A 53,746-nucleotide genomic window follows, 5' to 3' on the forward strand; every position below is an offset into this window, starting at 1 on the left:
CTCATCGGATACTACATAGCCATCACCACCGGCATTGTCAGCATATAGAAGGACGCCATTTCCATCAGTGAGTACGATTCCATCGGCGTTCCCCATGTCGTTCACGGACACCTCAACAGTGTCACCAGCGTCGCTAATACTGGCACCTGCGTTGACACCAGAGTCGCCTGGACCGATGTCAAGGACGAAAGCCGCGATAACTGCGGCGAGAATAACAGTTATCGCAACCATTAATATCACTCCTATCACAGGTGAAACAGCGCGCTCGTCTTCCGATCCAATCAACGTTTTCTGCATTTCTGTTATCATTATTTCAGGAATAGGCGTATTGTTTAGGTTAGTTGGATATGTCACCGTCGTTGATAACCGTAACCGTTGAGACTTGGTCTTCTAACGGATCATCAGTCGCAGCGGAATCATAGTCACTGATTGTAGTAAGATCCTCAGCATCTCCCTCGAATGCGTATACAATGTATTCCCCGTCCACATCGCTGTAGTCTGCCGACGTTCCAGTCACCGTTAATGCATCTTCACCGCTATCCTTCTCGACTGGCACGCCATTGCCGTTAGCGAGTACAATTCCATCGGCGTTCCCCACGTCGTTCACGGTCACCGTAACAGTGTCACCAGCTTCGCTCACACTGGCACCTGCGTTAACGCTACTGTCACCAGGTCCGATGTCGAGCACGAAGGCGGCGATGACAGCCGCTAAAATCACTGTTATCGCAACCATTAAAATCACTCCTATCACAGGGGAGACAGCACGTTCATCTTCCGGTCCCACCAGCTTGGCACGTAATTGCTTTCCGTCCATCATGGTTGGTTGTGGTTCGTCACCGGCTAAACCAGCGGAAAACGTAACCTCCGAACTACTGACGTAGTCGATGGCGCGGGGGGATGGGAAGCCCAACCGAGCGCCCGGCCGTTTTCCGTCGTGTCGCCGGGTACGGAGAGGGACACGGAACCCGATCATTATAAAACTTCTTGCCAATCGCTTCTTCATGACAATGTTGTTCTCTGGAATAACTTGCCTTGAAGCAATCAAGCAGCCGAAGAACACTTCCAAGGGCCGCTTGAATCGACTGAAACGTCCGATATCGGTAGAAGGTCGATTCAGACGAGGTGGGATAATGGTTTTGGCGATCCGGTGGGTTCCGACCGACAGACGGACATGGATCCCCAGATCGATGCCGAAACTCTCGCGCGCCCCTACGACGACGGATATCACGATGACAACTGGGAGATCGTTGAGCAGTATCTCGAGGTGACGTGTTCTAAATGGAAGTATCCGGACAAGGGATCGTCCGCGATCGCACGGAGTAGCGACGACGTCCGCTCCTCGACGACCTCGACCTCGAGGAAGTTACCGATGAATAGAGATGATTCCACGATTCGATCCGTTCGCCGCATCGAGCGTCCCGACTACCGTCGTAGCCCCGCGCTGGGCCGACCCACTTTTCCCGCACCCCAAAACCGCGAGCAGCGCAGCGACGAGTCTGCGACACGGGGGTTCACCAGCGGTTCGAAGGGAACGACGCCCGAGATGCAGTTCGACGATGGAGGAACCGAGCGCGTCCGGACCGACGTACCGTCGATGCTGCCGTCCGATCACTTCGGGCGGACGGGGCCGATCGCGAGCGAAGCGCTCGATTATCTTGAGATGGACAATTTAACTCGGGGCGGAAAGTCGGCTCGACTACGGCCCGTCGCTACTCGACGACGATGAACTCCTCGGAATCGCTCTCTCGCTCTTCGAGCGCTTCGACGGCTTCCTCGACCTCTTGCTGCGTTGCTTCCGACGCAGCGTAATGCTGGAAGTCTCCGTCGTCTCTCATGAAATCATCGTTCGAACTGAACTACTAAAAAGGTATCTGTATTGAAAATACTGGTGTGCATAGCAATCAGCAATTCCTGTTTGTGGTCGACCCAGCGCTGGTATCGTCGACCGAGCGCAAAATCGGCCGGTGAGGCCGAGACGTCGGAACCCCATGTCTTCCTACGCGATGCGGCGGAGGCGATCGGCGGGTGGTGGGTGGCTATCGACGAGTCGAGTTCGATTCGTCGTCCCTCGATGCCCCCGCTACCGGTGTCGACTCGCGTATCATGTTTAGATCTGACGGCCGAAACCGCCGACATCGGTAATATCTTCGCGATTCATCGTCGATCTCTGCAAATCCATTTCCACTGGTCGTTCCGTAATGCGAACGCTTATAGTAAATCACCGAAGACAATAGCCTGGCCGAGACTGCCCCGGTACCCACAACAGCATCCTACGCGTTGCCCCCCAACGCTTTCCCCAGGGCATCGGCCCACATTCTCCCACGAGGCAGCGAGAACAACGCTGAGATAGTGGGTTTGCGGGTCGTTTCCGCAGCAACGATCAACGCTCATCGTGCGTTGATTTCTAAATCCGTACGGAGAGCACGTTTCGTGAGAGTCTCCACAGTGGGGGAATCGGCAACGACGGAAACCGGGTTCCACCACGTGGTCATCCACGCTGCACCCTAATCTGCACGAGACGGATCGATCCGGTCTCCCGCGATCCGGTTCGAGCGTTCGATGACGACTTCCGGCCGCTTTCGATGGGGCGTCGTCATCGGCACCGCCGCATCATCGACGCGCTCGAATCGGCCGTGACCGACCACCGGGTCGTCGACGGCCGCCACGGCCGCGCCGACGACGGTCGGGAGGAGACGAAAACTCGCGTCGGGGAGCTGGTTCCGCATTGCCCTCCGAACCGGGAACTGACCGGTGCGAGAGCGGTGGTTCGAGATACGTCGCGAAAGATGTCGGCCGCGGTCGGGTCGGGTGATCCGCCTCTGACACGGAGGACCAGTTGTATAGAGTTTATAGAACAGCATGAATCTTTGTTCGGCCCCTGCGACTGCCGGTTTCTCCGACGCTCTTTCGTCGGTCACGTTTGGCGACGGAAACCGACGGACCCGGTCGGTCTCGCGCGATATTCCGTGCACGCACGTGGCCACTGACGGTTGTCGGGGCTGACGGTTGTCGGGGGCGGTCGTCTTTCGAGGGCGCCCGCAACTGAGAACAGGCAGGTCATTCCGATCGGGTCCGTGGTCCGGCGCGATATCACCGAATCCAGCGGGTGGTGATATCACCGATTCTAACGGGTGGTGATATCACCGATTCCAACGGGTGGTGATATCACCGGATCCAGCGGGGGTGGGACGATCCGGGTCGCGAAACTCGTAGCCGTACGGGCGCCAACCAACGTTCGGACGTTCGCGGAAGGGTTGAATCGTGAGGGGCGCGTCCCCACGTTCGGTAGGTGGAGCGGGGCCGGGGCCGGTAGTGGGCAGGTAGCTGACGGTCGGGACCCCTTTCCCGCTGTCCGTTACGTGATAGCGGTGCCTAATGGAACGACGGCCTAGTATGAAAGGACGAGCGCCGTTTCCGGGAGCTGCGGTGATACCGCCTCCGTCACCCCCTGTCGAACCGCCTCGAGACCGTCGGGCCGCGTCGTGCGGCGAGCTGCCCGACGTACAGTCGGTCCCATCCGTTTTCGATCGGCCCCCTGTGTATATCGAACTCTTCGTCGCTGGGTCCACCACGACCCTCACGGTCCCGAAATCGGATCGGCGCGTATCGTGGAGTTCGCTCGAGGCTGCAACTGAATAGCGTACCGGACGCTCTCGGCCGGATGTGAATGATCATCACGAACGTTCCTTAAATACTCGGCCGGAGTAGGTGTCGTGATACTCGGGACGACGAACGGCCCATCGAGTATCGACGATCGCGCTTCGGCGCGGTAACCGAAGCGATCGCCGCGGTCTGTACGCATCGCTGGCCGCGGGCGGCGACGAGGAGGCTGATTCCACATGGCAGACGCACACAAACTCGACTGTGAGTCGGTATCGGATACGTGCCGGTTCATCATCCAGTCGGAAAACGAGGAAGAAGCGGTCGAATTGGCACGGAAACACATGAAGGAGGTTCACGGGAAAGAGTTCACGGACGAGGAACTGCAGGCCGACCACCTGCAGGTCGTCTGACGAGGGACGCGATGGCAAAATCACTCGACGTCGACAAACTCGAACACGAGGTGAAAGCGGTCTATCGAAACGTCGCCCGGGCCCCGGACGGGGAGTTTCACTTCGAGATGGGACGTCCGCTGGCGGAACGCCTGGGCTACCGGTCGGAAGAACTCGAATGGGCGCCCGAGGAAGCCATCGATTCCTTCGCCGGCGTCGGCTACCATTTCGATCTCGCCGACCTTCGGAAGGGCGAGGACGTACTCGACCTGGGGAGCGGTTCCGGGATGGACGTCTTCGTCGCGGCACTTCACGTGGGCGAGTCCGGGACCGTGACCGGCCTCGATATGACCGACGAGCAACTGGCGAACGCGCGCCGACTGCGCGACGAAATGGGGTTCCGAAACGTCACCTTCGAACGGGGCTACATCGAGGACCTGCCGTTCGAGGACGAGACGTTCGACGTCGTGGTGTCGAACGGCGTGATCAACCTCTCGGCGGCGAAAGATCGCGTCTTCGAGGAGGTCCGTCGCGTCCTGAAACCCGACGGGCGGCTGGCGCTCTCCGACATCATCAGCGAGCGACGGCTGTCCGAGGGCATCAAGACCGACGCGGACCTCTGGGCGGCGTGCATCGGCGGTGCCGAACAGGTCGACGACTACGCGTCGTTGATCGAGACGCCGGGCTTCGAACTGGCCGAGGTGCGGGACAACCCTCAGTACGAGTTCACCTCGGAGCAGGCCCAGGGCGCCTGCCAGAAGTACGGCGTGAAGAGCATCTCGCTGCGAGCTCGAAAGCGGTAACGGGCCACCCGAAATGCGGCGGACGTCTTTCGCACGCCGATCTCGGCGGCGCTCGGACTGAACACCGCACCGCGTGCTTCTCAGCGGAGCTGAACCCACCGTGATCGTCGAAACACGCCGTCCCCATCGCTCCGAGACGGTTCGTCGGCGTCTATCCGGTCTCCCCTACCGCTCCGAGGCGGTTCGTCGGCGTCTATCCAGTCTCCCCTATCGCTCCGAGACGGTTCGTCGGCGTCTATCCGGTCTCCCCTATCGCTCCGAGGCGGTTCGTCGGCGTCTATCCGCCCGGTGGCGCGCTCCACGTTTCGCAAAATGTCGTGCCGAGCCGGATTCCAACGATGCGATCGAATTCCGGCGACGTTCGTCGCCGACGGTCCGGTCTCAGATCGCGTCGTCGACCGCCGCGTTGACGCCGATCCAGTAGGCCGTGAAGACCGCGAGCAGGAACACCACGCCGGTGGTCACGAGAACCGTCGCCGTCAGTCCGGTCACCTGCGATCCGACGAGACCGCCCGCCCAGGCGACGAACGCGATCGCGAACCCGGTCGCTACCACCGCGAGCAGCAACGGACGCCAGTCGAGTTCGCTCATCCGGGGGGCTAGTTCCCGGATCGGAATAAGCGACGCGCCTGACCTCGCCGGTCGCTATTTGCGACGTTGCCGGCTGCCGGTGGCGGCCTCCCGGCTCGCTGGGTGGATCGTCGCCGGTCGCGGAATCGCTGTTTTCGGGGTCGCCGTTCTCGGGATCGCCGTTCTCGGGGTCGCCGTTCTCGGGTCACTGTTCCCGAAGCCGCTGTTCGCGGGGTCCGTGAGAAACGTGGGTCGGCGCGCGATCGGTGGGTGCGACACCGACCGGGGCCCCGATGATCGTGGGTCTGACCGGTAGGTGACCGCCGGGGCTACCCCACCATGTATTTCGAAACGTAATACGTTCTCGTGATCCGACAACGGTTTCCGGAACGCGTCGATCGAAGGGGCCCAAACTGTTTCTACCCGCTCCTCTGCTGATCCCCCGCGTTCTCACGCTCGCCGGGGAGTGCGTCCGTCGTTGCCAGCCGGCGCTTCCCCGATCGCATCCTTCCGGCCGATGGTCGACGCGGTCGTGCCGGTAATCCTCCACGACGGAGGGGTGCCGTTCCCGGATCCGTCGGTTCGTTCCGCTCTTCACACTCGCCGGGACGCGTAGACCGGCCGTACCGGGGGTGCCAACCGTCGAAACAACGCCCGTATTCGCGTTCGAGCGGACGTGTCGCCGACGAAACGGCGCCTTATCGACGCGCCGTTCGACCGTTACCGCCGGCGGGGCGATCCGTCCGCGACGCGACCGGTCCGCGCTCGGTGCGGGGCTGAGCCGGGGGATATCCGATCGATATATCATCGAAAGGGTATCCCTTCGGGGGCCCCGTCGAGGTGGTTTCTGCGTACCGGCTGGCAAGCACCATCATAACAATTTGCTCGTCCGGACTGGCCTTCGGATGGATCATCGATGAACCGACGCACCTATCTGACGACGGCGACTGCTTCTGCAGCGCTCGCGGTCGCGGGCTGTACGGGCGCCGACGACGCCGACAACGAGACCGACGACGGCTTCGGCGACTTCGACGACGACGCGGTCGAGGAATCGCCCGACCTCCTCGGGACGTGGGACGACTTCGCGGACCTCGACGCGTGGGAGGCGACGCGGGGCTCGCTCTCGGCCGACGAGGATCGTTCCGTCGAGGGCTCCCAGTCCGCACACATCGAGGTGAGCGAATCGGAGACCAGCGGCCGGATCGAACGGTCGCTCACCTCGCCGCTCGACTGCTCGGAGGTCGTCCCCGGCCTGGCGATGGCCTCGAGCGGGTCGGGGGCGCCGGCCATCCAGCTGTGGGACGCGGACGGCAACAAGGCGGAGTATCGCCAGCGCACCGACGCGGCGAATCCCTTCGTCCGTCGCAACTTCGGCCTCTCGAAGATGGAGGGCGATCTGGACCCGAGCCGGATCGCCGAGATCCACGTCGTTCACTGGGTCGGCGACGAACAGGAGAGCGAGCTCTGGGTCGACGACCTCTATTTCACGCCCCGGGCCGGGGAGGGGCTGGTCTCGCTCCAGTTCAACGGGGGCTACGAGGAGGATTACACGACGGCGTTGCCGATCCTCGACGCACGCGATCTGCCGGCGTCGACGTTCGTCGCCACCGACCGGATCCGCGAGGGCGACGAGGCCGAGGGCGACCGCCTCACCGAGGACCAGCTCGCCGAACTCGCCGACGCCGGCTGGACGATCGGGAGCTTCGGTGCGCGCGGGCTGCGCGTGACCGACGTGGACGACGACGAGGAGAAGGAAGCGGACGTCGTCGACGCCGTCTCCTGGCTCGAGGACAACGGCTACGAGGACGGGACGCGGTTCTTCTCGTTCCCGGGCGACCGGTTCGACGAGCGGAGCTACGAGATCGTTCAGGATCACCACGACCTCGCGTTCGCCGGCACGTTCCCCGCCCAGGGTCACGCGGCCAACCCGCACCTCTGCACCCGCGTCTCCCACCCGGATCCCCAGGAGGCGCTCAACCTGCTCGAGTGGACGGCAGCGGTTGGCGGGATCACGACGATGGCGTTCAACCGCGTCGACGCCGAGGACGCGGAGACGCTCGAGGCCCTGGCCGACGGGATACGGGCACACGTAGAGGAGGGCGAGTTGGACGTGATCACGCCGGCGGAACTGGCCGACGAGTACGTCGACTGACGGGGTCAGTAACGGACTGGTCGACGGAGGCGGTCAGTAACGGACTGGTCGAGACTGGGTCGATTACGGCCCGGTCGACGGGGGTGGTCGGACGAGCAGGTCGGCCGATGCGGTCGACGGAGGCGGTCAGACGGCCTGGTCGATCGTCGGCGTTCCGGGCGCGGCCGTGCCGTCGAGCTCCGTCAGCACCAGCGCCCGGTAGGCGCGGCGCAGCCGCTCCGAGAGCGCCTGGTGGGAGACGTCGAGCACGTCGGCGAGTTCCTCCATCGAGGTCTCGCGCGGGATCGTGAAGTAGCCGTGCTCGAGCGCGGCGAGCAGCGCCTCGTACTGTTTCTCGGTGAGCCCGTACTCCGCGTGGGCACCCTCCGCGACGGTAGAGAGGCGGACGAGCGTCGCGTCGGCGTCCAGCTCCGCGAACCGGTCGTAGAGGCCGCTGGCGTCCTCGCGGTCGGCGAACCGGATCTCGAGCGACCAGGCGCCGTCCTCCGCGGTCGCGGACAGGACGGCGCCGCCGGCCGCCGCGACGAGGTCGAAGACGTCCAGCGCGTCCTCGGCGAAGGTGACGTCGTACAGCCAGCGATCGTCGAGGGAGCTGAGCCGTCCGTAGCTCGCCACCGAGGTGTCCTCGTCGAGCGCGCGCTCGATCCGGTCGCGCTCGGCTCCCGCGAACCAGATCCCGTGTCCCCGGGAGGCTATCACCTGCTCGACCTCGCAGACCGCGGACGGCGCGGACGCGAGGAGGTCGCCGAGGGCGGTGTCTGCCGCGGACACCTCGAATGTGACTACTGTCGTCATTTTCTCTCATCATCACGAACGGCGACGGCGCGGATAACGCCATTTCCAAAACCTTTAGTCGAGATTACATTGAATATCTAAAGAGACTGTCGCACTTTCGTGACCGATCGTCCGCCATCGGCGTCTCCGCCGCGAGCGACGACGTTAGGACCCTCCGCCGATTCTCCCCGAACGTGACCGACGACGCGCTCGACCGCTCCGACGACGACCCCGACGCGCCTGCCGATGCGACCGGCGCGCCCGACGACGCGCCTACCGCCGATTCCGATGATGCGGTCGACCCGCCGGGCGACGCGACCGCCGGCTCCGACCTGACCGCCGTCGATTCCGCTGCGACCGCCGGCGATCCCATCGCGACCGACGGCGGGTTCGATCCGTCCGACGACGCCCCGTCACTCGCGGACGCGAGAGCGATCGCCGAACACCGCGAGGCCGTGCTCGCCGCCGTACGGGACCACGCCGGGGAGATCGCCCGCTCGCTCGCGGTCCTCCGGGGCGGCGACTACGGCAAGGAGACGTTCGAGACGGACGCCGGCCGCTGGACGCTCTCCTACGAGGCCGGGGACGTCGAGTACCTCCGGTACGCTCCCCGGTCAGGACCGGATTGCTACGTCGTCTCGAGTCGTGAACCGCCGGCGACCGAGGACCTCGCGGACGCGCTCGCCGATTACGCGGCCTTCGTCGAGTCGTTCGGCCGGACCGTCGCAGCCGCCGAGGGCCTCCTCGACGACGTCTCCACCGACTTCCCGCCGGTCGCGTCCACCGCCGAGCTCGCGGCCGAACGCGACCGAATCTGCGCGCGGATTCGGGATCTGGGAGACGCGATGGCCGGCCAGCTCGCCCGGATCGACGGCGAGTACGGGACGTTCGCGACGACGGTCTCGGGGAGCCGCTGGGAGCTGAAGTGGGAGGCCGAGCGCGCGTCGTACCTTCGCGTCGGGGGCTCGGACGGCAGCTACCTCATCTCGCAGTATGCGCCGCCGACCCCGCGCGAACTCCGTCGTCACGTCGAGGACGTCCCCGCGTTCGTCGACGCGTTCAACGCACACGTCGCCGACCTGGAGGTCGAACTCTCGGGCGTCTCGTTGGGCGTGGACTGATCGCGGGCCCCTCGAGGGAATCGGTCGTCCGAGTGGCGCCGCGTCGGCGCCCGGCGTGCGGACGGTCGAGGGCGGACGGCCGAGCGTGAACGGACGATGGCGGCCGGTCGAGAGCGGACGGCCGAGCGCGGAAGATCAAGCCTGGACGACCGAGTCCGGTCGGTCGAGAGCGGACGGCCGAGCGCGGACGCCGGGGGGATTCCCCCGCGACGACGCCGGGCGGGCTCAGTCCGTGATCGTCACGTCGAGCGCGTCGCGTTCGACCGCGAGCCGGAACGTGGGGACCGTCCGGTACTCGACTTCGACGACGCCCGTCCGCCGGAGACGCTGGAGCGCCGAGCGGACGTCCTCGGCGTCCGGCTCGAGGTCCGACGCCTCGCGCACCTTGTTGAGCACCGAGACGACGCTCTCCGAGCGCTCGTCGGGGCCGGCGACGACGTCGAGGACGACCGCCTGCAGTCTCGGGACGTTGAGTTTGGTCGGGATCCCTCCCTCGTCGTCGGGACCGCCTTCGACGCCCGGCTCGACGTCCACCAGGTCGGCGGCCTCCGGGGTCGCCCTGATCAGGCTGTTGTCGTCCCTGAAGTAGTACTCCGAGAGCGTCGACTCGAGGTAGCCGTGGACCTCGCTGCCGCTGTCCATCCCCCAGCGCTCTTGCAGTTCGGAGTTCTTCGTCGGCTGGAGCTCCACCACGTCCGCGAGCCGGTCTCTGGCCTCCTCGGAGAGGGTCATTGCGCGAGGGTACGGCGAATCCCTACTTTTGCGTTGCGCACCGGCCGCCGGGGTCGGCGACGGCGTCGGACGAGCCGGCCGCGGTCCCGGCCGATCGTCTCTTCGACGAGCGCGCTCGACGCTCAGTCCGTCGTCGCCGCCCGTTCGCGGACGCCGCGCTCGATCGTCTCTTCGACCTGCGTGTAGACGAGCACGGCGCCGAGGGCCGCGAGCGCGGCGCCGAACGCGAAGGGGACGACGAAGCCCAGTCCGATCAGAAAGCCCGAGGTGAGGGGTCCGAGCGCGATCCCGAAGCCGAACGACATCGTCAGCACGGAGAGCTTCGTGCCGGACTCGCCCTCGCCCGCCAGGTCGCCCGCCAGCGCGAGGCCGGGTGCGAACACCATCGCGCCCGCGACCCCCTGGGCGAGTCGGGCGAGGAACATCGTCTCCGGCGTCGCCACGAACCCCTGGGCCAGCGTCGTCGGCACCAGGAGGATCATCCCCCAGCAGATGAACGGGCGCCGTCCGAGGCGGTCGCTCGCGCCGCCGATGGGCGCCTGCAACAGCACCTGGGCGATCACGAACGCCGCGAACTGGAGGCCGAACCAGGTCGACCCCTGGTCGAGGTGGGCGTTGACCTCGTTCTGGATCGTCGCGAACAGCGCGATCCCGATCGTCATGAACAGCGTGGCGATCCCGAGCGTGAAGACGGGATCGAACAGCTGGCCGTCCCGGGGGTCGAACACGTCGATCGAGGGCGTCCCGCCGGCGCTCGCCTTCGTGCGCTCGGGATCGCTGATCAGGACGGCGACCATCGTCAGGCTGATCGCCGCCGTGATCGCGGCCACCCAGAACGCCGCCTCGAAGCCCGAGAGCGTTATCCACGCACTCCCCGCCCCCAGCTCGTACGGGCCGGCGGCGACGACGGCGCCGGCGGCGATCGGCCCCGCCCCGAAGCCGATCAGCCGGAATGTGTTGTAGACGCCCATGTTCCCGCCCCGCGTCCGGTCGCCCGCGAGCTCGTTGACCAGCGCGATCGACGCGGGGACGATGAACGCGACGCTGACGCCCTGCAGCGCCCGGATCACGATCAGCGAGACGTACGAGCCCGCCAGCAGGTACAGCAGGTTGGTGACAGTCAACCCGCCCAGCCCGAGCAGGATGTATCGCTTTCGTGCCCCCGCCCGATCGGAGAGTCGCCCCGCGAACGGCTGGAGCGAGCTGTTGAGAAAGCCGTACAGCGAGAGGATGATCCCGATGACCATCGCCTCCGCCAGGCCGAACGTCGCGCCGGTGACGACGTCGCTCGCCACGTACAGCGGGATGACGATGATCAGGAACGAGTTGCCGACGCCGTCGGCCAGCCGCGCGAACGCGAGCGCCAGGACGCGTCGATCGACGAGGAACGACGCGTACAGTCCGCGCGCGAACGACCGGAGCATCTCGACCGACGTTGGCCGCGGACGCCCATCATCGTTCCGAACCGAAACCCGGGGCGTCTCGCCCGACCTCCCGGCGCGGACGCGGACGACGTCGATCGCCGAGACTGTCCGCCTCGTCGCGGACGAACTACATGTTCGCCGAGAGCGGAGGGTGCGTATGACCGAGTCGATCACGCTCAACGAACTCGGCGAGACGCTCGACGATCTCTCGTACCCGGCGCACAAGTCCGAGGTGCGAGCGGAGTTCGGCGACCTCGAGTTACAGCTCGCAGACGGCGAAACCACCGTCGGCGAGACGCTCTCGTGGATCGAGACCGAGCGGTTCGACAGCGAGTCCGAACTGCAGGACGAACTCATCGGCGCGCTCCCCCGAAAGGCCGTCGGCGAGCCGTTCCAGTCCGAGGGAGAGGGGTAGATTCGAATACGGGCCGGTCCGGCGGGGTCTCTTGGCGCCACAGTGACGGGTGCGCGACGGTCGAGGTGCGCCGGCTGGGCAAACGGGTCGCTTAAGTCGGTCGGCCGGCCACCACCGGACAGCAATGGAGTTCTGCGACGAATGCGGTTCGATGATGAAGACCGAGGACGGGCTGTGGGTCTGTGGCAGCTGTGACTTCACCAAACCGAAGGGCGACGCCGCGGCTTACACCGTCACCGACGACCAGGAGGCGAGCGAGATCATCGAGTCCTCCGGCCAGGACAGTTCGCTCCCCGAAACGGACGCCCACTGCCCCGAGTGCGACAACGATCGCGCCTACTGGTACCTCCAGCAGACCCGCTCGGCCGACGAGTCCGAGACGCGCTTTTTCATCTGCACCGACTGCGAGCACAAGTGGCGCGAGGACGATCACTAACGAACGGTTTCTCCGTCGGGTTCGCACACGGCGCGAACCGCTGCTCGAAAATATCCGACGAAAACGGCCGAACGCGACGGACCGCGCGCTCGGAGAAATCGCTCGCTCCCGCGAGTCGCCCCTGGTACGCTGGGCGCCGATCGAAGCGGTTTCTCGGAGGCGAAAGAACCGGGCGGAATCGGCGACGGCTTCCGTCGGTCGCCGGTCGCGACGTCGCGGACGGTCTCGCGGGGAAGCGCGAACGTGGCGGTGCCTGCGCGAGGAGACCGAACCGACGTTTCGCGACGCCCCGATGACGACGGGGCGCCACGGAGGCTGGTGGTGGGGTGTCGGTCGACGGCGGGAGTCCGGTCTCCGGTGACGATGCGGTCCGGAGACCGCACCGATCGATGGGGCGGCCAAACGTATCAGCGATCGCCCATCACTGTTGGGTTCGAAGCCTCCGGCCCGTCGTCGTTCAGTCCCGGCGCGCGATCGTCAGGTAGCCCGTGTGCCCGACCGGCGCCGTCGAGGGCCGCGAGCCGCGGTCGTCGAAGTCCATCTCGCGCTGGATGGTCTCGCGCGTGCGGACGTTCGAGAGGCCGACGTCGCCGGCCGTTTCGACGACCGCGCGCGTGGCCTCGATGAACGGGCTGTAGACGGCGAGAAAGCCGCCCTCGACGAGGAGCTCGGGGGCGTACTCGACGACGGCGGCCGCGTCCCCGGTGTCGAGCGTGAGCACGTCGAAGCCGCCCGTCTCGGCGAGCGCCTCGAGGTCGGCGGTGACGTCGCCGGTCCGGACGTCGACCGCGTCCGCGACGTTCGCCAGCGCCATGTTCTCGCGGGCGACCTCGGCGAACTCGGGATCGCGCTCGTAGGTGACGACCGACGCGCCGGCGCGGGCCATCGAGGCCGCGAGCACGCCCGTGCCGGTGCCGGCGTCGAGCACCCGATCGCCCTCGCAGACGCCGGTCTCGCCGATGACGAGGCCGACGTCGCGGGGCACCATGGGCGCGCCCGTCCGCTCGAAGTGGTGAAAGAGGTCCGGCCCGCGGAGCCGGCGCACCCGGAACGGCGTTCCCAGGTGGGTCTCGAGCTCCTGGCCGGGCTCGACGTCCTCGGGCACCTCGAGCACGCCAAGGTCGGTGCCGAACTCCTCGCCGGGTTCGACGAGGTACTCCCGATCGTCGTGGACGAGGAGGACGGTCACGCGCTACTCGAGCTCCGCGACCGCGGCGGCGAGGTCGCCGTCGTTGTTCTCGAGGGCTTCGACGGCCTCGGCCTCGCTCGCGCCGGTCCGCGTCGCGACGAGTTCGACGTCGTCGTCATCGTAGGCGGCGCCGGTTTCGGCCTCGCTCCCGCCGGCCGCGCCGCGCTCGCGCTCGTCGGGTGAACCGATGATCTGGTAGGTCTCCTGGCCTCGGGCGTCCATCTTGGTCACGTCGGGGGACTCGAAGACGAGGTCGTGATCCGCCGTGCGGATGATCACCTCCTCGGCGTCGATCTCGTCCATGTCGATGCCCATCTGGTTCATCATCTGTTCCATCTTCCGCGGGTCGAGTCCGCCGCCTCCTCCGAACATACCCGTGACGTCGCCGCGTGACAGGAAAAGGTTGACGACACGCGGTCTCCGGCGCGCCTCGTCGCCGATCGGGTGACGGCTCGACGGGCCGGGACGGGACCGGGGCCGGTTCCCGTCCGAGGTCGACCCGACGTCGCCGTCCGAGGCCGACCCGACGTCACCGACCGAGGCCGACCCGGCGTCACCGACCGAGGCCGACCCGGCGACGTCGCGAGTCGGGGCGAAGAGCGGATCACCGTCGTCCCCAATCGGGGCGACGAGCGGTTCGTCCCAGCGGGCCCTCGGGCGGATCGGTCGATCGCGAGATGACGAATCCGTCCGCGACGCGACCCGCCTGCGTCACGCACTCGCGGCGCTCTCGCGCACTTTCACCGCCATCCCGGTCTCGAAGTCTCGAATCCCGTCGGCCGAGAGCTCCGCGCGACCGACGGCCAGCACGTCGCCGCGCTCGTGTGCGACGACCACCTCGTCGCCGGGGCGGATCTCGTCGCCGACGTCGAGGACGAACTTCGCGAAGACGTTCTTCCCGTCGCGAACGAACGGCTCGCTCTCGTCGTCGACGACCACCCGGCCGGCCGGGGCGGGCAGGGCGCCGGCCAGCCGCCGACCGCCTTCGAGCCCGAGGGTGAACCGGCCGTCGGTGCCGAACGAGACGAGCCGGTCGTCGTCGAGGTGGACCTGCTGGGGGCGGCCGCTGCTCGTGCGCGTGATCGTCGGCGACTCCTCCGGTGGGAACAGCGCCTCGCCAGCGCCCGCACCGAACTGGTAGTCGGCGATCCGGCGCAACTCCGCCGGCCCGGCTCTGTCGGTCATCGACCGTCGTTGGGAGCGGACCCCCGAAAACGTGTCGACGACGGTCGGGTTCCGACGGGGCGACGCTCGATCCGTTTCGGCGGTGGTACTCGGCCTGCGCTCGGAGCGACGGTCGCCCTGCGCTCGGATCGACGCCCGAGTCGTGGGGGGAGCGACGATCTCCTTGCACGGGGATCGACGCCCGAGCCGTGCCGGGAGCGACGGTCGTCCTGCGCGAGGAGCGAGGCCACCGTCGGCGTCGATCGAGGCCGGTTTGGAATTACAACGGTCGCTCCGATGGACGTTTGTTATTGCGGACAAACACGACGCAAACAGAGACATTTTTATATATCGACTCGCTATCGCCGTTAACGAATGGACGTCACGCAAGTCGGGTTCGGGGTCGTGCTCATCGGCGTCGCCTCGCTGATGGTGGTCGGCCGATCGATCTCCGACTCCGGGCTCTTCGTCTACTTTCTGGCCGCGGCGGCGCTGGTGTTGTCCGCGTACGCGCTGGTGATCTGCGTCCTCCGGGACCGGGGGCGCGGTGCCGAACGGGGCCGTCACGGCGTCTGATCCGCTCGGTTCGGGCCGGACCCGCGGATCGCGGTGGTCGCTCGATCGACGAGGCAGCCGACGCTCAGAGCAGGAAGGTGTCCGTGCGCTCGCCGATGTCGAGAAAGGCGTCGGCCTCCTCGATGAGTTCCTCGGCGGTCGAGGAGCCGAACGCCATCACCTCGACGCGGACGCCCTCGTGGCGCAGGTGCGAGCAGAGCCGCGAGAAGTCGCCGTCGCCGGTGCAGAGGACGACCGTGTCGACGTGGTTCGCCAGGGTGACCGCGTCGAGACTCATCCCGACGTCCCAGTCGGCCTTCTTCGTCCCGTCCGAAAAGCGCTTGATGTCCTTGATCTTGGTCTCGAAGCCGATGTCGACGAGCGCGTCGAAGAAGCTCTCCTCTTCGGGGGAGTCGGCGCGGATGACGTAGGCGATCGCGCGGGTGAGCTGGCGGTCCTGGACGGCCTTCTCGAGCAGCGAGGAGTAATCGATGTTGCGGCTGTGGAGGCTCTGGGCGGAGTGATAGAGGTTCTGGGCGTCGACCAGCACCGCCACCCGCTGCCCTGGGTGGATATCCGTCATGTCCTAACGGTGTCCGCAGGCTCCCATATGACTTGCGTCGTGGGGTCGGTGGCGAGCGCCGCTCGCGGCGGTTGCACCGACCGTCGGAGCCGCCCTCGCCGTCGACACGGCGCGGGAACTCGTCTCGCGAGAACGGTGACGAAATCCGTGCCGCCCGTCAGCCCCGCAGCTTCGCGATTCGCTTTTCGGTCGGCGGGTGGGTCGAGAAGATGCTCTGGAGCAGGCTGCGGTCCGCGTTGAAGATACAGAGCGCCGCGACGCTGTCGTTGGTCTGTTGCTCATTCCCCTCGGCACCGGCCGAGATCTTCTCGAGGGCGCGAGCCAGCGGGTCGCCGCTGCCGATCGCCTGTCGGGCGTCTTCGTCGGCCACGTACTCGCGGTACCGAGAGATGGCGAGCACGAAGACCATCACCAGCAGGTTGGCGATCGACGACGCGGCGATCGCCAGCACGTAGGTGCCGATGTTGCGTTCGCCGCCCATCAGGACCGCGAAGTAGGCGACGTAGCCGACGATCATGCCGATCGACTGGCCGATCACCATCGTGATGACGTCGCGGTTCTTGATGTGGGCGATCTCGTGGGCGATGACGCCCTCGAGCTCGTCGTTCGAGAGCAGGTGCATGAGCTCCTCGGAGACGACGACGACGCCGGCGCCCTTCCGGCCGACGGCGAATGCGTTGGGGACGCCCATCTCCATCTTCATCAGTCGCGGCGTCGGGACGCCCATGTCGCGGGCGAGCGACTCGTTCATCCGGTGGACGTGCTGGTACTGCGGGTCCTCGGGCATGTCCTCGGCGCCCCGAAGCGCCATCCACTTCCCGAGTTTGTACTGGAATCCGGGGACGATCAGGAGCCCCGCGGCCAGGACGATCCACAGGTTGAAGCCCGTCATCGCGGCGATGAACGTCGCTGCCACGAGGTAGAAGGCGAACAGGATGGCGCCGACGACCACCATTCGCACTTTCAGGCCGAAGTCTGTCATACACCTCGGTAAGTACGCCTCGGGCATAAATTCCGCGAATCGAACTGTGTGATAGTGACAGGCACGGTTCGGCTCGGCTTCTCGAACGACGGCGACCTCGAGTGGAGTCAGCTTCTCGAACGGCGGCGACCTCGAGTGGGGCGCTCCTCCGTCGGACCGCCGGTCGGTGCGGCCCGGTGCGGATCGATGGTCGAGCCGACCGCCGCGTCGCCGATCAGCGTCTGCGCGATTCACAACGGCTAAGTTCGTTCGGGTGTGCACGTTGAGTATGACCGACGTCGCTCTCCCGGCCCGTACGGGGTTCGTGAGCGACGCGACGGCCGCTCCCGGTTCGACGGCCGGGGCCCGCACATTCTCCAAAAAACGCCGGTGAAGAGCGCTCGCGGCGGGGGTGGCGTCCCCGTCCCGGGTGCGACGTCGACCGTCCACCAGTGATCCAACCGAATACGAAAGTGACACCACCCGCGACGGCGCTCTCGGCGTCGTCGCCACCCAGCGGACCCGACCCACCGAACACGACCCATGACACCCGATATCGACCTCACCGGCGTCTTCCCGGCGATGTGCACGCCGTTTCGCGACGACGAACGAATCGACTTCGAAACGCTCCGCGCCGACGCCCGTCGCCTCGAAACCGCGGGCGTCGACGGCCTCGTCCCCGTCGGCTCGACGGGCGAATCGGCCACCCTCACTCACGACGAACACGTCCAGGTCGTCGAGGCGGTCGTCGACGCCGTCGACGACGTGCCCGTGATCGCGGGCACCGGCTCGAACAACACCCGCGAGGCGCTCGAGCTCTCCGAACGCGCTGCCGACGCTGGCGCCGACGGACTCCTGCTCATCTCGCCGTACTACAACAAGCCCGAACAGCGCGGCCTGCTCGAGCACTACGGCCGGCTGGCCGACGCCGTCGACCTCCCCCAGATCGTCTACAACGTCCCCTCCCGGACGGGCCGGACGATCGAGCCCGACACCGCCGTCGAGCTGGCGAGTCACCCGAATATCGCCGGCTACAAGGCCGCCGAGGGGGACCTCGGCGCGATCGGCGAGATCGCCGAGCGAACCCGCGACGAGGAGTTCGCCGTCCTCTCGGGCGACGACGCGCTCGCCCTCCCGATCTGCTCGATCGGCGGGACGGGAACGATCAGCGTCTCCGCGAACGTCGAGCCCGAGCGGACCGTCGCGATGGTCGGCGCCGCCTTGGAGGGTGACTACGAGCGCGCCCGCGCGCTGCACCACGAACTCGGCCCGCTGTTCCGCGCGCTGTTCGTCGAGACGAACCCGATCCCGGTGAAGGAGGCGATGGCGATCCGGGGCTACGGCCCGGCGACCGTCCGGCCGCCGCTGACGCGGCTCTCGGAGGCGCCCCGCGAGGAACTCGAGCGCGTCCTCGCGGACCTCGAGCGCGACCCGACGGAACTCGCGGAGGCTGAGCGATGAACAGGGCGCGCCTCGAGGCCGCGTGCCGCGGCGACGAGACGGTCTCGAGCCGTCGTCGCGGCGGTCGGCGGGCTCGCTATCTTGGGGGGTGTTTGAAGACGGTTCGCCGCGAGGCTTCGCGGGTGAGACGATGACCCTTCGACTCGGCGTTACGGGGGCGACGGGCCGGATGGGCGGCGAGGTCCTCGCCGCGGCGCGCGAGCGGGAGAACTGCGAGGTCGTCCTCGCCGCGAGCCGGAGCGCCGGGGACGATTCCCCCGGGGACCGCGGGATCGACGTCGAACCCGCCGACGAGTTCGCGGCGCTCGTCGCCGACCGGGAACCGAACGCGGTCGTCGACTTCACGGCGCCGGACGCCGCGGTCGAGTACGCCGCGGCCTGCGCCGACTCCGGGGTCGCGTTCGTCACCGGGACGACGGGCTTCGACGACGACCGGCTCTCGGCCCTCGACCGGTCCAGCGAGGAGATCCCGCTCCTCCACGCGCCCAATTTCGCTCGCGGGGTGCAGACCCTGGTGAACGTCGTGGCCGAGGCCGTCCGCTCGCTGCCGAGCTACGACGTCGAGCTCGTCGAGCGCCACCACAATCGGAAGCGCGACGCCCCGAGCGGCACGGCGAACCGGCTGCTCGCGGAGATCGAGGCCGCCGGCGAGTTCGCCGGACGGACCCACGGACGGGAGGGGGAAGATCCCCGCGAGGCGGGCGAGATCGGCGTCCACGCGCTGCGCGCGGGCGACGTCACCGGCGAACACGAGGTCGCGATCGCCGGCAACCACGAGGAACTGCGACTGGTCCACCGCGCCGAGGATCGGGCCGTCTTCGCCCGAGGCGCCCTCGACGCGGCGGACTGGCTGGCCGGTCGCGACCCCGGCCGCTACGACTTCGCCGAGGTGATCCAAGAATGAGCGACGGAGCGAGCGCGAGCGCGCTCGAGACCGACATCGACGGGCTGTGGAACCGCTACGAGACCGGCGAACTGGACGCCGCGTCCGCCGGCGAGGACGAGCGGGCCACGCTCGAGGCGTTCCTCGACGCGTTAGAGGCCGGCGACGTGCGCGCGGCGGAGCGCGTCGGGGGCGAGTGGGCGGCCAACGAGTGGGTCAAGCGCGGAATCTTGCTCAACTTCGGGCTCCGCGAGACCGCGGCGCGCGAGTACGGCGACGTCACGTACAACGACGTCCTTCCGCTGGCCGACGGTCGGGCGTTCGGCGAGCGCGGAACCCGAAACACGCCCGACGGAACGGTCGTCCGCCGGGGCGCCCGCGTCGGCGCCGACTGCATACTGATGAGCCCGTCGTTCGTCAACGTCGGCGCGCACGTCGGCGACGGCACGCTCGTCGACTCCTGTGACACCGTGGGGTCGTGCGCGCAGATCGGTCGGAACGTGAAGCTCGGCGCCAACACCCTGATCGGGGGCGTCCTGGAGCCCGTCGAGGACGCGCCGGTCGTGATCGAGGACGGCGTCTCGCTCGGCGCCGGCTGCCGCGTGACGTCGGGCTTCGTCGTCCGCGAGAATAGCGTCGTGGGGGAGAACACCCTGCTCACCCCTCGGATCCCCGTCTACGACCTCGTCGAGGAGGAGGTGCTGTACGGCGAGTTGCCGCCCGAGCGCCGCGCGTTCACCCGCTTCGTCGAGTCGTCGATCGGCGAGCACGACCTCTTCGACGGCGGCGCCTACAAGCCCGCCGTCGTCGCGACGCATCTCGAGGACCGCACCCTCGAGGCCACCGAGCGCGAGGAGGTGCTCCGGGAATGAGCGGGCGAGCGGGCGGCGAGCGCGACCGGTCGCCTGGCGGCGCGGCGGACGAACCCGTTCGCGCCGACGAGGCGAGGGCGCGCGCCGACGGCGGATCGAACCCGCCGGTCCGCCGACTCGACGACTGGAACGCCGCCCGGCTACGGACCCTGGCTGACGAGTACGATACGCCGCTGTACGTCCTGGATCTCGACCGCGTCCGGGCGAACTACCGCCGGATGCGGGCCGCGTTTCCGGACGCCGAGATCTGCTACGCGGCGAAGGCTAACGCGCACGCGGACGTTCTGGCGACGCTGGCCGAGGAGGACGCCAGCGTCGAGTGCGCCTCGGCGGGCGAACTCCGTCGCGCGCTCGCGGCCGGCGTCCCCGCCGACCGGACCCATTACACCGCGGTCAACCCCCCGGCGCGGGACCTCGACGACGCCGTCGAGGTGGCGACCGCGCGCGACGGGCTGACGGTCACCGCGGGCGCGGCGGACACGATCGACCGCCTCGCGGATCGGGGCTACGAGGGTCGGTTCTGCCTGCGCGTGAATCCGGGCGTGGGGGCCGGTCACCACGAGAAGGTTCGCACCGGCGCCGACGCGAAGTTCGGCGTCCCCGCCGACCGCGCCGTCGAGACTCTGGCCGAGGCCGCCGATCGCGGGTTCGACGTCGTCGGCGTGCACGCCCACGTCGGCTCGGGCGTCTCGGGCGACCAGCTGGCCGCCCACCGGGAGTTCGTCTCGCGGGTGGGCGCGATCGCGCGCGAGGCGACCGAGGCGGTCGGCTCGCTCGAGTTCGTCGACGTCGGCGGCGGCTTCGGCGTCCCCTACCGCGAGGACGAGTCGCCGATCGACCTCGAGGCCGTCGCGGCGGCGACGCGCGAGGCCCTCGGCGAGGTCGACGCCCGGCTCGTGATCGAGCCGGGTCGGTACCTGGTCGCGGACGCGGGCGTCCTGCTGACCGCGGCGAACACGGTGAAGGAGGCGCCGGAGACCACCGTCGTCGGCGTCGACGCGGGGATGACGACCCTGCTGCGGCCGGCGATGTACGACGCCCACCACGCGATTCGACCGCTGGCGCCCGACGCGGCCGACCGCGAGGCGGTTCCCCAGACCATCACGGGCCCGATCTGTGAGAGCGCGGACGTCTTCTGCGAGGACCGCGGGCTCCCCCGGATCGCCCGCGGCGAGCGCCTCGCGATCGGCAACGCCGGCGCCTACGGCTACGAGATGGCGAGTACCTACAACTCGCGGCCGCGTCCCGCGTCGGTGACGCTCGTCGGCGGGGAGGCGCGACCGGCTCGCCGGCGCGAGTCGGTCGCGGACGTGACGCGACTCGAGGTCCGCCGGGAGGGCGAGGACGATCGAACCGACGGCGACGTTGCCGGGACCGGCGGAAACCGCGACCGCGGTTCGATGCCGGCGGATCCGGAGGTGGGCGAATGAGCGAGATCGCGCCGGAGGCCGGCCCGGTCGCCTTCGAGAAGTACCACGGGACGGGCAACGACTTCGTCGTGGTCGACGCCTACGAGCGCGTACCCGACCGCGGGGCGTTCGCGAGCCGGGTCTGCGACCGCGAGGACGGGGTCGGCGCCGACGGCGTCCTCTTTCTCGCGCTCGAACCGGAACCCGTGCCGCCGCGGGTGGTGATGACGCTCTTTCAGCCGGACGGCGGGACGGCCGCGATGTGCGGCAACGGCGCCCGCTGCGCCGCGGCGTGGGCGATGGAGCGAACCGGGTCGGACGCGGTGATGGTCGACACCCAGGCGGGCTCGCGCCGAGCCGAGCGAGCCGCCGACGGGATCGCCGTCGAGATGGGGCGCCCGTCGTTCGACCCCGACGACGTGCCGGTCCGGGTCGACGAGCCGGTCGTCGAGCGGCCGGCGGTGGAACTGGGGATCGACGAGGGGCCCGAGACGGCGCCGTCGGGTGCGACCGAACTGGCCGTGACGGCGGTCGACACCGGCGTCCCCCACGCCGTCGCGTTCGTCGACGACGTCGACGACGTCGACCTGGCCGCGGTCGCGCCGCCGATCCGCCGCGCGGAGGCCTTCCCTCGCGGGACGAACGTCACCCTGGCGAGCCGGGAGGGCGACGGCTTCCGCCAGCGGACCTACGAGCGCGGCGTCGAGGGCGAGACGGACGCCTGCGGCACCGGCGCGGTCGCGATCGCGGCCGCCGCTCGCCGGCTCGATCTGCTCGGGGACGAGCCCGTCGCGGTCCGGCCGCCGGGCGGCGACCTCCGGGTCACCGCGGACGAGTTCGGGCGCGCCGTCCTCGACGGTCCCGTCGTCCGGGAGTTCGACGGCGAAGCGCCCGCCGTCGCCCCGAGGTGACCGACCGGTGACCGCCCACACCACCGGTCCGGCCGACCCCGCCTTCGATCCGATCGACTTCCTCGAGGCGGCCGTGGCCACGCCATCTCACGAGGACGTCGGCCAGATGCGCGACCTGCTGGTCGAGACGCTGGAGGACCGGGGCGTCGACGTCCGCGTCGACGACGCCGGGAACGTGATCGCCGCGAAGGGTGCCGGGAGCGGATCCGTCGACGGGGCCGGCGCCGGCGAGGGCGCCGACGGCGGAACGCACCTCCTCCTCAACACGCACGTCGACACCGTGACGCCGCACGTCCCGCTCGAGCGCCGCGAGGGCGGCGACCTGCTGTGCGGCCGCGGCGCCTGCGACGCCAAGGGTCCGCTGGCGGCGATGCTCTCGGCGTACTTCGCGGTCGATCCGGGCGCGGGGCGCCTGACGCTCGCCGTGACGCCCGACGAGGAGACGCTGTCGACCGGCGCCCACGCGCTCGTCTCGACGTTCGACTCGCCGGTGCGGGACGCCGACGGCGTGATCGTCGGCGAGCCGACCGGACTCGACGTCTGTACGGCGGCGAAGGGCCGCTTCCAGGGGACCGTCGAGCTGTCGGGGGCGCACGCCCACGCCGCGGAACCGGACTCCGGGAGCAACGCCGTCGCCGCGCTCGAGAGAGTTCTGCGGGCCGTTCGCACCTTCGACGACCGGCCGGACGGCCCGGGCGCGCACCCGGACCTCGGCGAGACGACGCTCACGCCGACCGTGGTCCGGGGCGGCGAGGCGACCAACCAGGTGCCCGACGCGTGCCGGCTGACGCTGGATCGCCGGAGCGTGCCGCCGGAGACCGCGGACTCGTTCCGGACCGCGCTCGTCGAGCACCTGCGCGCCAGGGTCTCCGACCCCGTCGACGTCGACTTCGCCTTCGCCGACCGTCCGACGCCGTTTCTGGAGGCCTGGGCGACCGACGCGGAGGAACCGCTCGTCCGGACGCTCGTCGACGCGAGCGGCGGCGACGTCCGATCCTTCGACGCCGCCACGGAGGCGTCGTACTTCGCCGCCCACGCGCCGACCGTCGTCTTCGGGCCGGGCGTGCTGGCGGACGCCGAGGGTGCGGTCGCCCACAGCCCCCGCGAGTACGTCGAAGTGGCCGACGTCCGCGAGGCCGCTGACGCGCTCGAGGCGGCGATCTCCGACGTCGGCGTGTGACCTCGCCCTCCCGCCGCGAACCGACGCCGGTCCACCGACGAAGCAGTCGTTTCGCCACGATTTACGGGGGTGTGTGACGATGGGGGCACATGCGACTCCGAACGAACGCCGGTTACCGGGAGGGCGATCGCCCGTGACGGACGCCGAAACGCTCGGGAACGACGACCTGTCGGTCTCGGTCAGCGACGACGAGCTCGTGATCGAGGCGACGATCGACCGCCCCGAGCGGCGAAACGCGCTGGGCGAGGACGTGATGGCCGGACTGCACGCCGTCCTCGCGGCGGCCGACGACGGCCCGGCGCGCGTGATCGTGATCCGGGGCGCCGGCGGCACGTTCTGTTCGGGCGGCGACCTGAGCGAGTTCCCGATCGGGCAGGGCGCCCAGGCCTACCGCGAGGGTTTCGGCGCGCTCGCGGGATTGATCCGACGAATGCAGGAGACGAGCTCGCTGACCGTCGCCGCCGTGGACGGCCCCTGTCTGGCCGGCGGGCTCGGACTCGCCGCCTCCTGCGAGTTCGTCGTCGCCAGCGAGGACGCGACCTTCGGCACGCCCGAGGTGGACGTGGGCCTCTTTCCGGCGCAGGCGCTGGCGCCCATCATGCGCACCGTCACGGAGAAGGCGGGCCTGAAGCTGCTCTTCACGGGCGAGCGGATCGACGCGGCGCGGGCCCGCGAGATCGGCCTCGTCACCGACGTTCACCCGCCGGAGGCCTTCGAGGACGCGGTCGAGGCCCTGGTCGACGAGCTGGCGACCAACAGCCCGGTGCTGATCGGGATGGGCAAGGAGGCCTACTACGCCCAGCGGGGGATGGACTTCGAGGCCGCCCTGTCGTACCTCAAGGAGATGATCGCGCTGATAGCCATGAGCGAGGACACCGAGGAGGGCATCGACGCGTTCCTGACCGACCGCGAACCCGAGTGGCGGGGGCGGTGAAGATGACGGGACCGACCGCGGTCGCGACGATCGATCGGAGGCGGTAGCGATGCCCGACATCTACGAGCGCCAGGCGTCGCTCAAGGGCAACGATCCGGACAGGGTCGTGATCTCGGCGGCGCTCACGGGTGCGCTCACCACGCGCGATCAGTGTCCCGCGATCCCGTACACCCCGGAGGAGATCGCCGAGGAGGCCGCGGCCGCGCGCGAGGCGGGCGCGGCCGTGGCGCACGTCCACGCCCGGACGCCCGACGGCGCCCCGACGTTCGAGACGGAAACCTACCGCGAGATCCGCGAGGAGGTTCGCGACCGCACCGACATCCTGTGCAACTTCTCGACGGGCGCGATCGGCGTCCCCGTCGCGGATCGCCTCGAGTACGTGACCGAGGTACGTCCCGAGATCGCGGCGCTCAACATGGGCTCGATGAACTACGCGAAGTACTCCGAGCGTCGGGAGGAGTTCGTCTTCGACGTGGTGTTCGAGAACCCCTTCTCGGAGATCCGCGACCTCGTCTCGGGGATGACCGAGGCCGGCGTCGTCCCCGAACTGGAGTGCTTCGATACGGGCCACGTCGGCAACGCGCGGCCGCTCTTCCGGGAGGGCGTCCTCGGCGAGCCCTACACGGTCAGCCTCGTCATGGGCGTCCTCGGCGGCATTCCCGCCACGGTCGAGAACCTGGCCCACCAGGTGCGTCAACTTCCCGAAGACGCCCCGTGGCAGGTGATCGGGATCGGGGAGGACCAGTGGCCGCTCGTCTCCGCGGCGCTCGCGATGGGCGGCAACGTCCGCGTCGGCCTCGAGGACAACTTCTACCTGCCCTCCGGCGAGATGGCCGACGGGAACGCCGAGCTGGTCGAGGCGGCCGCGACGATGGCCCGGCAGGTCGGACGCGAGCCGGCGACGCCCGAGCACGCCCGCGAGATCGTGGGGATCGAGCGATGAGCGGGGACGAGGACGCCGCGTCGACCGGCGGCTCGCGCGCGTTCCCCGCGACCCCGCCGAGCACGGACATATTCGCCGAGGACCTCTTCGCGGGCGAGACCGCCCTCGTGACCGGCGGCGGGACGGGCATCGGTAAGGCGGTGGCGCTCGCCTACGCCGACCACGGGGCGGACGTGGCGATCGCGAGCCGCTCGATGGACCACCTCGAGCCGGTGGTCGACGAGCTCGAGGCCCGCGGCGCCGACGCGTGCGCGACGACCGTCGACGTCCGCGAGCCCGAGGCGGTCGAGGCGATGGTCGAGACGGTCCTCGCCGAGCTCGGCGACGTCTCGATCCTCGTCAACAACGCCGGCGCGAACTTCCTCTGTCCGGCCGAGGGCCTCTCGGCGAACGGCTGGCGGTCGGTGGTCGGGACCATCCTCGACGGGACGGCGAACTGCACGTTCGCCGTCGGCGAGCACCTGCTGGAGCGCGGCGGCGGCGCGATCGTCTCGATGGGCGCGACGAACGCGGTTCGCGGCGCGCCCTACCACGCCCACTCCGGGGCGGGGAAGGCGGGCGTCCACAACCTGATGCGGACCGTCGCCGCCGAGTGGGCCGATCGCGGCGTGCGCGCGAACACCGTCGCGCCGGGCGTGATCGCGACCGAGGGCGTGATGGACGTGATGGGCGAGGGGACGGGGGACGGCGAGGCCCGAAGCGCCTCGGAACGAGCGAACGGCGACGTCGTGAGCCGCATCGTCGAGGCGGACCTGGCCGCCGACCGTCTCGGCACGCCCGCGGACTGCGTCGCCGTCACGCTCTTTCTCACCAGCCCGGCGGCCGCGTACGTAACCGGATCGACCTACGTCGTCGACGGCGGGCAGCTGCTGGCCCCGACGCCGTTCTGACCCGTCGGATCCCTCGGAATCCGGCTCTCCGTCGGTGTTGCACTCGCGCGCCAATCGCTTTTTGACCCGGCCCCCGTCCGGTCGGGAAATGAACCACGTTCTCAACGAACACACGAAGACGCTTCACCGATCTTCCGACGCCCTCGCGCCGAACCGGACGAGCTGCGGGGCGCTCAGGAACGTCCCCGATCGGCACGTGCGCGTCGTCGGCGAGGACGTCCAACCGACCGACGCCGTCGACCGCTGCGGTCGCTGTTTCGAGGGCGAAGGCGGTTACTGAACGCCGGATCACGTTGCAGCGGGACGCTACGGATCACTCGGTACGTTCGTGCCGACCCGTCCGTCCTCCACGTACCCCAGAACGTGTTCGTGCTGGGGCCCGCGGTCCTCGGCGACGGTGTCGGCGCCGAGGCCGGGGATCACGTCCGCGACCGTCAGGTAGCTCATCGACGCGACGCGGTAGGTTCCGTCCGGATCGAGGGGCTCGCCGCCGACGAGCGCCGCTCCGTCGGCGCCACGCTCGAGTCCGGCGGCGACGATCCGACCGTGAGTCTCGTCGACCGGTTCCTCGCAGCAGGCGAGAATCCCGGCCACCGTGCGGCCGGACACCTCGCGGACGTGCAGGACTGAGCCGAACGGGACGACGCCGATCACGTCGCCGCGCGTGACGGAAGCCGGGAGCCCGTCGCGGACCGATCCCGGCGCGACGAGCCCGACGTCGGCGTCGCCGCCCACGCGGTAGGCGTCCGCGACCAGCGCGGCCGTCTCCCGGCGGTCGAGCGCTCGCGGGAGCGTCCCGACCCGCTCGTCGAGGCCGCTCGCCTCGCGGCGCTCCCGGTAGGCGACCTCGACGGGGTCGTGGCGGAGCTCGTCCGCGATCGTTCGAACTGCGACGGTCGGCGGATCGTCGAGCTCGACGACCTGGAACTCGCCGGCCTGCCCGCCGCGGGTTCGCGCGACGAGCGTCCCGTCCACGCGCTCGACGACGCGGTCGTGGTCGTGGCCGCCGAGGACGGCGTCGACGTCCGTCTCGGCGGCGATCTCGGCGTCGAGCGAGCCGCAGTGCGAGCAGAAGACGAGCCGATCGCACCCGCGCGAGCGGAGCCGCTCGGCCTCGGCGCGGACGGCCGCGACCGGGTCGCCGAACGAGACGTCGAGGTCGATCCCGGCGATCTCGCCGGTGTCGGGGTGGGTCACCCCGACGAAGCCGACGCGGGTTCCCGCGACCTCGAGGACCGCGCTCGGCTCGGCCGCGCCGTCGGGGAGGCCGTCGACGTTCGCGGCGAGGTGGCGGCCGGGCGTCGTCCGCGCCCACGCGGCCGCGGCGTCGACGCCGAAGTCGAACTCGTGGTTGCCCAGGGTGTCGGCGTCCGGCGCTATCTCCTCGTAGAACGGGCGGGCGAGCGCGCGGCCCTCCTCTCGGACGAACGCGAGCGCCCCGAGCGCCGTCGTATCGCCGGACCCGACGACGAGGGTCCGCTCGTCGCGGCGCGCGCTGATCGCGCCGGCGAGCCGGCCGACGCGTTCGTGATCGTCGTAGATCGTCTCCAGGTCGGCGAGGTGGAGGAGCCGCGGCGTCGACATCGAGCCCGACTTTCGCGAGTTTCGACATAAGCGTGCGGGGTCGACGGGTGTTGTCGATCCAGTCTGACGAACCGCAGGCCGATTCAACCTCGACGTCTCAGTACGATTCGACCTCGATGCCGAATCGTTCGAAGTCGTCGACGTTTCGGGTACAGACTGGTTCCCCTTCGAGGTCGGCGGTGGCCGCGATGGCTGCATCCCCCTTTCGCTTCTTCATCGCGGAGACGTTTCCTTCGCCGATCGTGACTCCCGCACGCATGGCGATCCGTTCGTCCATCGGGATGATGGGATGCTGTTCGATGATTCCCTTCACGGAACGAGCTTCGTCGTCTTCGAGCCCGGCGCCGATACCGATTCCAAGCTCCAAAACAGCCATCGACGGAATCTTGACGGGCTCGTTACGATCTTCGAATTCGCGGAGCTTCGCGTGCGCTTCGGGGTCTTCTTTGAGTAAATCGATCAGAAACGCAGTATCTGCGATCATCGAAATTCGTCGAGGAACTCCTCGACTTCCGCGGCGTCGGCTTCGTCCGCTGCCTCGATCGCCGCTTCCATCTTCTCGACGCGCTCCAGATCGACGATCCCGCCCAGTTCCGCGAGCGACGGTGCGCCGGTCAGCCGGTCGATGGCCTCCGAGAACGTCTCGTCCGACCGCTTCTGGCGCTTGATCCGCTCGTATACGTCCTCGTCGAGCCGGATCGTCTTCGTTCCCATGCTGTATACGTCGTACACGATCCGACTTGAACGTTCGCCCGCCCTCAGAACAGCACCGTCCCGTGGTACCGATCGCGTTCCGTTCGCCGCTTGTCTCTCAGCGTCCGTAGTCGCACCGCGAGCTGATCCCGGAGGTCGCCCGCCGGGAGGAGTTCGTCGACCTGCATCTTCGCGGCCTGGGCCCGAACGTCCACGTGGCGCTCGTACTCCTGGCGCATGCTCTCGAGAAATCCCTCGCGGGTCCCGTCGTCCATCTCGGCAAGCTGGTCGGCGAAGAGGGCGTGGACGGCCGCGTCGGGGCCCATGACGGCGATCTCGGCGCTCGGCAGGGCGAGCGTCGCGTCGGGGTCGAACGAGGGGCCGGCCATCGCGTAGATGCCGGCGCCGTAGGCCTTGCGGGTGATGACGCACAGTTTGGGGACCTGGGCGTTCGAGGTGGCGTAGATGAACTTCCGGCCCTTCTGGAGGACGCCCTCGCGCTCGACGGCGGTGCCGACCATGAAACCGGGCGTGTCACAGAGGTAGACCAGCGGGATGCCGAAGGCGTCGCAGGTCCAGACGAAGCCGGCGCCCTTCTCGGCGGAATCGGGGAAGATGGCGCCGCTCTTCGCGGCGGGCTGGTTGGCGACGATTCCGACGGGCCGACCCTCGATGCGCCCGAAGCCCGTCACGAGTTCGGGGGCGAATCGGGGTTTGAGCTCGAACCAGGAGTTCGCGTCGACGAGGCGGTCGACGACCTCTCGGACGTCGTAGGCCGCGTTCGGCTCCGCGGGGATGACGGCGTCGAGCCCTTTCGGGTTGGCCGCCGGCGGTTCGGGTTCGCGCGTCGGTAACGCCGCGTCGTGGCGCTGCGGGAGGTACGAGAGCAGGTCGCGGACGGCGTCGGCGGCCTCGCCCTCGCCGGAGACCACGAGGTCCGCGCTGCCCGACTCCGTGGCGTGGACCGCGGGCCCGCCCAGCTCGTCCATGGTCGTCTCCTCGCCCGTTACGGCCTCGACCACGCGCGGGCTGGCGATCGCCATGCCGCTGGTCTCCTCGACCATGATCAGGTAGTCACAGAAGACCGGCGTGTACGCCGAGCCCGCGATGTTGGGACCGTAGAGGACGCCGATCTGTGGGACTTGTCCCGAGTGGATGCACTGGTTGTAGAACATCCGCCCGCCGCGGTAGCGGTCCACGTGCGTGTCACCGGGCTCCCTATCGTCGAGGTTCAACCGCGCGCCCGTGGAGTCGATCAGCCGGAGGATGGGCGCGCCCGCCTCGACCGCCCGCTCGGCGAGTCGGATCTCCTTCTCGACGCCCATCATCCCCAGCGAGCCGGCCTTGACGGTGTAATCGTTGGCCGCGAAGAACACCGTTCGCCCGCGGATCGTCCCGACGCCGGTGATCATGCCGTCGGCGGGCAGCTCGCCGTCGGCGTCGTGGCGGGCGAACGTGCCGTCCTCGTAGGCGATCTCGTCGAAGATTCGGTCCAGTCGGTCGCGGACGTACAGCTTGCCGAGCTCCTCGACCTTCTCGTGGCCGCGCTCGGGACCGCCGGCGAGGATCTCCTCGATCGCCTCGCGCAGCCGACGCTCGCGGTCGGTGATCACGGCGTCGTCCCGGTCGCCGTCGCCGGCCGTCGCGACGGGGTCGCCGTCCCCGCCGTCGGCGACGACGAGTTCGACCGATCGGCCGAGGTGGGCCGAGAGCGCGCTGGCGATCGCGCGGGCCGTCTCCTCGTCCGGCGCCGCGTCGACGGTGATCTTCACCGGCTCACCTCCGGAGGGGTGGTACGCCGGGCGGCCCGTCCGTGGAGTGACGGGCCGACCGGACTCGCGTGGGTTCGCATGTCACGTGATTCGCGAGCACGCGGCAAAAGTTTCCCCCGACCCCGATCGGTTGAACCCAGTTTTCGTTTTTCGTGCGTGGTAACCACAACCATATAGGGCGGTCGCGGCGACCGTCCCCTATGGACTTCGCGGAGACCGAGGAGCAGCGACTCATCCGGGACAGCGTCTCCCAGCTCGCCGACGACTACGACCGCGAGTACTGGAAGACCTGCATTGACGAGAAGCGCTTCCCAGAGGAGTACTGGGACGACCTGGCGCGGGACGGCTGGCTCGGGGTCACCATCCCCGAGGAGTACGGCGGCGCCGGGCTCGGGATGCTCGAGATGGCGATGGTGATCGAGGAGCTGACCCGCGGCGGCGGACAGAGCGGGATCATCTTCGTCCTCACGCCCGTCTTCGGCGGCATCAGCGTCGAGCGCCACGGCTCCGCGGAACAGAAAGAGCGCATCCTCCCGGCCATCGCGGACGGCGAGATGCGATTCTGTATGGGACTGACCGAGGCCGGTGCGGGGACCAACACCCTGCAGATCGATACGACCGGCGAGAAGGAGGGAGACGAGTACGTCATCAGCGGCCAGAAGATGTGGATCAGCGGCGTCGAGAACGCCGACGAGATGCTGCTGGTGGCCCGCACGTCCGAGTACGACCCCACTAACCCGACGCACGGGATGTCCCTCTTCCTCGTGCCCGAACCCGCGGACCAGGACGCGATCACGCTCACCCCGCTCGAGGTCGAAGTTCCCTGGTTCGAGACCCAGTACCAGGTCGACATAGACGGCCTCCGGGTCCACGAGGACCGGATCCTCGGCGGCGAGGACGGCGGCCTCTACCTGCTGTGGGACTGCCTGAACACCGAGCGGATCGCCGGCGCCGCCAGCGGCGTCGGCGGCGGCCTGCGCGCGATCGACCTCGCGGTCGAGTACGCGAACGACCGGTCGGTGTTCGGCCAGCCGATCGGCGGCCACCAGGCCATTCAGCACCCGCTCGCCGAGGCCTACGCCGACCTCCTCTCGGCCCGGGAGGTGACCTACAAGGCGGCCTGGAAGTGGGACGAGGGCGAGGACGCGGGACTGGAGGCGAACGTCGCCAAGCTGCAAGCGAGCGAGGCGGCCACGTACGCCGCCGACCGCGCGATCCAGACCCACGGCGGCAGCGGCTTCTCGGCGGACTACGAGGTCTTCGACATCTGGCAGAACTCCCGGCTGCTCCAGACCGTGCCCGTGACCAACGAGATGGTCAAGAACTACCTCGGCGAGCACGAACTCGGGCTGCCCAGGTCGTACTGACAGTAGCTCTCGCTTTCCGCGGATCCGAGAAAGGGGGGCCGATCGCAGTTCGACTGTGGTCCCTTGACAGTTCCCTCTTTCATCGTCTGGGATTCCTCCTACGGTCGAACGTAAAAATCGGTAGCCCGTTCACCACACCCGCAATTGCCACCGGAAAGACCTTTCAGACGTCCCGAAAAATGACAGATGTAACATGAGGCGCTGGTTTAAATACAATTCCGAGCCACTGTTCCCATGGCGAAACGAAGAACGGCGCTCACGTTCGCCGGCGCGCTGGCGTCGGCGGGTCTCACTGGAACTGCAACCGCTTTGAACGACGGGGACGAGGAGATCACCGCGGGCGATGTGGAACTCGACGACGAAATCGCGTCCCTCCTCCTGAACGGGGACGCAAAAGAGGCGGAATCGCTGCTACGGCAGCACGATATCCGGTACGATATCTCGAGGAGCGAGGTCGACAACGGATCCGATGTGGGATTGCAGGGACGGTATTCCGAAAGCGCCTCCGAACTCGGCTGTTCGCTGGTCAATATCGAAGACGATCTCTGGTTAGCGTCGGGCTGGGCCTCGCTGAGTGGCCCCGTGCCGCGATTGCGCGACGCGTACTTGGTTGACGACGCGTGCGCCATCGTCTTCGACAGTTCGGAGTGGTCGTCGCCGGAACCGACCGAGAAAGGGGTCACGCTGAACGATCCGGCACATCATCAGCCGAAGTATCACGACTTCAATCCGAACTACGGCCCGAGTGCAACCGTCGAATACGATTACAACGAGTACTACGACACGACAATCGGGATGCAAACCGAGCTAATTCGACGAAACAAAGTGAGCGAATCCCCGTCACGTTCGAGTACGAGCATACTTACGCCCTCGCAAACAATTTTCTCAGCGGCGTAAGTGTCACCCTCGCTAATGGAACGATAAGCGTCTCGTTGCCCACGAACGCTTCCACCGCGTGGGCTGACGACGTGAGCGGACACCCGTAACGGCTCTCATCCGAGAACGGCAACGCCTGTTATATTTAATTGCTTTGGAAAACGTATTATTAGTATGCCCCGAAGCGACATGAACGAAGCCGTTGCCGCAGTCGCCGGAGTACAGCTGACGATAGCCGGTTTCGCTCTCGGTGTGCTCTTCGATTTCGAGTATCCGATGTGGGAGATTGCGGCGATTTCGGTGCTGGTCGGATCCGGTATCGTCGTAGCGCAACTGATGAGCGTTCGAGGCGACACCGACCGCTGAGCTCGGCCTCCTAGTTTGTAGAGGCACCGTAGAGGACGTTCACACGGTCGATCTGGTCCAACCGATCGACGATCGACCCCAACTCGTCGGGGAGTCCTTCTCGACGAATTCCGCTACCCGAAAGTCCTTCTCGACGAATTCCGCTACCCGAACGCTTACCCGCCCGCCCGCGACAGCCACTGCCATGGGAGACTGGATCGCGGAGACCTACACGAGCGACGTCGGCTGGTCCCTGCTTACGGACCTGGTCGACGTGGGCAACCGGATGGCCGGGAGCGAGGGCGAGCGCGAGGCCGCCGCGCTGACCCGGGACGCACTCGAAGCCGCGGGCGCCCGGAACGCGCGCCTCGAGGAGTTCGACATCCAGGGGTGGACCCGGGGGTCGAGCGCCCTGGACGCGGGCGGCGCCGAACAGGACTGCATCGCCCTTCCGCGGAGTCCGAGCGGATCGGTTGCCGCCGAGTTCGTCGACCTGGGATACGGCCTCCCCGAGGACTACGCGGAAGCCGACCTCGACGGGAAGATCGTGATGGCGCGCAGCGACGTGCCGTCCCACTTCGAGCGCTACATCCACCGCCGCGAGAAGTACTACCACGCCGTCGAGGCGGGGGCGGCCGCGTTCGTCTACCGCAACCACGTCGAGGGCTGCCTGCCCCCGACGGGGAGCGTCGGCACGCCCGAGGACCCGATCGGCGACGTCCCGGCGGTCGGCGTCAGCAACGAGGTCGGCGCCCGCCTCGCCCGCCGGTTCGACGGCGAGGAGGTGACGGTCTCCGTCGAGGCGGAGATCGATTCCGCGACCAGTCAGAACGTCCACGCCGAGGTGGGTCCCGACACCGACGACCGCGTCCTCGTGACGAGCCACGTCGACGCCCACGACATCGCCGAGGGGGCGATGGACAACGGTGCGGGAACCGCGATGGTCGTCGAGATCGCGAACGCCCTCGCGCTCCGGGAGGACGAGCTGGACGCCACGGTCGAGTTCGTCGCCTACGGCGCCGAGGAGGTCGGCCTCGTCGGGTCGAGCGTCGACGCCGAGGCCCGCGATCACGACTCGGTCACGGCGATACTCAACAACGACGGCGTCACCCGCGGCCGGGATCTGATGGCGTTCACGAACGGCTTCGACGAGCTCGGCGACCTCGCCGGCGGGGTCGCCGAGCGCTTCGACCACCCCTTCACGGCGAATCCGAAGCCCGCACCCCACAGCGACCACTGGCCCTTCGTACAGTGGGGCGTCCCCGGCTACCACGTCATGAGCGAGACCGGCGAGCAGGGCCGCGGCTGGGGCCACACGTTCGCCGACACGCTCGACAAGGTCGACCCTCGCGACCACCGCGAGCAGGCGATCGTCCTGACCGAGCTGGCGGTCGAACTCGCCGAGGAGGGCTTCGACGTCGCCCGCCGGGATCCCGACGAGATCGCGGCCGACCTCGAGCGGTACGATCTCGCCGAGGGGATGCAGATCATCGGCGACTGGCCGTACGACGACTGACCGAAACGACGGAGTCCCTCCCCGTTCGACGCTCTCGTCGTGAGAGCTGCAGTCGAGCGTCGCCGCCGGCCGCGCCGGTTTCCGCCACGCGTTCGATGGACCGGTTCTCGTCGGTGACGTCGGGTTCGCGGCTCGCGGATCGTCGCTCCCCGTCGGCCACCTCGAGGCCGCGTTTTCGCCGGGACTCGCCGACCGCTCCCCACCGCGGCCGGCGACGATTTGGTCGGGTCGGACACCCCAACAACTTTAGCAGTTTACGACCGAGTTCCGGTATGGAACCGATGGAACCCGTCCCCTGGGAAGACGTGATCGCGGTGCGCGGGATCCCCGGCGAGGAGGTCCAGCCGTTCGTCCAGCGAGACGTCGACGACGTCGCCGACGCCCACCCCGCGGACGCGGTGAAGACCGTCTACGACGACTGGAAGGAGACCCTCGGCGACGACCGCGGGCTCGACGATCAGGGCGCGGCGTACCTGATCGCGTACCTGCTCGAACACCGCGGGGCCATCCGCCTGGAGGAGGGAGACGCCTTCGGCGGCTCCCTGCTCGACCGGCGACCCGACGACGAGCGACTTCGAGAGCTGGTCCACGAGCGAGCGCGCCCCCTCTGGTGGATCGCGATCGAGTGCGGCGTCCACCACGCGCTCGTCACCCGGTGGTGCTACGAGGCGGACGTCCCGCTGTTGGGACGAAACTTCGGGGAGGAGACGACGAAAAAGCTCGCGGAGCGGGCGGTCTGAGCGGCCCGGTTTGCGCCGTCGAAGACGGTCGGCCCTATTCCGTGGGACCCCCGGTTGCGTGGGATCCCCGATTCAGTGGGATCCTCAGTCCCACGTGATGGAGATGTACAGCAGCGCGATCATCGCCACGATCGCGATCACGAAGAGGGCGATCGTCGCGATCTCCGGGTAGAGGCGACCGATCATCGTCGCGTCGTAGGGTCGTGAGCCGCATAGCCGTATCGATCCGCCGCGCGGCGGCCCGGCGTTGCCGGGCCCGCAGAGCGGTCGACCGGCCTCGAGGTTCGCTTACAGTTCCTCGTCGGTCGGCTCCAGCGGGAGGTCGAGGCGTTCGGTCGCCTCCGCCTCGAGCTTGTATCGCTGGACCTTCTGGGTGGCGCTGCGGGGGAGTTCGTCGACGAAGACGATCCGGCGCGGGTGGGCGTAGGTCGCCACGTGATCGAGCGAGAACTGGCGCAGGTCGCGCTCGCTCGCCTCCGCGCCCTCCTCGAGGACGACGAAGGCGACCGGCGCCTCGCCCTTGATCTCGTGGGCGGCGCCGACGACGGCCGCCTCGGCCACGTCCGGGTGGGCGTAGAGGGCGTCCTCGACCTCGGCGGGGTAGACGTTCTCGCCGCCCGTGATGATCATGTCGTCGGCGCGGTCGACCATCCAGAAGTAGCCGTCCTCGTCGACGCGGGCGACGTCCTCGGTGTAGAACCATCCCTCCTCGTCCGTTACCTCGGCGGTCTTCTCCGGGAGCCCGTGGTAGCCCTCGAAGACGGGATCGCCCCTGATGGCGAGCTCGCCGGTGACCGACTCCTCGTCCGCGAAGTCGAGGTCCTCGCTCGGGGCCGGATCGAAGTCCGCCGGGCCGACCCTCGTCTCGCGGGTTTCGGGGTCGACGAGCTTCAGTTCGATCCCGGGCAGCGGCGGGCCGATGCAGCCGGCCGCCTTGCGGACGCCGACGGCGGGCTCGGCGGTCCCCGCGGGCGAGGTCTCGGTCATGCCCCAGCCCTCGATGACGGGGACGCCCCACTCGCGCTCGATCGTCTTGCGGACCTCCTCCGCCAGCGGCGCGGCCGCGCAGATGGCCCAGTCGAGCGAGGAGAGGTCGTACTCGTCGGGGTTCTCGCGGAACTCCCGGTGCATCATCGTGTACAGCGCCGGGACGCCGGCGAAGGAGGTGATCTCGTGGTCGCCGATGGCCGACAGCTGGGCCTGGGGGTCCGGCTCCGGCTGGAGCACCATCTCCGCGCCCTCGTAGACGTGGGTGCCCATCAGCGCGTTGAGCGCGTAGATGTGGAACATCGGTAACACGAGCAGGATGGAGTCGTCGGCGTCGATGCTCAGCCCGCCCTTGGAGTAGGACTCGATCGCCGACAGGAGGTTCCGGTGGCTGAGCACGACGCCCTTCGGCTTGCCGGTCGTCCCGCTCGTATACGGCTGGGCGGCGGCGTCGGTCCAGTCGCGATCGACGATCGCGAACTCGTCGTCGGCCTCCATCGTCGCGTGCGAGTAGTTGACGATCCCCCGATCCTCGTCGGTCACGCCGGGCAGCAACAGCGTCTCCACGCCCGCCGCCGCCGCGAGTTCCTGAGCCTCGTCCGCGAGGAACGCCGACCCGATCATCACCTCGATCCCGGCGTCCTGGACGACGTAGGCCAGCGTCTCGGGGTCCATCCTGAGGTTCAGCGGCGTCGCGACGGCGCCCGCCTTGATCGTCCCGAAGTACGCCGACGGGAACTGGGTCGTGTTGGGGATGAACAACCCGACGCGGTCGTCCGGCTCGACGCCGAGGTCGACCAGCGCGTTCGCCACCTTGTTGGACTCGGCTTCGAGCTCGGCGTAGCTCTGCTCGGTCCCCATGAACGAGAACGCGGTCTTGTCTCGATACCGGTCAGCGGCCATCGTCGGCAGGGTCCCCACGTGCCTCAACCGTTCGCCGTGATGGTACTCCATAATGTGTTAGGGAGTGGCACTCAATCCATAATAAATGTAAGTGCGCGTTCGCTCCGGCGAGCGGTTCGGCGCCGACGCGGCCGGCCGCGTCGGTTCCGGCAGCCGCGTGGTCGGGCGCGTCGGTTCCGGCAGCCGCGTGGTCGGAGCGTCGAGAAGCGTCGGGCGAGACGAAACGTTCCTCCGCCGTGGACCGTCGAACCTACCCGTTACCGCTCGTCGATCTCGTCGACCAGCTCGGCCGCGACTCCCGTGTAGCCGGCCGGCGTCAGGGCCCGGAGCTCCTCGCGAACGTCCTCCTCGAGGTCGAGCTCGTCGAACAGCTTCCGGAAATCGGACAGCTCGACCCGTCGGCCGCGGGTCAGCTCCTTCACCCGCTCGTAGGCGTCGTCTCGGCCCTCCCGGCGCAGGATGGTCTGGACCGCCTCGCCGATCACCTCCGGGTTCGCCTCGAGGTCCTCGGCCATGACCCGCTCGTTCGGGACGACCTTCTCGAGCCCGTCGCGGGTCTTCGTGTAGCCGATCAGGCAGTGGGCGAACGCGGCGCCGACGTTGCGCTTGACCGTCGAGTCCGAGAGGTCCCGCTGGAGCCGGGAGGTGGTGACGTACTCCCCGAGGAAGGAGAGGTCGGAATTCGCCTTCGAGAGGTTGCCCTCGCCGTTCTCGAAGTCGATCGGGTTCACCTTGTGGGGCATCGTCGAGGAGCCGGTCTCGCCCGCGACGGACGTCTGGCCGAGGTAGCGGTTCGAGACGTAGAGCCAGACGTCGAGGTCGAGGTCGAGCAGCACCTGGTTCGCTCCGCGGAGCGCGTCGAACAGCGTCGCGAGGTCGTCGCAGGGATTGACCTGCGTCGTGAGTGACTCGAACCGCAGCCCGAGATCGGCCACGAAGTTCGCGGCGAAGGCGGACCAGTCGACGTCGGGGTAGGCGGCGTGGTGAGCCGCGTAGGTGCCGGAGGCGCCGCCGAGCTTGCCACGGAGGCCGTCGGTCGCGGTGGCGATCCGGCCCGTCGCCCGGCCCAGCCGGGCCGCGTAGACGGCCATCTCCTTGCCGAAGGTCGTGGGGGTCGCGGGCTGGCCGTGGGTCCGGGCGAGCATCGGGAGGTCGCGATGCTCCCTGGCCATCTCGCCGAGCGCGTCCCGGACCTCGTACAGCGCCGGGAGCAGGACCTCCTCGACGGCGTCCCGGACGAGCAGCCGGTGGGCCAGGTTGTTGACGTCCTCGCTCGTGAGTCCGAAGTGGATCCAGGGGACGGCGTCGCTTCCCTCCGGCAGCCGGAGTCGCAGGAAGTACTCGACGGCCTTGACGTCGTGGTTGGTCGCCTCGAACGGCCCGTAGCCGCTCGTTTCGATCTCCTTGATGGTCGCGGCGTCCTCTTCGGCGAAATTTCGATACGCGTCCCGGAGCCGTTCGCGCGTCTCCTCCTCGAGCGAGAGCGGCGTCGCCTCGAGGTCGGCCAGCGCGAGGAGGTACTCCACCTCGACGCGGACGCGCGCGCGCATCAGCGCCGCCTCGCTGGCGTAGGGAGACAGCGGGGCGGTGCGGCCGGCGTACCGTCCGTCCAGCGGCGAGACGGCGTACAGCGAGTCCCGATCGGTCATGGCGGTGAATCCTCGGCGGGTTCGAAAAAGCGTGTCGAAAGGGCGGTCGCCGGCCGTTCGGAAATCGCCTCGCGTTCGGTCCGTCGCGGTGGGCGTTCGCGGTCGCGTGCCGACCCGGGGATGTCGCGAATCAGAACCCCTTTGACTCGCGCGAGCGCCCCTCCGAGTATGACGCGCATCGCCGGGATGGCGGGCAACCGGGGACGAAACCTGTTGAACATCGCCGACCGCGAACCGGGCGGCGCCGAACTCGCGGTCGTCCTGACGAGCGCGCCGGACGCGCCGGTGCTCGAGTCGGCGGCCGAGCGGGGCGTCCCCACCGAGGTCGTCCCGCTCGAGGACGGGATGGACCGACGCGCACACGAGGAGGCCGTTCTCGAGGCGCTCGCCGACCACGAGTTCGACCTGGTCTGTCTGGACGGCTACATGCGAATCCTCTCCGATACGTTCCTCGAGGCGGCGCCGACCACGCTCAACGTCCACCCGTCGCTGCTGCCCGCGTTCCCCGGTACGGACGCCTGGGGCGACGCGCTCGAGGCCGGCGTCTCCGTGACCGGCTGCACCGTCCACGTCGTCACCGACGCCACCGACGACGAGGGGAGCGTCATCGAGGACGAGGTCGACATGGGGCCGATCGTCACCCAGGAACCCGTTCCGGTCTACGACGGCGACACGACGGAGACGCTCAAAGAGCGGGTCCTCTACGAGGGGGAGTTCAGCGCGTATCCGCGGGCGGTACGGTGGTTCGCGGAGGGCCGCGTCGACGTGACCGCGGACGACGATGGGCGGGTCGACGTCGAGGTGGCCGCCGACGCCGACGAGCGATTCCCCGAACGCCGGCTCCGCACCGAGGAGAAGGGCGGCGACCTCCGCTACGGGGAGAATCCCCACCAGGAGGCCGCGATCTACCGCGATCGGACGAGCGAGGAGCCGAGCGTGGTCGCCGCCGACCAGGTCGGCGGCGAGAAGGGCATGTCCTACGTCAACTACGTCGACGCGGCGGGCGCCCTCGACCTGATCGTCGAGTTCGAGGAACCGGCGGCGGCGGTGATCAAGCACGCCAACCCGGCCGGCTGCGCGACCGCGGACACCCTCACGGAGGCCTACGACCGGGCGCTGTCGACCGATCCGATGAGCGCCTTCGGTGGCATCGTCGCGCTCAACCGGCCCTGCGATCCCGAAACGGCCGAGCGGATCGTCGACTCGGTGAAACACGTCGTCGTCGCCCCCGGCTTCGAGGGCGACGCGCTCGAGATCCTCGGCGAGCGCGAGAACATGCGCGTGCTCGACGTCTCCGGCGGCGATCCCGGCCCGATCGGCCCGGACGACCGGACGGAATCGTTCGCGGAGAAACCGCTCGTCGGCGGTCGGCTCGTCCAGAACCGCGATCTCCGGCGGCTCGTACCGGACGACCTCGAAGTCGTCACCGAGCGGGAGCCGACCGACGCCCAGCTCGAGACGATGCGCTTCGCCTGGCCCGTCGTCAAGCACGCCACTTCGAACGCGATAGTCTTCGCCGACGGCACGGAGACGGTCGGGCTCGGCATCGGCCAAGTTTCGCGGGTCGACGCGGTCCGGATCGCCGGCATGAAGGCCGACGAACACGCGGAGGACAAGGGCGCCGACGGCGCCGTGATGGCCTCCGACGCCTTCTTTCCGTTCCCGGACGGGATCGAGCACGCGGCGGAGGCGGGGATCGAAGCGGTCGTCCAGCCCGGCGGCTCGATGCGCGACGACGAGGTGATCGAGGCGGCCGACGAGCTCGGGATCGCGATGGCGTTCACGGGTCAGCGGTGCTTCCGTCATTAGCGAGCGATAGCTAGCGAACGACGGAAGCTCGATTGGCGAGCGAAGCGGGTCGTTCGCTCGTTTCGGCCACGACCGAGCGCGGAGGAGTCTCGTCCGTCGTCGCTTTGGGTGTTCTCAGCGATCCAGGCCGGCGTCGAGGTACTCGAGCGTTCGCAGCCAGGCGTCCGCGGACGCGAGGGCGTTCGCTTCGAGCGTTCCGCCGAGCCGATGTTCGGCCGTCCGATCGTCGCTCTCATCGAACCGGTAGGGAATGCGAATCGCGTGGCCGGCGTCCGGGTAGATGCGGTTCTCGTACGACCACGGGTGATCGTGAGCTTCGAGTCGATCGATCGCGACGCCGGCGAGCGCGGGCGCGGGCCAGATGGCGTCCTCGCCGCCCGTGACGAACAGCACGGGGCCGTCGATCCGCTCGACCGGGATCTCCGCACGGCGGAAGGTTCGGGAGCTGCGCGGTCGACGGCGCGGGCCGACACCGGTTCGTCGAGGTCGAGGTCGTCGGCCAGGCTCTCCTGCTCGTGGTCGACGTGCCGATCGACGGGAACGTACGGAACCGGTTCGCCGTCGACGAGCCAGGCGGCCCGCTCCTCCTCGACACCGTCCATCCACGTCGGCGCGGGGAAGGCGTAGCCGCTCGCCGAGTAGGCGACGACGGCGCCGACGGCGTCCGATCGGGCGCCGGTAAGTAGCGCCGCCTCGCCGCCCCGCGAGAACCCCACGACGCCGACCCGTTCTCCGTCCATCTCCGGCCGGGCGAGGAGCCGCTCGATCGCGCGCTCGATGCGGTCGATCGGGATGCGGTCGAGGGCGTCGGGCGCGCCGGGGACGCCGAAGTAGTCGACGCAGCAGGCCGCGTAGCCGCGTCTCGTCAGCCGGCGCGCGTACCCGCGCTCGTAGCCGCCCCCGCCACCGGCGCCGTGCAGGACGACGACGGCGGGGTGTGGACCCGGCCCAAGGCCGTCGTACAGTCGGCCCGAGATGCCGTCGCGGTCGATCCGCCGGCTCGCGGACGAGGCGTCGTCGGACACGCGCGGACGTTCTCGGCGCGTCGTCAAATATCACGCGACGCGTCCGTCGTTCGCACGGATCGAACCCACGTAAACACCGATAAGGGGTGCCGTGATATTCACTCGCACGAACGCGCTCGAGTGCGCTCGCTGCGATACGACGTTCGACCTGACGAACGCCCACACGGAACTGGTCCGTCGGGACTTCGCGGGCAGCCCGCGGTCGCCGAAGCTGGAACACCTCTGCGAGGAGTGCTGGCGGATCTACGTCGAGGACTTCCTCGGCGGGGAGTTCGAACTGCTCGTGGAGTGAGCCGACGTCGCCGGCTCGTCGCGCGACCGGTCCGTCCGGGAGCGGGTCACCGAATCCGCTCCGCGAGCCGGCGCCACAGCGCACGAGAGACGCTTTCGGGCCGTTTGACCATCACCACCGCGCCGTCGACCTCGCGTGCGACTCTCTCGGGGACGTTCTCGACCAGCACCCGGTGAAAGAGGCCGCCGCCACCGGCACCGAGGACGGTCGCGTCGTGGTCGGCGGCGCGCTCGACGATCGTCTCGACGACGTCGTCGCCCCGGAGCACCGTCTCCGTCACCGTTTCGACCGCGCCGAGCGTCGGGGACGTTCGGGTCAGCATCGCCCGCGCGTCGTCGACCGCCGCTTCGTCGGCGTCGGGGGAGACCACCGTCGCCAGTTCGACGGTCGCACCCCGTCCGCGCGCGATCGCGCCGGCGGTTTCGGCGGCCAGCTCCGTGTGCGGGCCGCCGGCGACGGGAACTAGCACCGACGAGACGTCGCCTCGTTCCCGGTCGATCCGCTTGACGAGCACGTCGCAGTCGGCGTCGGCCAGGACCGCGTCGATGTAGCTCCCGAGGACGACGTCGCGACGGCGCGGCCGCCCGCGCCACCCCACCAATGCGGTCGCGACCTCGTCGCGCTCGATGAGGTTCACCAGGCTCGTGGCGACGTCCCGGCCGAATCGTACCCGACCGGCCGCCTCGACCCCGTGGGCACGCGCCCGATCGACGGTTTCCTCGACCACCGACGCGCCCGGCTCGGCGTCGAGGGACTGCCTGGCCTGTGCGAGGCTCAACTGCACCGGCACCTCGATCACGTGGACGACGAGAACCTCGAGGGCCCGGTCGCGGGCGACGTCGATCGCCGTGTCCAGCAGCCGCTCGGCCGTCTCGGGATTGGCGACCGGCAACAGGAGGCGTCCGTCGGACATCCGATGGGGACTACCACGAACTGCTACGTAAACGTTCGTCCCCGCTGACCGGTCGGCCGCTAGTTCAAATGCCGATTTGAGCTTGGCGTGACGTTTTGAGTCGGCCGGACGATGGATTCGCCATGGACCGACGACGGTTCCTCGCGGCGTCGGGCGTCGGCGTCGCGATCGCGAGCGCAGGGTGCATCGAGGGCGTGCTGGGAGCGGGCAACGGCGACGACGATTCGCTCGGCGCGCCGCCGGAGGACGACCCCGGCAACGAGATCGAGGTGCGCGCCGACGGGGTCGTCGAGGTCGAACCCGACGAGGCCACCCTCACCGTCGGCGTCGAGGCGTCCGGCGAGTCGGCCGACGAGGTGAGCGACGAGCTCGCCGCGGACGCCGAGACGCTCCGAGAGACGTTCGACGAGCTGGGGATCCCCGAGGACGACGTCGAGTCCGGCCGGTACGACGTGCGCCAGCCGCGGAACTCGACCCGCTACGAGGGGAGCCACAGCTTCCGGCTTCGGCTCGACGATCCCGACCGCGTCGGCGAGGTGATCGACGCCGTCGCAGCGGCGGGCGCCGACGACGTCGGCCGCGTGCGGTTCGGGCTGACCGACGAGACGCGGGAAGAGCTGCGCGAGCGGGCGCTCGACGAGGCGTTCGCGAACGCCGACGCCGAGGCCGAACACGTCGCGGCGAATCGTGGCGTCGAACTCACCGGCACCCGCTCGGTGTCGACGACAGACGTCGACGTGTCCCCGGTCAGGGTCTCCCACGACGACGTGGTGGCGGAAGCGGACGACGCGGACGGCGCGCCCCCGACGGAGATCGACGAGGGGCTGGCGACGGTGTCGGCCTCGGTGACGGTCACCTACAGCTTCGCGGATTGATGGGTCCGATACCGAGCGCCGGAGCGATAGCGGATTCGAGAGCCGACGGCGAAAACCGGTCGATCGAGCGGTGACCGCCGATCAGTCGTCGGCCGGAACGGCCCGTTGCTGGACCGGCCCCGCCATCGCGAGCACGTCGTCGAAGAAGTCGAGGGTGTCTTCGGGGCCGGGGTTGGCCTCGGGGTGGTACTGGCGGGTGAGCACGTCGCAGTCGACGCCGTCGAGGCCCTCCGGCGTGTCGTCGTTGACGTTGACCTGGGTAACCTCCAGGCGGGGACCCGGCTCGTCGACGGTATAGCCGTGGTTCTGGGTGGTCATGACGACCCGTCCCGTCTCGAGGTCCATGACGGGCTGGTTGACGCCGCGGTGCCCGAAGGTCATCTTCTCGGTGGTGCCCCCGAGCGCGAGCGAGACGATCTGCTGGCCGAGACAGATGCCGGCGATCGGGAGTTCGTCGACGAACGCTTCGACGAGGGAAACGGCGGCCCCGTAGTTCTCGGGGTCGCCGGGGCCGTTGGAGACGAAAAGGACGTCGGGGTCGATCGCGTCGACGGCGGCCGGCGTCGCGTCGTGGGGGAGGACGTGGACGGTCGCGCCGCGGGCGACCAGCGAGTCGACGATCGAGCCTTTGCAGCCGCAGTCGACGAGCGCGACGGTCGCCCCGTCGTTGTCGGCGCCGCGGATCGTCTCCTCGCTCACGCTGACCTGGGCGCCGATGTCGGTGTGATCGCTCATCGACTCGCAGCGCTCGAGCTCGGCGACCGCGTCCTCGGGGGTGGCGGTCCGGCCGACCGCGATCCCGCACTTCATGGCGCCCTCGTCGCGGACGTCGGTGACGACCTCGCGGGTGTCCAGTCGGTCGACGGCGGGGACGCCCTCGGATTCGAGCCAGGCGGCCACGTCGTCGGTCAACTCCCGGGCGAGCACGGCGCGCGGGTGGACGCGGTCGGACTCGAATCGCTCCTCGCGGACGCCGTAGTTGCCGATCAGCGGGTACGCGAACGTCAGAACCTGCTCCTCGTAGGAGGGGTCGGTCAGGCTCTCCTCGTACCCCGTGTACGCGGTCGTGAAAACCAGTTCCCCGCGGGCCGTTCCCGGCGAGCGACCGCGCCCCTCGATCACGCGGCCGCCCTCCAGTGCTACGTAGGCCGGTTCCATTACGAGATGCGTACTGGTCCCTGGTGCATAAGTGTTGGCTTCGAAGCCGAGTTACGAATTTCGTAATCGTCAAGTGCGGTCCGGCCGTACCCACGCACCTCAATGGACGAGCTCGACCGACAGATCCTCGCCATCCTCCGCCGGGACGCCCGCACGCCGTACACCGAGATCGCCGACGAGGTTGGAACGAGCGAGGGCACGGTCCGCAACCGCGTCGACCGGATGACCGAAGACGACGTCATCGAGCGCTTCACCGTCGCGACGCGCACCGGAAACGTAAAGGCGATGATCGAGATCGGCGTCGCCGTCGACGTCGACACCCGCGAGATCTCCGAGCGAATGGCCGAGTGGGCGGAGGTCGACTTCGCCTGGCAGGTCTCCGGCGAGGAGGACGTCGTCCTCGTCGTCGACGCCGCCGACACCCGCGGGATCAACGAGCTCATCACGAAGGCTCGCGAGCAGGACGAGGTCGTCAGCACGAAGACGCGCCTGATTCTCGACGAGCAGCTCGGGTGAGCGCGGCGACGACTGGGCCGGTCGCGTGAGCGCGGCGACGACTGGGCCGGTCGGGCGACGACTGGGCCGGTCAGGTATGGGCTCGACCGACCGGTGGGGGGGCTACTCGCGTTCGGGCGTCGTGGCCGATTCCCCGAACGAGATCGGAACGACGGCCGTGGTAGCGACCGAACGCCGGTCAGACGGTTGCGGGAGCGACCTCGAGCCGCCAGATCTTCGGGAACGTCCCGTCCAGCCGGTGCCACGAGTCGCCGGCGTCGTCGCTCGCGTACAGGCGGCTCGTCCCGTCGTCCGTCTCGCCGGCGTAGACCAGCCTCGCCGGATCGTCGGGAAGGGTCCGGAGGGTGTCTGCCGGGCCGGCCGCCGGTAACCCGTCGCCGACCGGCCGCCACGACTCGCCCCGGTTCGCGCTGCGGAAAACCGGCTCGCCGTCGCGGTCCGCGTAGACGTACGCCCGGTTCGGCCGATCGGGATCGAACACGACCCCGTGCACGTACGCGCCCGCGAGGTCGGCGACCGACTCCCACGAGTCGCCGGCGTCCTCGCTCCGGTACAGGCCGGCGCCGGTTCCCGCGAAGACGCGGTCGGGGTCGGCCGGATCGATCGCGATCCGGTGGAGGTCCCGTCCGACCAGCGCCTCGTGCCACCGCTCGCCCCCGTCGTGCGTGTAGAGCAGGGCGCCGTGTTCGACGCCCGCGAAGAGCCGGTCCGGTCGATCCGGGTGGATCGCGATCCCGTGGACGTGGCCCGCGCGGAACGGGTCGTGAAAGAACGTCCAGTCCGGGCGGCTCGGCAGGTCGTCGATCCCCTCGAACGGGTCGACCGTCGCCCCGCCGTCGGTCGATCGGTACAGCATCGGCGGCTCGGTCCCGACGTACACCGTCTCTGGGTCGATCGGGTCGCGCTCGACGCCCCAGACCCACTCGTCCTCGAAGCCGAGCGTTTCGACCGTCCGCCCGGCGTCGGTCGTGCGGTGGAGGCCGCGCCCGCGAAGTCCGCAGCCGATCAGCGCCTCCCGCGGATCGGACGGGTGGACGGAAACGTCTCGCACCGCGTTCTCGTCGAGCGACCGACCGACGCGCTCGAGTCCGGTCGGTTCGGCCCGGAGCACTCGCAGGCCGTCTTCCGTACCCAGGTACAGCAGGTTGGGTTCGGTCGCCATCGGGCTCATACCGGATGCTCGGTCGTCCCGGGAGAAAACCGCTCGCCGAAGCGGATTTCCGTTGGCAAAATGAGAGTTCCTCGGCGGCCGATCCCCTCGTCGGCGCGCTCGCCTACGAAGCGTCGCGCCGCTCGCGCTCCTCGTCCTCACCGGGCGGTCGTCCGACGCCGGGCGCGGCCCCGTCCAGCGCGTCGATCGTCCCCTTGCGTCGGTGGACCGAGCGGTAGAGCCGTCGGAGCCACCGGTCGACCCGACCGTTCGAAATTCGAAAGTCGACCCGGCCGTCCCGGATCGCGTCGACCACCGCCCCGGGCGTCAGGTCGTCGGCGTCGACTCGCGTGAAGGCCCGCCCGACCTCGAAGGGGAAGTGGGCGTCGCTGCCGCCGACCAGCGGCAGGTCCCGTTCAGCGGCCAGCTGCTCGACGAGCGGCCGCGAGCGCGGGTGCTTGCCGTTGACCTCGATGGCGTCGAACGGAACGTCGCTCACGTCCCGGACGGTGCTGTTGCGGAACGGGTGGGCGACGATGGCCGCACAGCCCCGGTCGTGGGCCAGTTCGACCGCCTCCGCCGGCGTGAGCGTCCCGGGTTCCGTGCGGGCGGGCGGATCCGGTCCCACCACCAGGACGTGACCGCGGTCGGTCGTGATCTCGATGCCCGGGATCGTCGCGACGCCGTCCGACCCGAACCGCGTGTAGTAGTCGTGGTTCGTCGTCGCGACTCCGTCGAGCCCCCGGCGCGTCGCCGCGCGAACGAGCAACCGGTGTCCGACGGGATCGAACCGGTCGCCGAGGCGCTGGCGACCGTGGAAGAATCGCGTGTGCGCGTGGAGGTCGACGGAGTACACGTGTCCGTCCGAGGATTGCCGGGCCGTGCCTTTTGCACTTTCTACTCGTACCCTTCCCGTATGTGTCCGGCCCGTTCGGAGCGGCGGGTGTCGGTGGTGAACCCCGCGAGCGGGAGCGAAGATCACGTCGACGCCGTCCTCGAGCTGGCGACCGATCGCGGGTTCTCGGTCCGCGTTACGGAGGCGGCGGGCGACGCGAGGCGGTACGCCGCAGCCGAAGCCGACGGCGCGGACCTCCTCGCGGCGGTCGGCGGCGTCGGGACGATCCCGACCCGGACGAGGGATGACGACGGCGACGGCCGGAACCGGGCCGACGATCGACGCTGACGGCGACCGTCCCGAGTCGATACTGGTTTCACGCGCCTCGCCGTTCGACGGCGTATGAGCGGTCAGCTCGACGACGACCTCACGCACCCGAACGCCGGACAGGACGTGATCGCGGTCGACGAGGACGATACCGAACTCGAGACGGTCAACCGACTCGATGCCCACACCGGCGACGGCATTCGCCACCGGGCGTTCACCTCCCTCGTCTTCGACGAGGAGGACAACATCCTGCTGGCCCAGCGCGCCCCCGAGAAGCGACTCTGGGGGACCTACTGGGACGGGACCGTTGCGTCCCACCCCGTCGAGGGCCAGAGCCAGGAGGCGGCCACGCGCCAGCGCCTCGAGGAGGAACTGGGCATCACGCCCGACCAGTACGAGGACCTCCGGATCACCGACCGCTTCGAGTACAAGCGCTACTTCGAGAACGAGGGCGTCGAGCACGAGGTGTGCGCCGTCTTGCAGCTCACGCTGCACGACCGGACGCTGACGCCGAACGAGGAGGAGGTGGCCGGCCTCGCGTGGGTTCCGTACGACCGACTGCGCGAGCACCCCGAGTGGTACCGCCAGCTTCGTCTCTGCCCGTGGTTCGAGATCGCGATGCGCCGGGACGACCGCTGAGCTCTCGACGGGCGAACGGCCGCTGGAACCGCGACGAGCGGGACGATCGCTGGGACCGCGACGGGTGGGACGATCGCTGAGATTTCGATGTGCGAGACGGCCGCTGAGATTTCGACGGAGGGACGACCGCCACGTCAACAGGTCCGCGCCGTTCGCTCGCGTCTCTGAGGTCCCCGATCGACGATCGGACGTCGCGCCGCCGCCGTCGCGTTCGACGACTTCCGCGTCCACACGTTCCGCCTTCCGAGGCCGTCGCTCGGCCGTTCGGTAGGGTGCGCTTACCGCGAACGCCGTTCTCGGCGACGGGCGGACAGGTGGCGCCTACCTGACCCGTCGGAACGACGCTCGGCCGGTACGCCGCCCCTTCCCACGTTCGGCGAGGTTTGAGCCCGGCGGCCGCTGACCCCGGCGTCCGCAACGGGGCATTGTGGAATGATAACAAGCAACAATATTTATCCCCGAACGCTACCTACCAGCGCGCGTGAGCCGAACACCTCGGCTCGGATTCCCATGAGTTCGACGCCGCGAGAAACCGAGCGCCACCCCGTCGACCTGTCGCGAGAGCAACGCTGGGTCGTCCACCACGTCCTCGCCGACCGCGCCGAGGAGTCGATCGACGCGGGCGATCGGCCGCCGGCCTGGCTGGTCGACCTGTTCGAGCGGATCGAATCCGGACCGGCGACGATCACCACCCGGCAGGCGACCAGGCTCGAGGCGGCGCTCGCGGTCTACGCGGCGGCCGAGGGGACGCCGGACCGGGACCGCCCCGTCGCCTCGGCGGTGGTCGACGAGCTCGTCGCGATCGACGCGTAGCCGGCACCGCGATCTCGTCCGCCCGAAACGCACCCGCGCTCGGCCCTCCTCCGACCGCCGATTCCGGGATGTCGGTCGCCGTTTCGAGGTGGGTCGCTGCGCTCACCACCGCGCCGCTCACGGCTCCCGTCGGTGGCCGCTCGCCATCCCGAGGCGGCTCACGTAGTCCGACGCTCGCGGGTCGCTGTGCTCCCCGCTCGCCATCCCGAGGCGGCTCACTCCGTTCGCCGCCTCGCCTACGGCCTCGTCGTCGCCCACACCGCCGTCACCGCGAGCAAGAGCGCCGGCAGGAGCGGCAGGATGATGAGCGCGAACCGGTACTCCGAGGCGCCCGGCGGGACGAGATAGATCGCGATCGGCGCGAGCACGAAGGCGACGACCATCACGCCGACGAGCACCCACCCACGCCAGTCGAACTCGCGATCGACCGCGTCCGGCGGGACGCCGGTGAGGGAGTCCTCTTCACCCGTCGACGACCCGTCCGCACGCTCGTCGCGCTCGTCGAACGCCGCCGGATCGTGGACGTACCGGTCGTCGCCGTCGGTCACGCGCGACGGTTCGAACCGGGGGACTATGTGCGCTGCGTTTCGCCGTGCGGACTCGTTGCGAGTCGATCGCTCGCGTCGACGGGTCCGGACGGGCTTCGTCCTCGCAGCAGTCGCCGTGTTACCTTGCCGAAGGCACTTATCCGCCGCGCGCGGATGGTGTGCTATGAATCGCCGATCGCTCCTCGTCGCGACGGGCCTCGCGACCGTCTCGCTCGCCGGCTGTCTCTCGGAGGATGCGGACGGAGACGACGCCGTCGACGGAGACGACGGAAACGACGGAGACGACCCGTCCGGGGGCGACGATCCGGCCGACGAACTCGCCGAGGACCCCCGCGTCGACGAGCCGTCCCACGAGATCGACCGGCCGGAGACCCCCGACGACGGCGACGAGGAGTGGTACGACGACTATCTGGGCGAGACGATGGACGGGGAGCCGTCGCTGGCGTTCGAACGGATCGAGGGCTTCGTGCGCGTGGCGGATCCGTTGCCCGGCGAAACCGGCGCCGAGTATCGCGTGTGGACGGCCGACGGCGCCGACGAATTCGAAGAACTCGTGGATCTCGACGGATCGCACGACGACGTCGCGGCCGAACTGGAGGCGATCGACTTCGACGAGCGCTTCGCCGTCGTCGTCGCGTCGGGCTGGGGGTCGGGATCGGTCTCCCACCGCTTCGCGCGGGTCGAGGCGTTCGACGGCGGGGATGCGGAGGCCGCCGGGGCGGACGACGAGGCCGACGGCGCGGACGATGGCGAGGACCAGTTCGCCGACGTCGCCGGCGTCCACGTCCACGGCTACTACACCGACCCGTTGGTGCAGACCGACGACTGGACGACGCGGACGTCGGTCCTCGCCGTCGAGCGGCCGGACCACGACGTCGACCTGGCGCGGCTGAGCCTCACCGTCGCCGCGGATCGGCGCGTCCACGTCAACTCGACCGAAGGCGTCGTCTCGCTCGACGGGGACGGAGACGAGAAGTGAGAGCCGGCCGACGAGCGAACCGGCCGCGACCCCATCGGGCAGCCCTTCCTGCGCCGGTAACCCGGCCGAACCCGTAGCGCTCGCTGCCCGGCATCAGGACGACCCGGCCGAACCCTTAGCGCTCGCTGTCGGGCACCACGACGACCTTCCCGAAGCCCTCGCGCCCTTCCAGGAGTTCGTGCGCGCGTGCGCTCTCGCTCATCGGGAGCGTCTCCCGGATCGCCGGTTCGAAGGTGCCGTCCCAGACGAGATCCATGACGTCGTCGACCTGTCCGGGCGTGGCCATCGTCGAACCGACGATCGAGAGCTGATTCCAGAAGATGCGGGGGATGTCCGTCTCGGGGTTCGGTCCCGTCGTGCCGCCGCAGGTGACCAGTCGGCCGCCCTTCGCGAGGCTCTTGATCGAGTCCCGCCAGGTGGCGGCGCCGACGTGGTCGACGACGACGTCGACGCCCCGGCGGCCGGTCTCCTCGCGGACCCACGCGGCGAAGTCCGCCTCCTCGTAGTTGCAGACGTGGTCGGCGCCGTGTTCGCGGGCGGCCTCGAGCTTCGCCTCGGTGGACCCCGTCGCGTACACCTCGGCGCCGACGTAGTCGGCGATCTGGACGGCCGCGTGGCCGACCCCGCCGCTGGCGCCGAGGACGAGGATCGACTCGCTCGGGCGCAGGTCGGCCCGATCGACGAGCATCCGCCAGGCGGTCTGGAAGACGAGACAGGCCGAGCCCGCCACCTCCCAGTCGACGCCGTCCGGAACCGGAATCAGGTTGTCCTCGGGGATCGCGGCGTACTCGGCGTGGATGCCGGGAACGTGCTCGCCGATGATGTGGTAGGAGACGCAGCGGGTGGCGTCGCCGTCCCGGCAGAACTCACAGTGGCCGCAGTTGACGCCCGCGGCGAGGGCCACCCGGTCGCCCTGCTCGAACCGGGTGACGTCGTCGCCGACCGCCTCGACGACGCCGGCGCCGTCGCTGCCCGGGACGTGGGGCATCTCGAGGTCGAGCGTCGGCAACCCGCGGCGGACCCAGACGTCGAGGTGGTTGAGCGCGGCGGCCTTGACGTCGACGAGCACCTCGTCGTCGCCGACGGTCGGCTCCGGGTGCTCGCCGTACTCGATGACGTCCGTGCCTCCGTGTTCGGTGATTGTGACGGCGTCCATGCGCGGAGTAACGGCGGTGGCGGCCATAACAGTTGGTGAGACCTATCGAGGAGACGCGTTCGGTCGCCGGCCCAGCGCTTTTGATCGTCCCGGGAGAATCGACCGTATGGCAGACGCCCGCGGGAGCGAGTCGGCGACGGTGGACGGCGATCGTCCGGCGGGTGACGAGCGAAGGCCGGGGATCGACGGCCCGCTCGGATTCGCCGTCGTCACCGTCTCGGGCGACCGCGGGATCGAAGACGACGAACCGACCGGGGAGATCGTGAGCGCGGTCGAGGCGGCGGATCACGAGGTCGCCGTCCGCGAGCGGATCGACGCGAGCCACGACAACGTGCAGTCGGCGGTGTCGCGCCTCGTGGACCGCGACGACGTCGACCTCGTCGTCGCGGCCGGCTCCACCGGGATCGAGCCCTCCGACGTCACCGTCGAGGCGGTGCGCCCGATCCTCGAGAAGGACCTTCCGACCTTCCGGTACGCGTACGCGATCCGGGCGATCGAACGGATCGGCACGCGCGCGATCGGCGGTCGGACCGAGGCGGGGATCGTCGACGGCGTTCCCGTGTTCTGTCTCCCCGGCAACGCCGAGGCGACGCGACTGGCGATCGAGGAGCTGATCGAACCGGAAGCGGTCCGGTTGGTGGCAACAGCCCGGGGTGACGAGGACGACGACTGAGCCGGTCCGGCCGCTTCGCGACGTGGCGGTGCGGCCTCGGCGGCGAGACCGAGTCGATCCGGCCGTTGCGGGTCGCTGAGCGGACGGCACTCGGCGGCGACGAACCGTCAAGGCTCAACACCTGCCGGCCCGAACGGTCGGTCGATGACCAAGGAGACGATCCGCGAGCGCGTCTGGGACGACCTCGAGGAGTCCGGGGTCGCCCGCTTTCCGTTCCCGCCCCACGGGCGGATTCCGAACTACGCCGGCGCGACGGAGGCGGCCGATCGGCTCGCCGACCGGTCGGCGTGGCGGACCGCGGAGACGATCAAGGCGAACCCCGACGCGCCGCAACTGCCGGTTCGGAGGCGGGCGCTGCGCGACGGGAAGCGCCTCTACGTGGCCGTCCCGCGGCTCAGCGACGAACGGTGTTTTCTTGAACTCGACCCGACCGAGGTCGAGGACGTCGACGCGGCGACGACCGTCTCGGGTATCTCCGAGCACGGACGGCCGGTCGCTCCGGACGAGGTGGCGCCGATCGACCTGATCGTCTCCGGGAGCGTCGCCGTCTCGGCGGACGGCGCACGAGTCGGCAAGGGCGAGGGCTACAGCGACCTGGAGTTCGCCCTCCTCGCCGAACGCGGGCTCGTCGGCGACGGGACGACCGTCGCCACGACGGTTCACGAACGGCAGGTGGTCGACGGTATCGACGACGCCGATCACGACGTCCGGATCGATCTGGTCGGCACGCCGGAACGGGTGATCCGGACCGAGGCGGACGACCGGCCGACGGGGATCGACTGGGACCTGCTCGACGACGATCGGCTCGAGGAGATTCCCGCGCTGTCGTCGCTCCGCGACTGAGCGCGAGCGGACGCTGGCCGCGACGGTGTGGACGCTACGTCGACCGGCCGCGGCGGTGGGCGCGATGCGACAGGTCGCCACGACTGCGTGGACCCGATGCTGACCGGACGCGGAAACCGCGGGGACGCTACGTCGACCGGCCGCGGCGACGACCGTCGCCGTCGCTCGCGTACGAAAGAACGGAGGGCCGGGAGGTGCTAGGCCCGGCCCTCAGTGTGGCACTCCTGAAGGGTGCTGTGGTGGGATTGCTGGAAGCACGGGATCGGCGAACTATCGACCGCAACTGGTGCCCGTTACCTCCGTTTCGATTTGTGGACTCGATCGGACTTCAATGGCGCCGACCGTGTAGCACCGTTACCGACAGTAAACCAGAATTGAGCCGCGTTCAAATCCTTGATATCGGGGTTCA

60 protein-coding genes and 1 pseudogene are annotated in these 53,746 nt (G+C 69.0%); 33 read left to right on the plus strand and 28 right to left on the minus strand.

Features of this window, described 5'->3' with window-relative positions; translation table 11 throughout:
• On the minus strand, window positions 1–309 hold a 309-nt coding region (locus QZT59_RS01515), incomplete at its 3' end, for a type IV pilin N-terminal domain-containing protein (RefSeq protein ID WP_290810362.1).
• A gap of 28 nt (window positions 310–337) precedes the next feature.
• On the minus strand, window positions 338–1,060 hold the full coding sequence (locus QZT59_RS01520) for a type IV pilin (protein ID WP_343195718.1): 723 nt from the start codon (window positions 1,058–1,060) through the stop codon (window positions 338–340).
• Between the two features lie 111 nt (window positions 1,061–1,171).
• On the opposite strand from QZT59_RS01520, the gene QZT59_RS01525 reads away from it, so the two are divergent.
• A complete protein-coding gene (locus QZT59_RS01525; RefSeq protein ID WP_290810364.1) occupies window positions 1,172–1,726 on the plus strand; it encodes a hypothetical protein in 555 nt (184 codons plus the stop codon).
• Here the strand turns inward: QZT59_RS01525 and QZT59_RS01530 are convergent.
• Both QZT59_RS01530 and QZT59_RS01535 read right to left on the minus strand, forming a co-directional pair.
• Window positions 1,710–1,835 carry a hypothetical protein gene (locus tag QZT59_RS01530; RefSeq protein ID WP_290810366.1) on the minus strand — a complete coding sequence of 42 codons (126 nt, stop codon included), beginning with the start codon at window positions 1,833–1,835 and terminating at the stop codon, window positions 1,710–1,712. The two genes, QZT59_RS01525 and QZT59_RS01530, sit on opposite strands and share 17 nt — an antisense overlap.
• A 669-nt stretch (window positions 1,836–2,504) precedes the next feature.
• A complete protein-coding gene (locus QZT59_RS01535) occupies window positions 2,505–2,726 on the minus strand; it encodes a hypothetical protein (protein WP_290810369.1) in 222 nt (73 codons plus the stop codon).
• Between the two features lie 1,113 nt (window positions 2,727–3,839).
• Between QZT59_RS01535 and QZT59_RS01540 the strand changes: the two genes are divergently transcribed.
• Window positions 3,840–4,013: a DUF1059 domain-containing protein gene (locus QZT59_RS01540; protein ID WP_290810372.1), complete on the plus strand. Its 174-nt coding sequence runs from the start codon at window positions 3,840–3,842 to the stop codon at window positions 4,011–4,013.
• A gap of 11 nt (window positions 4,014–4,024) precedes the next feature.
• Complete coding sequence (locus QZT59_RS01545) at window positions 4,025–4,795, plus strand: methyltransferase domain-containing protein (protein WP_290810375.1); 771 nt, start codon at window positions 4,025–4,027, stop codon at window positions 4,793–4,795.
• A gap of 381 nt (window positions 4,796–5,176) precedes the next feature.
• Here QZT59_RS01545 and QZT59_RS01550 read toward each other — a convergent pair whose 3' ends face one another.
• Window positions 5,177–5,386, minus strand: a complete 210-nt coding sequence (locus QZT59_RS01550) for a hypothetical protein (RefSeq protein ID WP_290810381.1) — start codon at window positions 5,384–5,386, stop codon at window positions 5,177–5,179.
• A gap of 895 nt (window positions 5,387–6,281) precedes the next feature.
• Here QZT59_RS01550 and QZT59_RS01555 point away from each other — a divergent pair.
• The gene (locus QZT59_RS01555; RefSeq protein ID WP_290810383.1) at window positions 6,282–7,517 is read left to right on the plus strand and encodes a polysaccharide deacetylase family protein; all 1,236 of its coding nucleotides are present in this window, start codon (window positions 6,282–6,284) and stop codon (window positions 7,515–7,517) included.
• A 126-nt stretch (window positions 7,518–7,643) separates the two neighbouring features.
• On the opposite strand, the gene QZT59_RS01560 is transcribed toward QZT59_RS01555, so the two are convergent.
• A complete protein-coding gene (locus QZT59_RS01560; RefSeq protein WP_290810386.1) occupies window positions 7,644–8,312 on the minus strand; it encodes a helix-turn-helix domain-containing protein in 669 nt (222 codons plus the stop codon).
• Window positions 8,313–8,725: 413 nt separating this feature from the next.
• Here QZT59_RS01560 and QZT59_RS01565 point away from each other — a divergent pair, with 413 nt between their 5' ends.
• The gene (locus tag QZT59_RS01565) at window positions 8,726–9,412 is read left to right on the plus strand and encodes a hypothetical protein (RefSeq protein ID WP_290810527.1); all 687 of its coding nucleotides are present in this window, start codon (window positions 8,726–8,728) and stop codon (window positions 9,410–9,412) included.
• Window positions 9,413–9,637: 225 nt separating this feature from the next.
• Here QZT59_RS01565 and QZT59_RS01570 read toward each other — a convergent pair whose 3' ends face one another.
• Complete coding sequence (locus tag QZT59_RS01570) at window positions 9,638–10,144, minus strand: DUF5797 family protein (protein ID WP_290810389.1); 507 nt, start codon at window positions 10,142–10,144, stop codon at window positions 9,638–9,640.
• A 122-nt stretch (window positions 10,145–10,266) separates the two neighbouring features.
• Window positions 10,267–11,568 carry an MFS transporter gene (locus QZT59_RS01575; RefSeq protein ID WP_290810392.1) on the minus strand — a complete coding sequence of 434 codons (1,302 nt, stop codon included), beginning with the start codon at window positions 11,566–11,568 and terminating at the stop codon, window positions 10,267–10,269.
• A 157-nt stretch (window positions 11,569–11,725) separates the two neighbouring features.
• Between QZT59_RS01575 and QZT59_RS01580 the strand changes: the two genes are divergently transcribed.
• On the plus strand, window positions 11,726–11,983 hold the full coding sequence (locus QZT59_RS01580) for a hypothetical protein (RefSeq protein ID WP_290810395.1): 258 nt from the start codon (window positions 11,726–11,728) through the stop codon (window positions 11,981–11,983).
• 124 nt (window positions 11,984–12,107) lie between these two features.
• Entirely contained in the window at window positions 12,108–12,419 is a 312-nt protein-coding gene (locus tag QZT59_RS01585) for a transcription factor S (RefSeq protein WP_290810398.1), read from the plus strand.
• Between the two features lie 457 nt (window positions 12,420–12,876).
• Here the strand turns inward: QZT59_RS01585 and QZT59_RS01590 are convergent, their stop codons facing one another.
• The 3 genes from QZT59_RS01590 to QZT59_RS01600 all read right to left on the minus strand — a co-directional run bounded on the left by QZT59_RS01590 (window position 12,877) and on the right by QZT59_RS01600 (window position 14,793).
• Entirely contained in the window at window positions 12,877–13,608 is a 732-nt protein-coding gene (locus tag QZT59_RS01590) for a methyltransferase domain-containing protein (protein ID WP_290810401.1), read from the minus strand.
• A 3-nt stretch (window positions 13,609–13,611) separates the two neighbouring features.
• Window positions 13,612–13,980: a nascent polypeptide-associated complex protein gene (locus QZT59_RS01595; RefSeq protein ID WP_290810403.1), complete on the minus strand. Its 369-nt coding sequence runs from the start codon at window positions 13,978–13,980 to the stop codon at window positions 13,612–13,614.
• Window positions 13,981–14,319: 339 nt separating this feature from the next.
• Window positions 14,320–14,793, minus strand: a complete 474-nt coding sequence (locus QZT59_RS01600; protein WP_290810406.1) for a PUA domain-containing protein — start codon at window positions 14,791–14,793, stop codon at window positions 14,320–14,322.
• Between the two features lie 354 nt (window positions 14,794–15,147).
• Between QZT59_RS01600 and QZT59_RS01605 the strand changes: the two genes are divergently transcribed.
• Window positions 15,148–15,348: a hypothetical protein gene (locus tag QZT59_RS01605; RefSeq protein ID WP_290810409.1), complete on the plus strand. Its 201-nt coding sequence runs from the start codon at window positions 15,148–15,150 to the stop codon at window positions 15,346–15,348.
• Between the two features lie 64 nt (window positions 15,349–15,412).
• On the opposite strand, the gene QZT59_RS01610 is transcribed toward QZT59_RS01605, so the two are convergent.
• Window positions 15,413–15,910 carry an NYN domain-containing protein gene (locus tag QZT59_RS01610; RefSeq protein WP_290810412.1) on the minus strand — a complete coding sequence of 166 codons (498 nt, stop codon included), beginning with the start codon at window positions 15,908–15,910 and terminating at the stop codon, window positions 15,413–15,415.
• A 157-nt stretch (window positions 15,911–16,067) separates the two neighbouring features.
• Complete coding sequence (locus tag QZT59_RS01615) at window positions 16,068–16,892, minus strand: M48 family metallopeptidase (RefSeq protein ID WP_290810414.1); 825 nt, start codon at window positions 16,890–16,892, stop codon at window positions 16,068–16,070.
• Window positions 16,893–17,414: 522 nt separating this feature from the next.
• Here QZT59_RS01615 and dapA point away from each other — a divergent pair.
• The 10 genes from dapA to QZT59_RS01665 all read left to right on the plus strand — a co-directional run bounded on the left by dapA (window position 17,415) and on the right by QZT59_RS01665 (window position 26,634).
• Entirely contained in the window at window positions 17,415–18,332 is a 918-nt protein-coding gene (dapA, locus tag QZT59_RS01620) for a 4-hydroxy-tetrahydrodipicolinate synthase (protein WP_290810417.1), read from the plus strand.
• 130 nt (window positions 18,333–18,462) lie between these two features.
• Window positions 18,463–19,236: a 4-hydroxy-tetrahydrodipicolinate reductase gene (gene dapB, locus QZT59_RS01625; protein ID WP_290810420.1), complete on the plus strand. Its 774-nt coding sequence runs from the start codon at window positions 18,463–18,465 to the stop codon at window positions 19,234–19,236.
• The gene (locus tag QZT59_RS01630) at window positions 19,233–20,087 is read left to right on the plus strand and encodes a 2,3,4,5-tetrahydropyridine-2,6-dicarboxylate N-succinyltransferase (protein ID WP_290810421.1); all 855 of its coding nucleotides are present in this window, start codon (window positions 19,233–19,235) and stop codon (window positions 20,085–20,087) included. Before dapB ends, QZT59_RS01630 begins: the two co-directional genes overlap by 4 nt.
• Window positions 20,084–21,517 (plus strand): diaminopimelate decarboxylase, encoded by a 1,434-nt coding sequence (lysA, locus tag QZT59_RS01635; RefSeq protein WP_290810423.1) that lies wholly within the window; start codon window positions 20,084–20,086, stop codon window positions 21,515–21,517. The genes QZT59_RS01630 and lysA overlap by 4 nt, the downstream gene beginning before the upstream one ends.
• Complete coding sequence (dapF, locus tag QZT59_RS01640) at window positions 21,514–22,407, plus strand: diaminopimelate epimerase (protein ID WP_290810425.1); 894 nt, start codon at window positions 21,514–21,516, stop codon at window positions 22,405–22,407. Before lysA ends, dapF begins: the two co-directional genes overlap by 4 nt.
• Before the next feature lie 7 nt (window positions 22,408–22,414).
• Complete coding sequence (locus QZT59_RS01645) at window positions 22,415–23,587, plus strand: M20 family metallopeptidase (RefSeq protein WP_290810427.1); 1,173 nt, start codon at window positions 22,415–22,417, stop codon at window positions 23,585–23,587.
• A 133-nt stretch (window positions 23,588–23,720) separates the two neighbouring features.
• On the plus strand, window positions 23,721–24,521 hold the full coding sequence (locus tag QZT59_RS01650; protein ID WP_290810430.1) for an enoyl-CoA hydratase-related protein: 801 nt from the start codon (window positions 23,721–23,723) through the stop codon (window positions 24,519–24,521).
• A gap of 49 nt (window positions 24,522–24,570) precedes the next feature.
• The gene (locus QZT59_RS01655; RefSeq protein ID WP_290810432.1) at window positions 24,571–25,464 is read left to right on the plus strand and encodes a 3-keto-5-aminohexanoate cleavage protein; all 894 of its coding nucleotides are present in this window, start codon (window positions 24,571–24,573) and stop codon (window positions 25,462–25,464) included.
• Window positions 25,461–26,354: an SDR family oxidoreductase gene (locus QZT59_RS01660; protein ID WP_290810434.1), complete on the plus strand. Its 894-nt coding sequence runs from the start codon at window positions 25,461–25,463 to the stop codon at window positions 26,352–26,354. The genes QZT59_RS01655 and QZT59_RS01660 overlap by 4 nt, the downstream gene beginning before the upstream one ends.
• Window positions 26,355–26,442: 88 nt before the next feature.
• Window positions 26,443–26,634 (plus strand): hypothetical protein, encoded by a 192-nt coding sequence (locus QZT59_RS01665; protein WP_290810436.1) that lies wholly within the window; start codon window positions 26,443–26,445, stop codon window positions 26,632–26,634.
• Window positions 26,635–26,660: 26 nt separating this feature from the next.
• Here the strand turns inward: QZT59_RS01665 and QZT59_RS01670 are convergent, their stop codons facing one another.
• The 4 genes from QZT59_RS01670 to QZT59_RS01685 form a co-directional block, all read right to left on the minus strand.
• A complete protein-coding gene (locus QZT59_RS01670; RefSeq protein ID WP_290810438.1) occupies window positions 26,661–27,938 on the minus strand; it encodes a 5'-nucleotidase C-terminal domain-containing protein in 1,278 nt (425 codons plus the stop codon).
• A 97-nt stretch (window positions 27,939–28,035) separates the two neighbouring features.
• The gene (locus tag QZT59_RS01675; RefSeq protein WP_290810441.1) at window positions 28,036–28,422 is read right to left on the minus strand and encodes a PIN domain-containing protein; all 387 of its coding nucleotides are present in this window, start codon (window positions 28,420–28,422) and stop codon (window positions 28,036–28,038) included.
• A complete protein-coding gene (locus tag QZT59_RS01680; protein ID WP_290810443.1) occupies window positions 28,419–28,652 on the minus strand; it encodes an antitoxin VapB family protein in 234 nt (77 codons plus the stop codon). Before QZT59_RS01680 ends, QZT59_RS01675 begins: the two co-directional genes overlap by 4 nt.
• Before the next feature lie 44 nt (window positions 28,653–28,696).
• Complete coding sequence (locus QZT59_RS01685) at window positions 28,697–30,403, minus strand: acyl-CoA carboxylase subunit beta (RefSeq protein ID WP_290810446.1); 1,707 nt, start codon at window positions 30,401–30,403, stop codon at window positions 28,697–28,699.
• 200 nt (window positions 30,404–30,603) lie between these two features.
• Here QZT59_RS01685 and QZT59_RS01690 point away from each other — a divergent pair, with 200 nt between their 5' ends.
• From QZT59_RS01690 to QZT59_RS01710, 5 genes are all read left to right on the plus strand, one after another.
• Window positions 30,604–31,770 (plus strand): acyl-CoA dehydrogenase family protein, encoded by a 1,167-nt coding sequence (locus QZT59_RS01690; protein ID WP_290810449.1) that lies wholly within the window; start codon window positions 30,604–30,606, stop codon window positions 31,768–31,770.
• A 234-nt stretch (window positions 31,771–32,004) separates the two neighbouring features.
• A complete protein-coding gene (locus QZT59_RS01695; RefSeq protein WP_290810452.1) occupies window positions 32,005–32,667 on the plus strand; it encodes a hypothetical protein in 663 nt (220 codons plus the stop codon).
• A gap of 153 nt (window positions 32,668–32,820) precedes the next feature.
• Window positions 32,821–33,012: a hypothetical protein gene (locus tag QZT59_RS01700; RefSeq protein ID WP_290810455.1), complete on the plus strand. Its 192-nt coding sequence runs from the start codon at window positions 32,821–32,823 to the stop codon at window positions 33,010–33,012.
• Between the two features lie 184 nt (window positions 33,013–33,196).
• The gene (locus QZT59_RS01705) at window positions 33,197–34,507 is read left to right on the plus strand and encodes a M28 family peptidase (protein WP_290810458.1); all 1,311 of its coding nucleotides are present in this window, start codon (window positions 33,197–33,199) and stop codon (window positions 34,505–34,507) included.
• 272 nt (window positions 34,508–34,779) lie between these two features.
• Entirely contained in the window at window positions 34,780–35,247 is a 468-nt protein-coding gene (locus QZT59_RS01710) for a hypothetical protein (RefSeq protein WP_290810461.1), read from the plus strand.
• Window positions 35,248–35,535: 288 nt separating this feature from the next.
• Here QZT59_RS01710 and QZT59_RS01715 read toward each other — a convergent pair whose 3' ends face one another.
• Together QZT59_RS01715 and purB are read right to left on the minus strand one after the other, a co-directional pair.
• Window positions 35,536–37,188 (minus strand): AMP-binding protein, encoded by a 1,653-nt coding sequence (locus tag QZT59_RS01715; protein WP_290810464.1) that lies wholly within the window; start codon window positions 37,186–37,188, stop codon window positions 35,536–35,538.
• A 206-nt stretch (window positions 37,189–37,394) separates the two neighbouring features.
• Window positions 37,395–38,786 (minus strand): adenylosuccinate lyase, encoded by a 1,392-nt coding sequence (purB, locus tag QZT59_RS01720; protein WP_290810466.1) that lies wholly within the window; start codon window positions 38,784–38,786, stop codon window positions 37,395–37,397.
• A 168-nt stretch (window positions 38,787–38,954) separates the two neighbouring features.
• Here purB and QZT59_RS01725 point away from each other — a divergent pair, with 168 nt between their 5' ends.
• On the plus strand, window positions 38,955–40,595 hold the full coding sequence (locus tag QZT59_RS01725; RefSeq protein WP_290810468.1) for a formyltransferase family protein: 1,641 nt from the start codon (window positions 38,955–38,957) through the stop codon (window positions 40,593–40,595).
• A gap of 114 nt (window positions 40,596–40,709) precedes the next feature.
• On the opposite strand, the gene QZT59_RS19175 is transcribed toward QZT59_RS01725, so the two are convergent.
• A complete protein-coding gene (locus tag QZT59_RS19175) occupies window positions 40,710–41,168 on the minus strand; it encodes an acyl-CoA thioester hydrolase/BAAT C-terminal domain-containing protein (RefSeq protein WP_394348630.1) in 459 nt (152 codons plus the stop codon).
• Window positions 41,051–41,620: pseudogene (locus QZT59_RS19180) on the minus strand (dienelactone hydrolase family protein); the annotation flags it as partial. The pseudogene QZT59_RS19180 and the gene QZT59_RS19175, both read right to left, overlap by 118 nt.
• Window positions 41,621–41,711: 91 nt before the next feature.
• On the opposite strand from QZT59_RS19180, the gene QZT59_RS01735 reads away from it, so the two are divergent.
• Window positions 41,712–41,912 carry a hypothetical protein gene (locus QZT59_RS01735; RefSeq protein WP_290810471.1) on the plus strand — a complete coding sequence of 67 codons (201 nt, stop codon included), beginning with the start codon at window positions 41,712–41,714 and terminating at the stop codon, window positions 41,910–41,912.
• Window positions 41,913–41,958: 46 nt separating this feature from the next.
• Here the strand turns inward: QZT59_RS01735 and QZT59_RS01740 are convergent, their stop codons facing one another.
• A complete protein-coding gene (locus QZT59_RS01740) occupies window positions 41,959–42,825 on the minus strand; it encodes a universal stress protein (protein ID WP_290810473.1) in 867 nt (288 codons plus the stop codon).
• A 122-nt stretch (window positions 42,826–42,947) separates the two neighbouring features.
• On the opposite strand from QZT59_RS01740, the gene QZT59_RS01745 reads away from it, so the two are divergent.
• Window positions 42,948–43,700, plus strand: coding sequence for an SIMPL domain-containing protein (locus QZT59_RS01745; RefSeq protein WP_290810475.1), 753 nt, complete (start codon window positions 42,948–42,950; stop codon window positions 43,698–43,700).
• An 81-nt stretch (window positions 43,701–43,781) separates the two neighbouring features.
• On the opposite strand, the gene carA is transcribed toward QZT59_RS01745, so the two are convergent.
• Window positions 43,782–44,858 carry a glutamine-hydrolyzing carbamoyl-phosphate synthase small subunit gene (gene carA, locus QZT59_RS01750; protein ID WP_290810477.1) on the minus strand — a complete coding sequence of 359 codons (1,077 nt, stop codon included), beginning with the start codon at window positions 44,856–44,858 and terminating at the stop codon, window positions 43,782–43,784.
• Between the two features lie 102 nt (window positions 44,859–44,960).
• On the opposite strand from carA, the gene QZT59_RS01755 reads away from it, so the two are divergent.
• The gene (locus QZT59_RS01755) at window positions 44,961–45,374 is read left to right on the plus strand and encodes an Lrp/AsnC family transcriptional regulator (RefSeq protein ID WP_290810479.1); all 414 of its coding nucleotides are present in this window, start codon (window positions 44,961–44,963) and stop codon (window positions 45,372–45,374) included.
• Window positions 45,375–45,552: 178 nt separating this feature from the next.
• Here the strand turns inward: QZT59_RS01755 and QZT59_RS01760 are convergent, their stop codons facing one another.
• Both QZT59_RS01760 and QZT59_RS01765 read right to left on the minus strand, forming a co-directional pair.
• On the minus strand, window positions 45,553–46,545 hold the full coding sequence (locus tag QZT59_RS01760; protein WP_290810482.1) for a hypothetical protein: 993 nt from the start codon (window positions 46,543–46,545) through the stop codon (window positions 45,553–45,555).
• A gap of 103 nt (window positions 46,546–46,648) precedes the next feature.
• The gene (locus QZT59_RS01765; protein WP_290810485.1) at window positions 46,649–47,380 is read right to left on the minus strand and encodes a PHP domain-containing protein; all 732 of its coding nucleotides are present in this window, start codon (window positions 47,378–47,380) and stop codon (window positions 46,649–46,651) included.
• A gap of 96 nt (window positions 47,381–47,476) precedes the next feature.
• Here QZT59_RS01765 and QZT59_RS01770 point away from each other — a divergent pair, with 96 nt between their 5' ends.
• The 3 genes from QZT59_RS01770 (at window position 47,477) to QZT59_RS01780 (ending at window position 49,138) form a co-directional block, all read left to right on the plus strand.
• Window positions 47,477–47,707: a hypothetical protein gene (locus QZT59_RS01770; protein WP_290810488.1), complete on the plus strand. Its 231-nt coding sequence runs from the start codon at window positions 47,477–47,479 to the stop codon at window positions 47,705–47,707.
• 54 nt (window positions 47,708–47,761) lie between these two features.
• The gene (locus QZT59_RS01775; RefSeq protein WP_290810491.1) at window positions 47,762–48,325 is read left to right on the plus strand and encodes an NUDIX domain-containing protein; all 564 of its coding nucleotides are present in this window, start codon (window positions 47,762–47,764) and stop codon (window positions 48,323–48,325) included.
• 510 nt (window positions 48,326–48,835) lie between these two features.
• On the plus strand, window positions 48,836–49,138 hold the full coding sequence (locus tag QZT59_RS01780; protein ID WP_290810494.1) for a hypothetical protein: 303 nt from the start codon (window positions 48,836–48,838) through the stop codon (window positions 49,136–49,138).
• Between the two features lie 117 nt (window positions 49,139–49,255).
• Here QZT59_RS01780 and QZT59_RS01785 read toward each other — a convergent pair whose 3' ends face one another.
• The gene (locus QZT59_RS01785; RefSeq protein ID WP_290810497.1) at window positions 49,256–49,396 is read right to left on the minus strand and encodes a hypothetical protein; all 141 of its coding nucleotides are present in this window, start codon (window positions 49,394–49,396) and stop codon (window positions 49,256–49,258) included.
• Entirely contained in the window at window positions 49,375–49,686 is a 312-nt protein-coding gene (locus QZT59_RS01790) for a hypothetical protein (RefSeq protein WP_290810499.1), read from the minus strand. The genes QZT59_RS01785 and QZT59_RS01790 overlap by 22 nt, the downstream gene beginning before the upstream one ends.
• A gap of 163 nt (window positions 49,687–49,849) precedes the next feature.
• Between QZT59_RS01790 and QZT59_RS01795 the strand changes: the two genes are divergently transcribed.
• Window positions 49,850–50,665 (plus strand): hypothetical protein, encoded by an 816-nt coding sequence (locus tag QZT59_RS01795; RefSeq protein ID WP_290810500.1) that lies wholly within the window; start codon window positions 49,850–49,852, stop codon window positions 50,663–50,665.
• Window positions 50,666–50,780: 115 nt separating this feature from the next.
• On the opposite strand, the gene QZT59_RS01800 is transcribed toward QZT59_RS01795, so the two are convergent.
• Window positions 50,781–51,821, minus strand: a complete 1,041-nt coding sequence (locus QZT59_RS01800; RefSeq protein WP_290810502.1) for a zinc-binding dehydrogenase — start codon at window positions 51,819–51,821, stop codon at window positions 50,781–50,783.
• A gap of 106 nt (window positions 51,822–51,927) precedes the next feature.
• On the opposite strand from QZT59_RS01800, the gene QZT59_RS01805 reads away from it, so the two are divergent.
• Entirely contained in the window at window positions 51,928–52,494 is a 567-nt protein-coding gene (locus QZT59_RS01805) for a molybdenum cofactor biosynthesis protein B (protein WP_290810504.1), read from the plus strand.
• Window positions 52,495–52,638: 144 nt separating this feature from the next.
• Complete coding sequence (locus QZT59_RS01810) at window positions 52,639–53,337, plus strand: 5-formyltetrahydrofolate cyclo-ligase (protein ID WP_290810506.1); 699 nt, start codon at window positions 52,639–52,641, stop codon at window positions 53,335–53,337.
• Window positions 53,338–53,746 lie beyond the last annotated feature (409 nt).

This window comes from Halovivax sp. (genome assembly GCA_007119345.1).
In the GTDB taxonomy this organism is placed as follows: Archaea; Halobacteriota; Halobacteria; order Halobacteriales; family Natrialbaceae; genus Halovivax.

What these genes read in the sequence shown, in the direction of transcription:
- QZT59_RS01525 (WP_290810364.1), top strand. Translation starts at nt 1,172, where the DNA reads ATGGATCCCCAGATCGATGCCGAAACTCTCGCGCGCCCCTACGACGAC.
- QZT59_RS01530 (WP_290810366.1), bottom strand. Translation starts at nt 1,835, where the DNA reads ATGAGAGACGACGGAGACTTCCAGCATTACGCTGCGTCGGAAGCAACG.
- QZT59_RS01535 (WP_290810369.1), bottom strand. Translation starts at nt 2,726, where the DNA reads ATGCGGAACCAGCTCCCCGACGCGAGTTTTCGTCTCCTCCCGACCGTC.
- QZT59_RS01540 (WP_290810372.1), top strand. Translation starts at nt 3,840, where the DNA reads ATGGCAGACGCACACAAACTCGACTGTGAGTCGGTATCGGATACGTGC.
- QZT59_RS01545 (WP_290810375.1), top strand. Translation starts at nt 4,025, where the DNA reads ATGGCAAAATCACTCGACGTCGACAAACTCGAACACGAGGTGAAAGCG.
- QZT59_RS01550 (WP_290810381.1), bottom strand. Translation starts at nt 5,386, where the DNA reads ATGAGCGAACTCGACTGGCGTCCGTTGCTGCTCGCGGTGGTAGCGACC.
- QZT59_RS01555 (WP_290810383.1), top strand. Translation starts at nt 6,282, where the DNA reads ATGAACCGACGCACCTATCTGACGACGGCGACTGCTTCTGCAGCGCTC.
- QZT59_RS01560 (WP_290810386.1), bottom strand. Translation starts at nt 8,312, where the DNA reads ATGACGACAGTAGTCACATTCGAGGTGTCCGCGGCAGACACCGCCCTC.
- QZT59_RS01570 (WP_290810389.1), bottom strand. Translation starts at nt 10,144, where the DNA reads ATGACCCTCTCCGAGGAGGCCAGAGACCGGCTCGCGGACGTGGTGGAG.
- QZT59_RS01575 (WP_290810392.1), bottom strand. Translation starts at nt 11,568, where the DNA reads ATGCTCCGGTCGTTCGCGCGCGGACTGTACGCGTCGTTCCTCGTCGAT.
- QZT59_RS01580 (WP_290810395.1), top strand. Translation starts at nt 11,726, where the DNA reads ATGACCGAGTCGATCACGCTCAACGAACTCGGCGAGACGCTCGACGAT.
- QZT59_RS01585 (WP_290810398.1), top strand. Translation starts at nt 12,108, where the DNA reads ATGGAGTTCTGCGACGAATGCGGTTCGATGATGAAGACCGAGGACGGG.
- QZT59_RS01595 (WP_290810403.1), bottom strand. Translation starts at nt 13,980, where the DNA reads ATGTTCGGAGGAGGCGGCGGACTCGACCCGCGGAAGATGGAACAGATG.
- QZT59_RS01600 (WP_290810406.1), bottom strand. Translation starts at nt 14,793, where the DNA reads ATGACCGACAGAGCCGGGCCGGCGGAGTTGCGCCGGATCGCCGACTAC.
- QZT59_RS01605 (WP_290810409.1), top strand. Translation starts at nt 15,148, where the DNA reads ATGGACGTCACGCAAGTCGGGTTCGGGGTCGTGCTCATCGGCGTCGCC.
- QZT59_RS01610 (WP_290810412.1), bottom strand. Translation starts at nt 15,910, where the DNA reads ATGACGGATATCCACCCAGGGCAGCGGGTGGCGGTGCTGGTCGACGCC.
- QZT59_RS01615 (WP_290810414.1), bottom strand. Translation starts at nt 16,892, where the DNA reads ATGACAGACTTCGGCCTGAAAGTGCGAATGGTGGTCGTCGGCGCCATC.
- dapA (WP_290810417.1), top strand. Translation starts at nt 17,415, where the DNA reads ATGACACCCGATATCGACCTCACCGGCGTCTTCCCGGCGATGTGCACG.
- dapB (WP_290810420.1), top strand. Translation starts at nt 18,463, where the DNA reads ATGACCCTTCGACTCGGCGTTACGGGGGCGACGGGCCGGATGGGCGGC.
- QZT59_RS01630 (WP_290810421.1), top strand. Translation starts at nt 19,233, where the DNA reads ATGAGCGACGGAGCGAGCGCGAGCGCGCTCGAGACCGACATCGACGGG.
- lysA (WP_290810423.1), top strand. Translation starts at nt 20,084, where the DNA reads ATGAGCGGGCGAGCGGGCGGCGAGCGCGACCGGTCGCCTGGCGGCGCG.
- dapF (WP_290810425.1), top strand. Translation starts at nt 21,514, where the DNA reads ATGAGCGAGATCGCGCCGGAGGCCGGCCCGGTCGCCTTCGAGAAGTAC.
- QZT59_RS01655 (WP_290810432.1), top strand. Translation starts at nt 24,571, where the DNA reads ATGCCCGACATCTACGAGCGCCAGGCGTCGCTCAAGGGCAACGATCCG.
- QZT59_RS01660 (WP_290810434.1), top strand. Translation starts at nt 25,461, where the DNA reads ATGAGCGGGGACGAGGACGCCGCGTCGACCGGCGGCTCGCGCGCGTTC.
- QZT59_RS01665 (WP_290810436.1), top strand. Translation starts at nt 26,443, where the DNA reads ATGAACCACGTTCTCAACGAACACACGAAGACGCTTCACCGATCTTCC.
- QZT59_RS01670 (WP_290810438.1), bottom strand. Translation starts at nt 27,938, where the DNA reads ATGTCGACGCCGCGGCTCCTCCACCTCGCCGACCTGGAGACGATCTAC.
- QZT59_RS01675 (WP_290810441.1), bottom strand. Translation starts at nt 28,422, where the DNA reads ATGATCGCAGATACTGCGTTTCTGATCGATTTACTCAAAGAAGACCCC.
- QZT59_RS01680 (WP_290810443.1), bottom strand. Translation starts at nt 28,652, where the DNA reads ATGGGAACGAAGACGATCCGGCTCGACGAGGACGTATACGAGCGGATC.
- QZT59_RS01690 (WP_290810449.1), top strand. Translation starts at nt 30,604, where the DNA reads ATGGACTTCGCGGAGACCGAGGAGCAGCGACTCATCCGGGACAGCGTC.
- QZT59_RS01695 (WP_290810452.1), top strand. Translation starts at nt 32,005, where the DNA reads ATGGCGAAACGAAGAACGGCGCTCACGTTCGCCGGCGCGCTGGCGTCG.
- QZT59_RS01700 (WP_290810455.1), top strand. Translation starts at nt 32,821, where the DNA reads ATGCCCCGAAGCGACATGAACGAAGCCGTTGCCGCAGTCGCCGGAGTA.
- QZT59_RS01705 (WP_290810458.1), top strand. Translation starts at nt 33,197, where the DNA reads ATGGGAGACTGGATCGCGGAGACCTACACGAGCGACGTCGGCTGGTCC.
- QZT59_RS01710 (WP_290810461.1), top strand. Translation starts at nt 34,780, where the DNA reads ATGGAACCGATGGAACCCGTCCCCTGGGAAGACGTGATCGCGGTGCGC.
- QZT59_RS01715 (WP_290810464.1), bottom strand. Translation starts at nt 37,188, where the DNA reads ATGGAGTACCATCACGGCGAACGGTTGAGGCACGTGGGGACCCTGCCG.
- purB (WP_290810466.1), bottom strand. Translation starts at nt 38,786, where the DNA reads ATGACCGATCGGGACTCGCTGTACGCCGTCTCGCCGCTGGACGGACGG.
- QZT59_RS01725 (WP_290810468.1), top strand. Translation starts at nt 38,955, where the DNA reads ATGACGCGCATCGCCGGGATGGCGGGCAACCGGGGACGAAACCTGTTG.
- QZT59_RS01740 (WP_290810473.1), bottom strand. Translation starts at nt 42,825, where the DNA reads ATGTCCGACGGACGCCTCCTGTTGCCGGTCGCCAATCCCGAGACGGCC.
- QZT59_RS01745 (WP_290810475.1), top strand. Translation starts at nt 42,948, where the DNA reads ATGGACCGACGACGGTTCCTCGCGGCGTCGGGCGTCGGCGTCGCGATC.
- carA (WP_290810477.1), bottom strand. Translation starts at nt 44,858, where the DNA reads ATGGAACCGGCCTACGTAGCACTGGAGGGCGGCCGCGTGATCGAGGGG.
- QZT59_RS01755 (WP_290810479.1), top strand. Translation starts at nt 44,961, where the DNA reads ATGGACGAGCTCGACCGACAGATCCTCGCCATCCTCCGCCGGGACGCC.
- QZT59_RS01760 (WP_290810482.1), bottom strand. Translation starts at nt 46,545, where the DNA reads ATGAGCCCGATGGCGACCGAACCCAACCTGCTGTACCTGGGTACGGAA.
- QZT59_RS01775 (WP_290810491.1), top strand. Translation starts at nt 47,762, where the DNA reads ATGAGCGGTCAGCTCGACGACGACCTCACGCACCCGAACGCCGGACAG.
- QZT59_RS01780 (WP_290810494.1), top strand. Translation starts at nt 48,836, where the DNA reads ATGAGTTCGACGCCGCGAGAAACCGAGCGCCACCCCGTCGACCTGTCG.
- QZT59_RS01795 (WP_290810500.1), top strand. Translation starts at nt 49,850, where the DNA reads ATGAATCGCCGATCGCTCCTCGTCGCGACGGGCCTCGCGACCGTCTCG.
- QZT59_RS01800 (WP_290810502.1), bottom strand. Translation starts at nt 51,821, where the DNA reads ATGGACGCCGTCACAATCACCGAACACGGAGGCACGGACGTCATCGAG.
- QZT59_RS01805 (WP_290810504.1), top strand. Translation starts at nt 51,928, where the DNA reads ATGGCAGACGCCCGCGGGAGCGAGTCGGCGACGGTGGACGGCGATCGT.
- QZT59_RS01810 (WP_290810506.1), top strand. Translation starts at nt 52,639, where the DNA reads ATGACCAAGGAGACGATCCGCGAGCGCGTCTGGGACGACCTCGAGGAG.